This window comes from Curtobacterium sp. ABR8, from assembly GCF_057812125.1.
Window position 1 is genome coordinate 336,594 of sequence record NZ_CM173818.1, and the last position, 55,907, is coordinate 392,500.

Below are 55,907 nucleotides of genomic sequence, written 5' to 3' on the forward strand. Positions count from 1 at the left end.
GTGGACGTGTGGAGCGCCGCCGCCGCGCACCGCGCCCCTGCACGGGCATCGCGCCCCGACTCACATGGGCGCGATGCCCGCCAGCGGGCGCGAACGCGACGGACGACGGACGACGGTCAGCGCGTGCGCGCGCCGATGCGCGGCAGCACGAAGCCGAGCACGATCATCGCGACGGCGAGGAACGCGTGCAGGACGTTGTCCGCGCTGTTCAGGGGGACGAAGTTCGCGGGGTCCGCCATGCCGGCCGTGAACAGGCCGTAGACGAACAGGACCGCGTAGACGATGCCGCCGACGACCAGGTACAGGCGAGCGCCCGACGCCGAACGGGCTGCGATGAGTCCGACGATGCCGAAGAGCAGGTGCACGATGTTGTGCAGGACCGACACCTGGAACAGACCCAGGAGCAGGGCCATGGAGCCGTGGCCGGCCATCGACATGGATCCCATGTCCATCGTGAGCCCGGGGATGAAGCCGGCGATGCCGACGATCAGGAAGACGACACCGAAGAGGAGCGCACCCTTCTGGGTCCACGTCGAGCCGGTGCGGTTGCGAGCGGTTGCTGCGTTGCTGGTCATGGTGAGACCTCTCTTGTCGAGCGCGCCACGGATGTTGCGCACAGGGGATTCGGGGCCGATGCGCAGTCGGATTGCAGGGGTCATCCGATTTCCGAACGCCGGTGATCCTGCTGAGTCGGCCCGCATGCCCCGCTGCCTACGCTCCGCCGTACGGCAACACCGACGGAAGGCAGCACCATGGCAAGCGGAGTCGCAGCGGTATGGGTCCCGGTCACCGACATGCAGCGGGCGGTCGCGTTCTACCGCGACACCCTCGGGCTGACGGTCACGGACGAGTCCGACGACTGGAGCGAGATCGACGCGAACGGCCTGATGATCGGTCTGAACGGCCGTGAGTCGGCGAGCCCGTCGAGCGGCGGGGGAGCGGTCGTCACGTTCCAGCCGGACGGGTCGATCGAGGACGAGCTGGCGAGCATCCGCGAGCGCGGTGCGGACGTGCAGGGCGAGATCAGCGAGCACCCGTGGGGCAAGATCGTCCCGTTCAAGGACAGCGAGGGCAACGACCTGCAGTTCTACGCGCCGCCGCAGGGCTGACGCGGTCCCAGGACGGACGGGAGGCCCGGTGCCAGCTGGCACCGGGCCTCCCGTCTGCACGTGGTCGCCTGCAGAGCGCTACGCGACCGCGATCTCGTTGGGCACGCCCGGCAGTGCGTCGCTGGAGGCGACGACCTTCCCGGTGGTCAGGTCGACCGCGTGCACCTTCTGCTCGGCGGGGTCGGTGACGTAGGCGATGTCGCCCGCGACCTTCACGGCGGGGTGGGCGTCCTGCCACTCGGCCGGGCCCTCCCACGCGTCGATCACGGGGAACGAGTCGAGCTGGTCGCCGGTGGTCTCGTCGAAGGTGTGCAGGGCGCCGTCGTCACCGAGGACCACCGCTTCGTCGCCGGGGCCGCGTGCGAGGTCGCGGAACGTGAAGCCGACGCCGTCGGGCATGTCCGCGACGGTGTACTTCCCCGAGGCCGCGTCGATCAGGGCGATCTGGTCGAGCAGGTAGCCCTCGCTGTCCGGGTCGTCGTTGTAGTCGCCGACCGCGACCGATGACGTGTCCGTGGTGAACAGGTTGCCGGTGCGGCCGTACTCGGTGGGGGCGTCGAGCTTCTCGAACGCGCCGTCGGTGTAGACGAGGGCGCCGTCGGTGCAGCCGAACACCGCGACCTCACCCGAGACCGCACCTTCGCCGTGCACGTCCGGGCACTGCTCGGACCGGGTGATCTCCTCGCCGTCGGCGTCCAGGGCGCGCACGCCGGAGCGGCTCTCCTCGGTGCCGATGGTCGTCAGGAGCGTGCCGTCCTCGAGCTCGATCGCGACGCCGTGGTGGGCGGCCTCGGACTCCGTCGTCTCGACCTCGGGCAGCTCGGCGCCGTCGAGCTCGGTGTTGTCGAAGGTCGTCACGTCGCCGGTGCCGTCGGCGAACAGGGCGGTGCGGTCGCCGTGCACGACGGCGTGCCCGCCGGTGTCGGCCGGGAAGAGCGCGTCGGTCAGGGCCGGGTCCGCCGCGGTGTCGAGCACCCGGAAGCCCTCCGGCACCGTGACGAGCACGTGGCGGCCGTCGCCGGCGGGGTTCACGCGGGTGAAGCCGTCGACGGCGTCGTCGGCCACGACCCGCAGGTCCTGGTCGAGCACGAGCAGCCCGCCGTCGTAGGTGAGTGTGATGCGGGTGCCGTCGGCCTTCGGGGTCGAGGTCCGCTCGGCGTCGGCGGTGGTGGTGGCGCACCCGGTCAGGGCCAGGGCTGCGGCACCGAGCAGCGCGGTCGGCAGTGCCGCGGCGCGGAGGGTCTTGGTTCTGGTCATGGACATCACTGTACTGATTCTCATTCTCATCAAGAAATCGGAGTCGCCAGGCCGTCGACGATCGCCTCGGTGTTCGAGCGCATCATCCCGAGGTAGGTCGACGCCGCGCCGTCCTCGGTCAGGGACTCGGTCGCCAGCGAGCGGATCGACACCTGCACGTCGACCTCCTCCGCCAGGACCTCGGCCAGGCGTGCGGGTTGCGAGGCATCGGCGAAGATCGTCGGGACGCCCGCCTGCTCGATCGCGTCCGCCAGGTCACGCAGGTCGGCGGCGCTCGGGGATGCCAGGGTCGTGCCGCTCGGGATCACGGCCCCCACCACCCGGAACCCGTAGCGGTCGGCGAGGTACCCGAACACGTGGTGGTTCGTCACCAGGGCCTTGCGATCGGCGGGGACGGTCTCGAAGGCGGCGGTCATGTCGGCATCGAGGGCGTCGAGCCGGTCGGTGTACGCCTCGGTGCCGGGTGCGTCGATGCCGACGGCGTCCAGTTCGTCGTCGAGGGCCTCGACCACGTCGACCATCCGCGCGGGGTCCGTCCAGAAGTGCGGATCGGGGCCGCTGTCGTCATCGGTGGTCCACTCCAGGGCGTCGATCGCGTCGCCGGCGGTGAACACGGGCACGCCGTCGTCGGCCGCGGCGCGGACGTGGTGGGCCACCCCTTCCTCGAGCCCGAGGCCGTTCTCGACCACCAGGTCCGCGCTCCGGAGTCGAGCCGCCTGCTGCGCGGACACCTCGAACGAGTGCGGATCGCCACCGGGCGGCATGAGCACCATGACGTCGGCCCGGTCCCCGACGACCTCGGTCACGACGTCGCCCAGGATGTTCGTCGTGACGGCGACGAGCGGACGGTCCGAGCCCGCGGTGGTGCAGCCGGCGGCGGTGACGGCGACGGCTGCGACGACGAGCGCCACGGTCAGTGTCCGCGCGGTGCGCCGGACGGGCGTGCTCCCGCTCACCGTCCCACCTCGGCGAACGCGGCGGGCGCGAACGGCAACTCGATGGTCCGGGCCACGCGGGCGCCGTCCGCGAAGTCGATCTCGTGCACGACGGCACTCGTCGGGTCGGCCACGTAGGCGCGCTGCGCGTCGAGCTGCAGCAGCGGCGCGGTGTCGCCGTCCACCACGGGAGCGGTGGTCGCGACGGCACCGGTGGACGCGGTCACGACGACGACCCGGCCGGTGTCGTCGACCCCGACCACGTGCTCGTCCTGGTCGTCGACGGCGACCACGGCGCGCAGTGGCCGTTCGGTCGCGACGTGCTGCCACGCGCGTTCCCGCACGTCGAGCAGCCAGAACCCGGTGTCGCCCGCGAGTCCGGCGACCGTGGGGCGGCCGGCCCGCGCGGCGAAGTCGGTCGGTCGCTCGGCGTCGTCCGGCAGCGCGACGAAGGAGGTCCCGCCGGCGTCGTCGACGACGACGGCTCCGTCGGCGCACCCCACCACGGCGCCGGCGCGGGTGACGATCCCGCCGGCCGGGTCGGTGCAGGGCCGTCCGGCTCCGGTCGACCCGGTCCGCTCTCCGTCGGCATCGAGGACGTGGACGGTGTCGCCCTCGGCGGCCACCAGGTGCTCGCCGAGCGGCAGCAGCACGGTTGCGTCCAGTCGTGCGGTCTCGTCGAGCTCGCCCTGCCCGAGTGCCGCGCGGTCGAGCACCACTGCTTCGCCGCGTTCCGGCCAGGCGATCGTGGTCAACGTCTCCGAGGAGTGCACCTGGACCGGGCCGCCGCCCGCGAGCGTCCCGACGACGCGCGGCTCGGCGGCGTAGTAGTGCGTGTGGTCGCCGTGGTCGACGGTCCAGGAGCCGCCGTCGACGACCGTGGTGCGGTCGCCGTCGCTCGTCACGAGGAACCGGCCGTCGGTCGCGGCGTGCTCGGCCGCGTCGACGTGGTCCAGGTCGGTCGTCTCGCCGGTGAGCAGGTCGTGCAGCGCCGTCTCGCCGGTCGCGGCGACGGCCAGGAGGCCCAGCTGGGGTTCCTGGGACTCGGTCGCGCCCGCCACGTACCCGTGTGGAGCCGTGGTCGCGGTGGCGACGTCGGCCTGCGGCGCCGAGGTGGTGGAGCACGCCGTGGCGGCGAGGGCGAGGCCGGCCGTCAGGCCCACGGCTCCCAGGAGTCGTGTCGTCCGGAGTCGTGTGTTCGCGCGGTCGGTGGTCGGGTCGTGGTTCATGGTGCCTCTCGTGCTGGTGTTCGGACGGGGTGTGCGTCGCTCCGTGCGGTGGCGCGCGCGATCGTGCGTGCGACCGCGGCGGTCGCGCGGGACAGGGCGACCCCCGCGACGGCGACGGCCGCGATGCTGGCGCCGGCGGCGGTGCCGGCGTGCCACGAGACGAGCAGCCCGACCAGCACGGCGACGACACCGAGCACCGCGCCGAGGAGCATCGTCGAGGCCACGTGCTTCGTCCAGGCGCGGGCCGCTGCGGCGGGCGCGAGCAGCAGTCCGACGACCAGCAGGGTCCCCACCGCGCGGTAGGACGCCACGACGGCGAGCGTGACCAGGCCGATGAGGACCACCTCGGCGAGCCGTGGGTGCAGGCCGAGCGTCGCGGCCTTGCGGACGTCGAACGCCAGGGCGGTGAACGGCCGGTGGAACACGGCGGCGACGACCAGTGCGACGGCGACCGCGACCGCCAGTCCGCCGAGGTCGGCGCGGGTGACGGCCAGCACGTCGCCGAACAGGATCGCGGTGACGTCGGTGGCGAAGGACCTCGATGCCGACACGATGATGACCCCGAGCGCGAGCATGCCCACGAAGAGCAACCCGATCGAGGTGTCGTACGACAAGCCACCGCGTCGTCGCAGCGCCCCGACGCCGAACACCATCACCCCGGCGCTGACGGCGGCACCGAGCACCGCGGGGACGCCGGTGAGGGCTGCGATCGCGACGCCGGGCAGCATGCCGTGCGACAGTGCCTCGCCCAGGAACGCCATCCCGCGCACGAGCACCCAGGTGCCGACGACGGCGCACAGGACCGCGGCCAGGGCGCCACCGGTCAGGGCGCGCACCATGAAGTCGACGGTGAAGGGATCGGTCAGCCAGGTCACGGTCCGAGACGCTACATGAAAACGAGTATCGATACTGATAGCGTGTTCAGGTGCCAGCGACCGACCCGCCACCAGCCGTCCGACTCGACCGGGTGACCGCCCTGCGCGGGGAGCGGACCGTCCTCGACGGCCTCGACGCGACCTTCGCCGCCGGCCGGGTCACCGCGCTGACCGGACCCAACGGGTCCGGCAAGTCGACGCTGCTCGACGTGGTCGCCGGTGTGCTGCGGCCGACCGCCGGGCGCATCACGGGCCTCCCGTCCGACGGCGTCGCCCACGTGAGCCAGTCCGTGCCCCCGACCACGCTCCCGCTCACCGTCCGCGCGACCGTCGCGATGGGGCGGTGGCGCCACCGGGCCTGGTGGCGCCCGCTCGGCCGCGACGACCGCGCCGTCGTCGACGCGCAGCTCGAGCGGATGGCGATCGCGGACCTCGCCGACCGTCCGCTCGACGAGCTCTCCGGCGGTCAGCGGCAGCGGACGCTCGTCGCGCTCGGCCTCGCGCAACGGGCACGGGTGCTGCTCGTCGACGAACCGACGGCCGGCGTCGACACGGAGTCGGCGGCGCTCGTGGTGGCGGCGCTCGCCGCCGAGGCAGCCGACGGCGTCGTGGTCGTGCACGCCGCGCACGACCCCGCGGCGATCGCCGCCGCCGACGCCGTGGTCACGCTGCCCGTGCCCTGACGGCGCGGGCAGCGGTCAGGGGCAGGCGACGGCGACGGAACCCGTCGAGGTCGTCACCGGCGCCGGTGCCGGTGCCGGAGCTTCGTCGGCGACCGGCACTGCGCTCGAGCGGCGCAGCCCGAGGGAGACGAGCACGATCGCGCCCACGACGGCGACCCCTCCGGACAACCAGAAGTCCGCGGCGAGCCCGAACGAGGACACCGCCGCGCCGCCGAGCACCGAGCCCGCGGCGATCGCGAGCTGGATGGTCGTGACGAACAGCGCGAGCCCGGTCTCGGACCCGGCGGGCGACGCCGTGGACATCCACGTCTGCATGCCGAGCGGCAACGCGCCCCAGACCAGCCCCCACACCACGAGCAGCACGAACACCCCGACGACGGAGTGCGCGAGCAGGGGGAGCAGGACCACGGCGACTGCGAGGGCGACCTTCGACACACTGATCGTCCCGAGCACGCTCCGGCCCAGGGTGAAGCCGGCGGCGAAGTTCCCGACGATCCCCGCGACGCCGAACACCAGGAGCGCGAGCGTGACGGTGTCCGGGCCGACCCCGACCAGGTCCTGCAGGTACGGGGCGATGTACGTGTACGCGGCGAACTGGGCGGCGAACAGGAACGCGGCGGCGATCAGACCGACGCGGGCGCGGGGGACGCGGAGCAGCGACCCGAGCGTCGCGAACCGGACCTGCTGCTGCGCGGGGATGCGCGGCAGCATCGCGAGCTGCAGGACGAGCGCGACCAGACCGAGCACGCCGCCGATGACGAACGCGAGCCGCCAGGTGGCGAGCGACGAGACGAGGGCGCCGAGCGGCAGGCTCACGACCGTCGCGACCGAGACCCCGGCGGTGATGAGCGAGGTCGCCCGGATCGTGGCGGCCGGCCGGACCAGTCGACCGGCGATGCCGGCGCCGATCGCCCAGAACCCGCCGATGCCGACGCCCAGGAGCATCCGCGCCACGAGCAGCACACCGAACGAGGGCGCGATCGCCGCGAGCCCGTCCGCCACCACGAGCAGCACGGTCAACGACACGAGCACGACGCGGCGGTCCACGCGCGAGGTCAGGACGGTGACGACCGGTGCAGCCACGGCGCCGACCAGCCCCGTGGCGACGACCATGAGCCCGGCCGTGCCGATCCCGACGTCGAGGTCGGCGGCGATGGCGGGCAGGAGCCCGATCGGCAGGAACTCGGAGAGCACGAGGACGAAGGATCCGAGTGCGACGGACGTGACACCGAGCCACCCGCGGCGCTCTGCTGACGAGGTCATGGGTTCGTCAAGCAGCGCCGGTCGCGGGCCATTCCCGCGTGTCGTGTGGCTACTCGCCGGGTACCGGCACCGTGCGGCCCGTCGCCACCGACTCCTGCGCAGCGAGCACGATCGACAGCGTCCGGAGCCCGACGTGCACGTCCGGCTGCGGCTGCACGCCCGACCGCACGGCGTCGACGAACGTCCGGAGCATCACGGCGTCGGGGTCGGCGCCGGTGCGGGACTCGATCGGCAGCCCGGTCTCCGCGACGATCCCGCGCGCAGCCGCCCCGAAGAAGTCGACCGACACCGTGCCGCCCGTCCCGGCGACGTCGAGCGTCAACCCACCCCACACCGCCGAGGTGTCCGGCTTGCTCCACGAGCAGTCGATCGCGGCGACGACGCCGTTCGCGTACGTGATCGTGACGAGTCCGGCGGTCTCCGCCTGCGCCCGGGCCGCGTGCAGCGTGCGGTTCGCCACCGCGGTCACGGTGACGGGGGCCGACCCCATCAGCCCCTCGAGCAGGTCCGCGATGTGCACGACGTGGTCGACGATCGCGCCGCCGCCGGACAGCTCCGGTTCGGTGAACCACGACCGGGTCAGGGGCAGCATGCCGTTGTTCGCGCCGCGGACCGAGAACAGCTGCCCGAGCGCACCGGAGTCGTGCGCCGCGCGGAGCTTGTCGAACGCCGAGGTGAACCGCACCGGGAACGCCACCATGAGCATGACCCCCGCGGCCTCGACGGCGTCGCGGATCGCGAGGCCGTCCTCCCACGTGGTGGCGAGCGGCTTCTCGCACAGGACGTGCGCACCGGCGGCTGCCGCGGCCTCGACGAGTCCGCGGTGCCGGGCGTTCTCGCTCGTGACGACGACCGCGTCCGGGCCCCAGGCGAGCAGTTCGTCGTAGGTGTCCGCGTAGTCGACCCCGAGCTCGTCGGCCAGGTCGCGGCCGCGCAGCTCGACGACCGCGTCGCCCGTGCTGACGCCGTCCGGGTCGGCACCGCGGACCTCGACCCCGGGCATCGCGGCGAGGGCGGTGAGGTAGCCGATCGCGTGGGTGTGGGCGAACGACATCACGGCGATCTTCAGGGCGGTCATGCGCGGGCCCCCGCCGCCAGGTGCACCGGTTGTCCGGTGTCCATCGACTCGAGTGCCGCGTTCGCGATCCGGACCGCCTCGGCGCCGTCCGCCGCGGTCACCCGGGGTGCGGCACCACCGGCGAACGCCCCGAGGAACTCGGCGAGCTCGAGTCCGTACGGGTCGTCGGCTGGGTCGACCTCGGGCAGGAAGCCGTCCGCGGCGTCGGGCACCGCGAGGTCGGCGACGTAGTCCTGTTCGTCGAGCGACCGGTGCGCCAGGCTGCCGCGCGTGCCCGTCACCGAGTACTCGGTCGAGAACGCGAGGTGCTGCGGCCCCCAGATCCCGGCGACGTGACTGATCGCCCCGGATTCGTGCGTGAGCAGGACGTGCGCCGCCTCGACCGGCTCGGCCTCGGTGCCGGCGCGGACGCCGACCGCCGACACCGTGGTGACCGGTCCGGCGACCCAGCGGGCGATGTCGAGGTCGTGGATCATCTGGTCCATCACGATGCCGCCGGACAGTGCCCGGTCGGCGAACCACGCGGTGCGGATCGGGAACGCGCCGGAGCGGACGAACCGCAGGACGGCCAGGTCGCCCAGGAGGCCCGTGGTGACGGCTTCGTGCAGGCGCACGTACGCGGGGAAGAAGCGCACCACGTGGGCCGGGTAGAGCTGTCGGCCCGCCTCACGGGCACGGGACACCAGGTCCGTGGCGTCGGCGTCGGTCCGGGCGAGCGGCTTCTCGGACACGACGTCCTTGCCGGCGGCGAGGGCGGCGCGCACGACCTCGGCGTGGGCGAAGGTCGGTGTCACCACGTCCACGACGTCGACGGCCGCGAACAGGTCGTCGAGCGAGTCGACGACGGTGATCGACGATCCCGCCGCCGCTGCTGCGGGGCCGAACGCGGCGGCGAGTGCGGGAGCGCCGTCCTGCGCGTACACGACCACCGGGCCGAGACGGAGCAGGCCCGGCACGTGCGCGTGTGCGATGCCGCCGGCGCCGACGAGGCCGATCCGTGGCGGGGTCGGGGGCATCGGGGCTCCTTCGCGGGGTGGGCCGGTCGACGGTGACGGGGACGACGCCATGCTACCGAGCCGGGCGTCGCGGCTGACCCGGGCCCGGTGTCAGGCGTCGAGGGCGCGTCGCGCGGCGGCCACGACCTCGGCGTCGGTCACGAAGTGTGCTGAGCCGTCGTCGGCGCCGCCCATCGGGACCCCCGCGTGCGCACTGTCCGGCGCTGCCCGCTTGGCCGACAGGTGCACGGCGGCTGCGCCCGTGGCGACGAGCGCACCGATGTCGGCGGGGGTGACACCGGCACCGGCCATGACCTGCACCGGCCCGGCGGCGTCGACCATCCGGGCGATCGTGGCTGCGCCGGCACCCGCGGTGGGGGCGCCGCCGGACGTCAGCACGCGGGTGAAGCCGAGCGCCGCGAGCGTGGCTGCTGCGGCGACGGGGTCCACCGCGTGGTCGATCGCCCGGTGCAGGGTGATCTCGGCCGTCGCACTGACCGAGCGGGCGGCGTCGACGAAGCGCCGCAGGGCGTCCTCGTCGAGGGTCCGATCGGGGCGCAGTGCACCGACGACGACGCCGGCGGCTCCGGATCGCAGGACCGTCCGGACCTCGCGCACCATGAGCTCGACCTCGTCGGGGGTGTGCACGAACCCGCCGGGGCGGCACCGGACCAGCGCGTGCGCCGGGATCCCGGTCTCGTGGGTCGTCTCGACCAGGGCCTGCGACGGGGTGAGACCGCCGAGCTCGAGCCCGACGCAGAGCTCGACCCGGTCGGCCCCGCCGTCCCGTGCGACGACGGCGCCCTGGGGTGACGTGACCGCGATCTCGAGTGCAACGGGCGAAGGGGTCATGCAGAGGCTCCGAGTGGCTGGTCCGAGGCCGGGATGATCCTGGCGGTCAGGTCCGGGGCCTCGGGGAACACTCGATCGTAGGGGAACATCGGGCGCGCGATCCTGTTGTGTCCGAGACGGAGCAGGTCCTGGTCGACACCACCAGGGGTGAGCGCGAGCATCCAGTCGGCGGCCATGTCGAACAGCTCCGGCTCGAGGTACCCGATCTTCACGACGACGACGTCCGCCTGCCGCGGTGCCAGGTCGAGGTCGGTGAAGTCGTGCTCGTGGTGGTACGGCTTCCGGAGCTTCGTCAGGATCGCGAACACGCTGCCGACCTGCAGCACGACCTCGGTCTCGGCGTCGCGGTCGCCGTGCTTGATCGCGTGCACCCGGCCGGTCATCGTGATCGGGCCCGCGTGCACGTGGTCCACCGACGCACCGGCGGTCACGGTGACCGTCGCGCCGACGCCGGCCTCCACCGCTGCGGCGACGGCGGCCGGTCCGGGCACGCTCGCGTAGACGACCGTCGGGCCGGACGGGTCGCGGATCTCCGGGCGGGCGAGCACCTGCGTCAGGCCCCAGGTCATGTCGCCGGAGCCGCCCGCGGTGGGGTTGTCGCCGGAGTCGGACACGAAGTACGGGTGCGCGGCGCCGGGAGCGAGTGCCGCGTCGAGGCACTCCTCGAACGTGCCGGTCGGCGCGACGAACACGAAGTCCTCGCGGACGTCCCAGAAGGCTCGGGCGAGTCGCTCGGCGCCGGCGGCGACGGCGGCCTCGTCCCATCCGGTGACGACGGTGACGGCCTGGTCGCGCGGCTGGTCCGCCCAGGCGTAGCCGACCCAGATCGCGGCGTCGAGCACACCGTCGGTCTGTTCGACGAGCGGCACCTGTGCGTACAGCGAGGCGGCGGGTTCGAGGCGGGTCGAGGTCTGCTCGCCGGGCAGCAGGACGGGGATCGGGATCCAGGCCTTCACGGGGCGCTGCGCGCCGGCGGGACGGGTGGTGAGCACGTCGACCAGGTTGCGGACGGCCCGCTCCTTCGTCTCCATGGCGTCCTCGTGCGGGGCCATCCGGTAGCAGGTCACCAGGTCGACCTGGTGGGCGAGCTCCCGCGTGACGTTGCCGTGCAGGTCCATCGACGCCGACACGACGACGTCCGGGCCGATCACCGCGCGGATCCGCCCGAGCAGGTCCGTCTCGGCGTCGTCGAGCCCCTCGACGACCATCGCGCCGTGGATGTCGTACCAGAGGCCGTCCACGTGCTCGGTGTCGACGATCGCGCGCAGTCGCGTCACGATCTCGGTCGCGAGCTCCTCGTACGAGGCGCGGTCCACGATGCCGCCGGGCAGCGCGTGCCCGATGAGCGCCCCGCGGAAGTCGGCCGTGTCCGACATCGCGGACAGGAACGGGTACCGCGCCACGACCTCGTCGCCGCGGTCCGGGTGGAACGCCGGAGCGTGCGTGCGGGTGGGCGTGAAGGTCGACGTCTCGATCGCCAGTCCGGCGATGGCGACGACCGGGCGTCGGGCGACGGCGGGGGCGGCGGACACGGTCTCAGACACGGACGCTCCTGTTCCTGGTGGTGGACTGCGGGATGGGGGTGGACAGTTCCTCGAGCGAGGCGGCGAGGCCCCGCTGCAGCGCGAACTGCCCGGCACCGACGAGCCCGGCATCGGCGCCGAGCGACACCGGCTCGATGGCCAGGTGCTGCGTCATGAGCGGGTGGCAGCTCTCGTAGAGCTGACTGCGCACCGCTGCGATGAAGGGGTCGAGGGTGGAGAGGATGCCGCCCAGGTAGACGGCGTCCGGGTTGAAGAAGTTCACGTTGGCCGCCAGTACCTCGCCGAGGTACCGTCCGGCCAGGCGGACGGCACGGGTGGCCTCGGGGTGGGCGTCCGAAGCGAGTCGGACGACGTCGGCGGTCGAGGAGACGTCGACCCCGGCGTCCGACAGGATCCGCACCAGGGCGGCCCCGGACGCGACGGTCTCGAGGCACCCGGTGTTCCCGCACGAGCAGGGGGTGTCACCGGCGGCGTCGATCCGGACGTGGGTGATGTCGCCGGCCGAGCCCGTTGACCCGCGGTACAGGCGGCCGTCGATGACGATGCCCGCGCCGATCGCCGACCCGGCCTTGATCGTGATGGTCTGACGGCGTGCGGGAGGCTGCACGCTCTGCTCGCCCGCGGCCATGCAGTTCGCGTCGTTGTCGACGATCGCCGGCAGGCCGAAGCGTTCGGACAGCCAGGCCGCCACCGGGAACCCGTTCCACCCCGGCATCCGGCTCGGCAGGTCGACGACACCGGCCTCGACGTCGACGGGGCCGGGCAGGCTCAGGCCGACCCCGCGCAGGCCGGCGCGACCACGGTCGTCCGCGAGCCGCTCGAGCAGGCCAGCCAGTCGCTGCAGTCCGGCGGTCGGACCGTCGGAGAGGGCGAACGGGACGTTCGCGACCGACTCGAGCGCGCCTCCTGGCAGCACGATCCCGACCCGCGCGTGGCCGCCGCCGACGTCCGCGGCGACCGCGTACTCGTCGACGCCGCCGATGCGGAGCACCTTGCGCGGGCGTCCACCGGTCGAGACGTCGGTGCCCTCTTCCGCGAGCAACCCGTGCGACAGCAGCTGGCTGACGACGTGCGACACCGTCGACGGAGCGGCGCCGAGCAGCGTGGCGATCTCGGTGCGACTCGCGGCCTGGCCGGACGCGACGAGTTCGAGGACGCGAGCAGAGAGGTCCGTCACGACTTTCTCCAATCCGGGGGAAACAACGGTCGATCCGACCGAACACCCGGAGCCTAACCGGCGGAACGGCCCGTTCACCCTTTCGTCCGATCGGCAGAAACGCAGTTTTTACACGAAGATGTTTGTTTTTCCAACGGCTTTGGCCATTGACTGTGTGCGTGCCGCTCGGCACGCGTGCTCCACCTCCCCAGAACTCCCACGCACCAGGAGACACACATGACCAAGCCCCGCCGCTGGGCGCTCCTCACCGGAGCAGCGCTCGCCGTGAGCGCCCTGCTCGCCGGATGTTCCGGGGGCGGCTCCGCCACCTCGAACGCGAACACGGACGAGATCGACTACGCCCTCCCCGCCAACTTCACGCCCAACTGGATCCTGCCGATCGGCACCGCCGCGCACCTCAACACGAACAACGGCTCCATCGCGCAGTCGCTGTACGAGCCGCTCGTCGCGTACGACGGCTCCACCGGCAAGATCGCGTGGAACAAGGACGGCTCCGTCGCCACGGACGCGGAGTTCGCCGACGACGGCAAGAGCGTCGAGATCACCCTCGGTGACCGGCACTGGTCCGACGGCGAGGCGATCACCAGCCGCGACGTCGAGTTCTGGTTCAACCTGATCAAGGCGAACAAGGACCAGTGGGGCTCGTACTCGAAGGGCAAGGCGCCCGACAACTGGACGTCGTTCAAGGCCGTCGACGACACCCACTTCACGATCACGTTCGACAAGGCGTACAACTCGGACTGGATGCTCGCCAACCAGCTGAGCCACATCATCCCGCTGCCGCAGCACGCCTGGGACAAGACGAGCGCGAGCGCGAAGGTCACCGACGCCGACGAGACCACCGCCGGCGCGAAGCAGGTCTGGAAGTACCTGAACACCGCGGCCGGCAAGATCTCCGACTACGCCACCGACGACCTGTGGAAGACCATCTCCGGTCCCTACGGCGTCAAGGCGTTCACCACGGCCGGCAAGGTCACCCTCACCGCGAACACGAAGTACGACGGTGGTGAGAAGCCCTCGATCACGACCGTCAACCTGCTGCCGTTCACGACGGCCGATTCCGAGGTGAACGCGGTCCGCTCCGGCGAGGTCGACTACGGCTACATCAACGCCACGGACATGGACCAGGAGTCGTCGTTCACGGCGAAGGGCTACGAGGTCGAGCCGTGGACCGGCTGGGCGATCACGTACATGCCGTACAACTTCAACAACCCGGACATGGGTGCGGTCTTCAAGCAGCTGTACGCCCGCCAGGCCGTGCAGATGTCGATCGACCAGAAGTCCCTCTCGAAGGTCGTCTTCAACGGCACCGCCACCTCGACCTACGGGCCGATCCCGCAGGCGCAGGAGTCCGACTACGTCTCCGACGTGCAGAAGGACAACCCCTACCCGTTCAGCACGTCGAAGGCCAAGGACCTGCTGACCAGCCACGGCTGGGAGGAGCAGGGCGGCACGATGGTCTGCACCGACCCGGGCACGTCGGACAGCCAGTGCGGCGAGGGCGTCAAGGACGGCACGAAGTTCACCATGGGCGTGCTGTCGCAGTCCGGCTCGACCGTGACCGACAACATGATGAGCGCGATCCAGTCCTCGCTCGCGAAGACCGGCATCGGCTTCACCATCAAGACCGCGCCGGTGTCGAGCGTGCTGTCGCAGACCCCGACGTGCACGAGCGACGAGGCCAGCTGCGACTGGGACCTGTCGTTCTTCGGCACCGCGGGCAGCTGGTACTTCCCGGCCTACCCGACCGGGGAGTCACTCTTCTCGACCGGCGGTTCGGCGAACTTCGGCAGCTACTCGAACAAACAGGTCGACGACCTCATCGACGCGACCACCACCTCGACCGACGCCACCGCCGTGCAGGACTACAGCGCAGCGGTCGCGAAGGACCTGCCGGTGATCTGGCTGCCGAGCCCCGACTACCAGATCTCGGTCGTCAAGAAGGGCCTGTCCGGGTTCGACCAGGACTCGCTCGCCAACTTCCACCCGGCCCAGTGGAAGTGGACCAAGTAAGACCGTGACCACGGACGGGAGGCGCGGTGTGCGCCCGACGCGCACCGCGCCTCCCGTCCGCTCCGACGCAACAACCCAGACGACGGAAGCCGCATGACCACAGTCCTCTACCTCACCAGGCGCGTCCTGCAGGCGCTCGCGGTGATCCTCATCGTCACGATCGTGGTGTTCTGCCTGCTGCACGCGCTGCCCGGCGGACCCGCCCGCGGTGTCCTCGGCGTCTCGGCCACGCCCGCGCAGATCACCGCGTTCAACCAGGCGCAGGGACTCGACCAGGCCCTGCCGGTGCAGTACCTGCGGTTCCTCGGCCGCCTGCTCACGGGTGACCTCGGCACCTCGTACACGCTCAACGAACCGGTGTCGCAGCTCATCGCCGAGCGCCTGCCGAAGACCCTCGTCCTCACCGGCATCTCCGCCGTCCTCGGCCTCGTCGTCGCGATCCCGGTCGGCATGCTCCAGGCAGCCCGCCGCAACGGCGCGGTCGACTACGCCGCCACCGCGCTGGCCTTCGTCTTCTACTCGACGCCGGCCTTCTTCCTCGGCCTCGTCCTGATCATCGTGTTCAGCCAGCAGCTGCCGTGGCTGCCGTCGCAGGCACCGAGCGGCAACACCCTCGCCGAGGTGTTCCAGGACCCGGCCGGGCTCGTCCTGCCCGTCGTCACCGGAGCGCTCGCGATGATCGCCGTGTTCAGCCGGTACATGCGGGCCTCCACCCTCGAGAACCTGCAGGAGGACTACGTCCGCACCGCCCGCGCCGGGGGAGCGTCGACGATGACGATCCTGCGCCGCCACGTGTTCCGGAACTCGCTGACGCCCGTCGTCGCGATGCTCGGCTACTACCTGCCCGTGCTGTTCGGCGGTGCCCTCGTCACGGAGCAGCTCTTCAACTACCCCGGCATGGGGCTCCTGTTCTGGAACGCGGCGCAGTCGTCGGACTACCCGACGCTGCTCGGCTGCGTCCTCGTCATCTCCATCGCGACCGTCATCGGCACCCTGCTCGCCGACGTCGCGCAGTCATTGATCGATCCCCGAGTGAAGGCGAGCCGAGCATGAGCGCCGTACAACTGGCACCCGAAGCCCCGGGCACGCCCGTCACGGTCGCGGCCACCGGGTTCCGGCTCGCCGCCCGCCGGTTCCGCGGCAACACGCTCGCCGTGATCGGCCTGGCCGTGATCGTCGTCATCGTCCTGTTCTGCTTCGTCGGCCCGCTCCTGTACCCGACGGACCAGACCCACACCCTGCTCGAGCAGGCCAACCAGGGTCCGAGCGCCGCCCACTGGCTCGGCACCGACGCCGTCGGCCACGACGTCCTCGGCCGGCTCATGTACGGCGGCAAGGTCTCGCTCATGGTCGGCATCGCGGCCGGGGTCCTGGCCACCGTCGTCGGAACCCTCTGGGGTTCCGTCGCCGGGTACGTCGGCGGCTGGGTCGACGCGCTGATGATGCGCGTCGTCGACGCGGGCATCGCGATCCCGGCGCTGTTCATCCTGCTCGTCATCTCGGCCATCACGACCCCCGGCGTCGCCGGGCTCATCCTGATCCTCGGGCTGGTGTCGTGGCTGGTGCCCTCCCGCCTGATCCGCGCCGAGACCCTGACGCTGAAGAACCGCGACTACGTGCTGACGCTCCGCGCGATCGGCGGCTCGCACGCCCGCGCCATCGGCAAGCACCTGCTGCCGAACTCGGTGTCCACGATCGTCGTCGCCGCCACCTTCCAGGTCGCCGACGCGATCCTGCTCGTCGCCTACGTCTCGTACCTCGGGCTCGGCGTGCAGCCGCCGGCGACGGACTGGGGCGGCATGCTCTCGGCGGGACTCACCGCCGCGTACTCCGGACGCTGGTGGCTCATCGTGCCGCCGGGTCTGGCCGTGATCCTGATCGTCTGCGCGTTCAACGCCGTGGGCGACGGGCTCCGGGACGCCTTCGACGTGAGGGGCCGCTGATGACCACCGAACCGATCCTGCGGACGTCCGACCTCGGCGTCTCGTTCAGCACCGAGTCCGGCACCGTGTCGGCCGTGCGGGGCGTGTCCCTGACGGTCGCCCTCGGCGAGACGCTCGCCCTGGTCGGCGAGTCCGGGTCCGGCAAGTCCACCGTGGCGCTCGCCGCGATGGGCCTGCTCTCCGGCAACGCGACGGCGACGGGCAGCGCCGAGGTCGCGGGACACCAGGTGGTGGGCGCCTCCGAACCGTCGCTCCGTGCGCTGCGGGGCTCCACGGTGTCGATGGTCTTCCAGGAGCCCGCGACCGCCCTCGACCCGCTCACCCGGGTCGGCGCACAGATCGCCGAGGTGATCCGGAACCACCGCGACGTCTCCGCGTCCGCGGCCGCGGCCGAGGCCGTCGACCTGCTCCGCCGCGTCGGGATCCCGTCGCCGGAGCAGCGGGCCCGGTCGTTCCCCTTCCAGCTGTCCGGCGGGCAGCGGCAGCGCGTGGTGATCGCGATGGCGATCGCGAACTCGCCGAAGCTGCTCATCGCGGACGAGCCGACGACCGCGCTCGACGTGACCGTGCAGGCCGAGATCCTCGAACTGCTCCGGAAGCTCGCCGTCGACACCGGCACGGGCGTCCTGCTCGTGACGCACAACATGGGCGTCGTCGCGGACTTCGCGGACCGCGTCGCGGTCATGCTGCAGGGCGAGATCGTCGAGACCGGCGGGGTCGAGGACGTCCTGCTCCGTCCGGAGCACGAGTACACGAAGCGCCTGCTCGCCGCGGTGCCGCGGCTCGACGTGGCGGGCGACCGTCCCGCCGCTCCGGTCGGCGCGGGCTCCGCTGACGCGGCGGCCGGGAGGCCCGGTGCGGCCCCGGTGGTCGACCTGCGGGACGTCTCGGTGACCTTCGGGCGCGGGGCGCGCGCCGTCCACGCGTTGCAGGGGATCGACATCGCCGTGCACGCGGGCGAGACGGTCGGCCTGGTCGGCGAGTCCGGCTCCGGCAAGTCCACCGCGGCCCGGGTGGCGCTCGGGCTCGTCAAGCCGACGTCCGGCACGGTGTCGCTGTTCGGGCAGGACCTGCGCAGCGCCAAGGGCCGTGACCGTCGGGCACTCCGGTCCGGCATCGGCGTCGTGCTGCAGGACCCCGTGGCCTCGCTCGACGCCCGGATGTCCGTCGCGGAGTGCATCGCCGAACCGCTCGCCGTGCACCGCCGCGGCATGTCGTCGGCGGACCGTCGCCGCCGGATCGACGAGGTGCTCGACGCCGTCCGGCTGCCGCGGACCCTGGCGTCCCGGGCCCCGCGTGAGCTCTCGGGTGGGCAGCGCCAGCGGGTCTCGCTGGCCCGTGCCCTGGTGCTCGAGCCGCGGTTGCTCGTCGCCGACGAACCGACCTCGGCGCTCGACGTCAGCGTGCAGGAGACCGTGCTCGAGGTCCTCGGCGAGCTGCAGGACGACCTCGGCTTCGCGTGCCTGTTCGTCTCGCACGACCTGGCCGTGGTGCAGCACTTCGCCGAGCGCGTCGTCGTGATGCGCCAGGGGGTCGTCGAGGAGCAGGGCACCACCGGCACGACGCTCCTGCACCCCACCACCGACTACACCAGGCGCCTGCTCGCCGCCGTGCCCGTGCCGGACCCCGTCCTGCAACGGCAGCGGCGGACCGAGCGCCTCGCGTCGCTCGCGGCGGTGACCGCGTGACCCGGGTGATCGCCGGCGTCGACGTCGGCGGCACGAACACCAAGGTCGTCCTGACGACCCCCGACCTCGAGGTCGTCGACCGCGTCGACCTGCCGACGCCCGCCCACGCGGGCGGGGCGGCGATCGTGACGGCCGCCGTCGGAGCGGTGACGGGCCTGCTCGTCCGGCACCGGGCCTCCTTGGCGGGTGTCGGGGTGGGCGCGGCCGGCGTGGTCGACGCGGCCACGGGCACCGTCCTGGTGACGGGCAACTCGTTCACCGGCTGGGCCGGTTACGGCGTGACCCGCGCGGTCACCGACGCCCTCGGCGTGCCGGCGACGCTCGACAACGACGTGAACGCGTTCCTGCTCGGCGAGATCGCCACCGGCGCCGTCGCGGGGGAGTCCGACGTGCTCGGGATGACCCTCGGCACCGGGGTCGGCGGTGCGTTCGTGCTCGGCGGACGGCTGTTCGCGGGGCCGCGCGGCGCCGCCGGTGAGATCGGCCACGTGCCGGGCTTCGGCGACGCGCTGTGCACCTGCGGACAGGTCGGACACCTCGAGACCATCGCGGGCGCCCGCGGCATCGCCGACCGGTACGCCGAACGATCCGGCCGGCGGCTGTCGGCGCGCGACGTCGCGGTCGCCGCACGTGCCGGTGACACGGACGCCGCGGCCGTGTTCCAGGCCGCGGGGTGGGGACTGGCGCGCGCCGCCCTGCTCACCGCGGGCATCCTCGACGTCACGACGATCGTGATCGGCGGTGGCATCGCGCGGTCGTGGGACCTGCTCGAACCGGCCATCACCGCGGCGATCGCGGCCGAGCCCCCGGTGAGCGGCGCGACGATCCGCCTGGCGCAGTCGACCCTCGGGTCGGACGCCGTCGCGCTCGGCGCCGCGTCGCAGGTGCGCGCGCTGGTGCTCGAGGCCGAGCCGGCGTAGCGGCCGGCTCGGCGGCAGCCGGGGTCAGCGCACCCAGACGACGATGCCGCGCAGGTCGTGCAGCACCGCCGCCAGGCCCGCACGCAGCGCGCGGTCGGCGCGCTCCTCGGTGAAGGTGGACGGGTCGTAGTGGCTCGACGGCCCGAGTCCCTCGCCGCGGAAGCCGCCGCCGGTCCAGTCCGCGGCGGTCACGTTCGACGTCGGCTCGGCGATCTCGGCGCCGACGACCAGGAACTGCTGGTGCAGCGCGGTCGGCGACACCGCGGCGAGCGGGTCGACCATGTGGTTGCCGACGCTGATCACCAGGTCGGACCGCTCGTCGATCGCCCGGGTGACCGCGGCGATCCGGTCGTCGGCGTCCGTGGCCGACACCGTCGTGACGGTGACGTCCTCGTCCGCCGCCCACGACGCGACGGCGTCGAGCAGGGTCCGGGTCGGAGCGTCCTCCGCGTCGCCGGCGTCCGACAGGAGCACGACGTCGTAACCGTCGGGGGCGTGCACCCCGGACCACGAACCCGGCTCCGGGTGGATGGTGGCCTCGGGTGCCGGCGGCCGCGTCGGGTCGGAGAAGCCCGCGCCGAGGGCACCGGCCGTGGCGTGGGCCGTCGCCGTCGTGCCGGTACCGGCGTCCGTTCCGGCTCCTGCGTCGGTCCCGCCGGGCGTCGCCGAGCACCCGGCCAGCACGGCGGCGCCGGCGCCGACGAGGGCGACGGCGGTCAGCAGGACGGTCGTCCGGGCGGCGAGGCGGGTCACTGCATCATCGAAACACGTCGGTGCGCCCCACCGGGCCGACTCCGGCGGCTGTCCGACACCTGTCCCACTGCTGGTCACCACCTGTTCACCTGCCGGTCGTCCGAGGGCCGGATCGTCTGCGCGTGCCTTCCGGAACCTCCGTCGCGCTCCTGCGCCCCCGCCCCGTCCGTCCGTCCCGCGCCGCCGCGCTGATCGCCCGGGTCGTCGCCGTGCTCCTGCTGCTCGGGGTGGTCGTCGTCGGCGTGCTGGCCGGGGCCTCGCCGGCATCGGCGCACGGCTTCAGCTCGGTCGTCTACGCGAAGGTGACGTCGACGGAACCGACGGTCGTGCACGCGGAGCTCGGGCTCGAGTACGACCTGATGCTGGTGTCGGTCGCCACCAGCGAGCACGACGACCCCCTGCACACGCAGGGCCAGGCGGCCTGGGACGACGGCGACTTCCCCGGCATGGTGTCGGCAGCGGAGGCGCACACCGACACCATCGGGAAGTACGTGTCCGACCGGTTCACGGTGACGGGGGCCGGCGGGCAGCGCTGCACGGCCGTGCTCGGGAAGACCGTGACGGTCGACCTGCAGGACGAGGTGCCGTACGCCCACGTGACGGCCGACTTCACCTGCCCCGAGCCGTCGGAGACGCAGACCGGACACGTCGTCCGTTCGACGCTGTTCCCGGACAGCGAGACGTTCGTGCGGGACACCAAGACGATCGTCACGTACGACGTCGACGCGAAGCAGGGGTCGGCGACACTCGACGCCGCGCAGCCGTCGTTCTCGACCGAGCAGTCGGCGGGGCAGCGCTTCTGGGAGTTCTTCCGCCTCGGCGCCGAGCACCTGCTGACCGGGATCGACCACATCCTGTTCCTCGTCGCGCTCATCGCCGGTTCACGACGTCTGCGCGAGGTGGTCTACACCGCGTCGGCGTTCACGATCGCGCACTCGATCACGTTCATCCTCGCCGCGCTCGGGGTGGTGAGCCCGCCCGCCATCGTCGTCGAGCCGCTCATCGCCCTGTCCATCGCGGCAGTGGCCGGCTGGTACCTGTGGCGGCTCTGGCGGCGCCGGTCGCGGGCGGACGAACTCGTGGTCGGTACGCACGGGCACTTCTCGCTCGACCGAGCCGGCTGGACGCGCCTGGCCGTCGTCTTCGCGTTCGGGCTCATCCACGGACTCGGGTTCGCCGGGGCGCTGGGCATCCACGAGGCGTTCTCGTGGCAACTGCTCGTGTCGCTCCTCATCTTCAACGTCGGCATCGAGGCGGTGCAGCTCGCGATCATCGTCATCGTGTTCCCGCCGCTGTCCCTCCTGCGCCGGAAGGCCCACCGAGTCTCGCTCTGGGTCACCGGAGCCGTGACCGCCGGGGTGTTCGTGATGGGGATGATCTGGTTCGTCGAGCGCCTCGCTGCAGGATGACCACGACTTGTCACTCAGCGTTTACCAAGACGTTTCGCAGTGCATGCAGAGTCTTCAGTGCTGCACCATCCCACGTCTGAGAAACGGACCACCATGAGTCTCCTGTCCGGCGCCACCACACGGCGCAGAACCACCACCCTCCGCGTGTGCGGAGCCGTCCTCGGGGCCGCGCTCATCGCCGGCGCCTCGATGGTCGGCACGAACGCCGCCACCGCGGCGACGAACACCCCCACCACCAACATCTCCACCGGCGGCCCGATCCACATCCTGCTGGGCGTCGGCGCCACCGAGAGCCAGCGCATCGCCTCGTGGTACTTCCCGACGAACGTCGCCCAGTCGCTCGAGATCCAGAAGACCGCGTCGATGACCGACGGGGTCTTCACCGACGCCAAGTCGACGATCGCCGCGTCGAAGGCCGCGAACACCGCAGTCGACACGAGCACGACGGACTCGAACACGAAGAACATCGACGGCATCGCCGCCGAGTCGGGCTACATCAACGCCCACGCCACGATCTCGGACCTCGAGCCGAACACCTCGTACACCTACCACGTCGGTGCGGCGGACGGGTCGGCATGGTCGGCGTCCTACACGTTCACCACGAAGAGCTTCTCCGGCGACTTCGACTTCCTGTTCTTCGGTGACCCGCAGATCGGTTCGTCGGGCTACGTCGACGACGACGGCGCGGGCTGGGCGGACACGCTGAAGTACGCCACGACCACCGAGCCGGACGCCGAGCTCCTGGTCTCCGGTGGCGACCAGATCGAGCACGCCAACAACGAGTACGAGTGGGGTGCGTTCGCCGACAGCAGCGACGTCCTCAAGCGCTACCCGTGGGCTTCGACCATCGGCAACCACGACGTCGGCGGCAAGGCGTACGAGCAGCACAACCAGGTGCCGAACTCGCTCAAGGTGCCGGACTTCTACCCGGGTGGCAACACCACCGCGAACTCGGGTGGCGACTACTGGTACATGTACAAGGGCGTCCTGTTCATCGACATCAACTCGAACGCCTACGCGGCCGGTTCGGACGCTGCCCACGTGAACTACGTGCGCGACGTCATCAACCGCTACGGCGACGACGCGAAGTGGACCACGCTGGTCTACCACCACTCGATCTACTCGCCGGCCGACCACGCGAACGACAAGGACAACCAGCAGCGCCGGTTCGACTTCACGCGTGCGTTCTCCGACATGGGCGTCGACCTCGTCCTGCAGGGCCACGACCACTCCTACTCGCGCAGCTACGCGATCAAGAACGGCAAGAAGGCCAACGTCAACGAGCAGCCCGCTGCTCCCGAGGTCTTCTCCGGCCCCGGCGGCGTCATCTACATGACGGCGAACTCGGCCTCCGGCTCGAAGTACTACGACCTGACCGCTCCGGACGCCACGCAGAGCGGCTACGGCGCGGACCCGCTCGACCCGACGGGCAAGCGCCACTGGGCGAACTCGGTCGAGAACCAGGAGCACGTCCGCACCTTCGTGAAGGTGTCGGTCACCGACGAGAAGCTCTCCGTGCAGGACATCCGCGCCGGTGACTGCACCACGCTCAACTCGGCGGTCCAGCACGGCAACGTCGACAGCTGCGGCGTGACGCTCCAGCCGACCGCCACCGCCGACCCGGCCGCGATCGGTTCGACGGTCGACCAGTTCGACCTGCACGCCACGCTGCCGGCGACCACCACGACGCTCGCCGTCTCCGCCGCGTCGCAGACCTACAACGCGGCGAAGCCGGCCACGGTCACCGCGACCATCGCCGGTGGCATCGGCAAGCAGCAGGGCACGCTGACGGTCTCGGACGGCAAGAAGGTCCTCGGCACCGTCCCCGTGAAGAACAGCACCGCCACCATGACGCTCCCCAGCGCCCTGGCCATCGGCACGCACGCGCTCACCGCCGAGTTCGTCAACGCGGACTCGACCTTCTCGGGCACCGACTCGGCGACCGCGAAGGCCACCACCGTCACCGTCACGAAGGCCCCGTCCCGCACGGCGCTCAAGTACAGCGGCGGCAAGGCGACCGTGCAGGTGAAGGCCACCGGCTTCACCGTCAACGGCACGGCGCGGATCTACCAGGGCACGAAGCGCCTGGCGACCGTCACCGTCAAGAACGGCAAGGTCACCTCGGCGCTCTCGCTGAAGAAGGGCGCGCACAAGCTGCACGCCGTCTTCGCCGGCACCGACACCCTGGCGACGAGCACCAGCCCGGTGCAGTCGATCGTCATCAAGTAACACCAGTGCACCGAGCGAGGGCCCCGCGACTCCGGTCGCGGGGCCCTCGTGCGTCCCCATGACCCGAGTGTGACAGCGCTGACGACGGCCCGTCCGCCGAAGTGCGGACTGGCGCGGCCCCCGAACGAGGGTCAGGATGCTGACCAGTTGCACAACGCAACGGGTCAGGTGCTTCCCCCGACAGAGGAGTCGTCATGAAGAAGTCCATCGCAGCCGCGTTCGCCGCCGCGGCCGTCATCACCGCGGGTGTGTTCGCCGCGTCACCCGCCTCGGCACTGCCGGCCAGCACGAAGGTCGTCGGCGGCGAGAAGGCCCCCACCACTTCGTGGGCGGTCCAGCTCGAGGCCTCGGGCGGCTCCATCCCGTCGGGCTACGTCAGCAACTGCACCGGCGAGCAGATCAACGCCTCGTGGATCCTCACCGCCCGTCACTGCATCGACGGCATCGGCGCGATGAACGTCTACCACTCGAACTCCACGACCAACCGGGGCACCGCCGTCGCCGTCGACCGCGTCAGCGCCTCGCCGGCCGGCGACATCGCCCTCGTCCACCTGCGGACCGCCTACTCGCTGTCCACCTACGCGCCCCTCGACCTCACCGCGACAGCCAAGTCGAGCGGGACCGGCACCATCCAGGGCTACGGCCTGCGCGCGAACGCGACCCAGTCCGACGGGCTCTACCAGGCCACCGTCTCGCTCACCGGCGCGAGCACCGACGCCTACAGCGGTCGTGCGCAGCACCTCACGGGTGTGACCGGCGCCTCGAACCACGGCGACTCCGGCGGCCCGCTGCTCGTGAACGGCAAGGTCGTTGCCGTCTGCTCCACCGGTGACAGCGCCGACCCCGGCGCGAACACCAAGGCCGGCTCGAACTACGCCCTGCTGTCGCAGGCCTCGTCCTGGATCAAGACCACGGCCGGCGTCTGAACCGACAGGCGGACGGGAGGCCCGTGGCGACGTCGCCACGGGCCTCCCGTCCGTCATCAGCCGTCTCCAGAGCGGCTGGTCGCCCACCCGCGCTGGGTCAGGAGTTGTCGATCACACGGACGTAGTCGATCTTCATCTGCTGCGGGAACTCCGTCGTACCGTCCGGGTAGCCCGGCCAGCTACCGCCGACGGCCAGGTTCAGCACGATGAAGAACGGCTTGTCGAAGACCCACGGATTGCCACCCGTGTCGGCCGGCGTGATCGTCTTGTACGCGACACCGTCGACCGACCAGGTGATCGATCCCGGCTTCCAGTCGACCGCGAACGTGTGGAACGTGTCCGCGAACGACCACCCCTGGGGGTGCTGGTAGCTCGACGTGATGCCCTGGCCGCCGGAGTACCCGGGCCCGTGGACCGTGCCGTGCACCGTCGCCGGCTCGTACCCGACGTTCTCCATCACGTCGACCTCGCCGGAGTTCGGCCAACCGACCTGGGGCAGGTCGGAACCGAGCATCCAGAACGCCGGCCAGATGCCCTGGCCGCGGGGGATCTGGATCCGCGCCTCGACGCGGCCGTACCGGGGCGTGTACTTGCCCTGCGTCGTGAGTCGGGCGCTGGTGTACGAACCGTCGGCCTCGCGCTTCGCCGTGATGACCAGGTTGCCCTGCCCGTCGAGCGCCGAGTTGTCGCGCGAGTCGGTGTAGTCCTCGAGCTCGTTGTTGCCCCAGCCGCCGCCGCCGGTCTCGTTCGTCCACGCCGATCGATCCGGCGCGCTGCCCGCGGCTCCGTCGAAGTCCTGCGACCAGACCACGTCGCCGCTCGCGGCGTTCGCGGGGTCCGCTCCCTGCAGGACGGGGCCCGCACCGAGTGCGAGGGCCGCCGCTCCGGCGACCGTGAGAGCGACCAGTCGCCGCTTCCGAGTGGTGTGCATCATCGATCCTCCCGGGATCAGTTGTACGAGGCGACGCGGTTCGGGGCGGTGTTGCCCGCCGGTGTCGGCACCGCACCACCGACGCCGTTGATGACGCTCGAGATGGTGCCGGTGTCGCCGAGCGAGACCGTGACCAGGCCGTGCGCGCGGACGCCAGCGGTCTGCGGGACCTCGAACGCCCGGTCTGCGTGCACCGCGGGGTTCGTGTTGAAGAAGCAGTAGACGCCGCCGCCCCAGATCTCGTGGCTCGTCACGTTCGCTGCCACCTTGTAGGCGGCGTAGCCGGCGCCGGTCGGGCTCTGCCACGAGGCGTTGTCCGGCACGTCGTAGGGCATCTCGTTCTGGAAGAAGATCGTCTTGCCGTTGTTGCCGTTCCACTGCACTTCGTACTTCTGGTAGTGCTCGACGAACAGCCCGGTGGCGAGGACGTCGTTGCCGTTCACCTCGACGCCGGTCGCCCCGGTGTTCACGGTCCACCCGGTCGTCGCACCGCCGTGGTCCGCGCGCCAGGCCCAGATGTGGTCGACGAGCGTGTCGTCGGCGTTCACCTGCAGCGTGGTCGAGGCCTTGCCCTGCACGCTCGATCCGACGCGGAAGAAGACGTCCTGGATGCTCTGCGGGTCGCCGGCGTGGTCGACGTGCGACCCGGACGCGCCGAGGCGGACCAACTGCGCGCTGTTCTGCGTGCCCGCATCGACCACGAGGTTCGAGACGTTCACCCCCGCGACGTCGGTCGAGGTCAGGACGGCGTTGCCCTTCGTCGGCACGAGCGTCGGGAAGCCGATGCCCGTCACGACGGTGTCCGCGCGGGTGACGTTGATCGCCGCGTCGAGCTGGTAGGTGCCCGGTGTGAAGAACAGGTTCAGCCCCTGGGCCAGCGCGCTGTTGATGGTCGCCGCCGAGTCGCCCGGGTGGGCGACGTAGAAGTTCCGCATCGGGATGTCGGTGCCGCCGGTGTTCGGCCACGTGACACCGCTCGAGTTCTGCCGCAGCGACGGGACGAACACGTGGTACTTGTTCGACGAGTCGACGTACAGGTACGGCTTCTCCCGCGTCGTCGGAGTCGTGGCGAGCGTGGTGTAGCTCTTCGAGAAGTCGTTCGCCGGGGCGCCGTTCACCCCTGAGAACGTCATGTTCCAGTTGCCGCCCTGCCACGAGCCGATCGTGGAGTTCCGGGTGTACCACTGCTGCTGCGACCCGGAGGTCACCGTGCCGTCGACCTTGGTGTCGGCGATGTAGCCGCCCGACGAGTACCCCTGGCCGCCGTCCTGGTTGGACGGCCCCATCGTCAGGTTCCCCTTGATGTGCACCCGACGCATCGGCGCGGCCTGGGACACCGCCCACCGGTCGGTGCCGCCTTCGGGGACGATCGCCACGTTCTCGACCGACCGCCAGAAGTTCTGCGTCGCGTTCTTCTCGTCCCCGGCGTTCCATCCGGAATCGACGTTCACGGCACCGTTGATCGTCACGTCGTCGGGGTTCTTCCCCAACCCGGCGACCGATGTGTAGAAGCCCAGGTTCGCCCAGACGCGGCCGTAGCTGCCGGGCTTGAACAGGAAGGCGTACCGCTGCGTGCCGAACTGCGCGCTCGTGCTGCGGAGCTGACTGGTGAAGGCGGCGTCGACGTCGGCCTGGATGGTCGACGCGGGCACCGAGGGATCGTAGATCTTGACGTTGCTCCCGAAGTCCGGGGTGTCGCTCGTCGTGACCGCCTGAGCGGAGACCGCGGGGACGAGGGCCCCCACGACACCGGCGCTCAAGGCGATCGCGACGAGCTGCTTCATCCGTCGTTGCATGATGCTCGATTCGTCATCGTGCGGCGTCGTTGCCACACGGAACAGACCGTAGACCTGTCGGAGCGCCCGGACAGTCGGACGAAATGGGGACCAGTGGCGACTCAGGGTCGCAGCAGACCGACCCGGCGCGCGACGCTGAACGCGCGTCCACGCGCGACGACGACAGTGGAACGCATGAGCCAGTACGACAAGCGCGACCCGAACACCCTCTACCCGGCCCCGCCGTACCCGAAGCAGGAGCAGTCGCTGCCGGGTGCCGCCTGGAAGATGGACCCGAAGCCGGACCACGGCGAGGAGAGCTACGTCGGCCGTGAGCGGCTGACCGGCTACCGCGGCATCATCACCGGCGCCGACTCCGGCATCGGTCGAGCGGCCGCCATCGCGCTGTCGCGTGAAGGCGCCGACCTGGTGCTGTCCTACCTGCCGGACGAGCAGGAGGACGCCGAACAAGTCCGCGACCTGCTCGAGTCCGAGGGCCGTCGCGCGGTCCTGTTCCCCGGTGACATCTCCGACGAGCAGTACTGCAAGGACCTGGTGCAGAAGGGCGTCGACGAGCTCGGCGGTCTCGACACCCTGGTCATGGTCGCCGGCCGCATGGACAGCAACGAGGACATCCTGACCCTCGACACGTCGATGTTCGACTCGACCTTCAAGACCAACATCTACTCGCTGTTCTGGCTGACCAAGGCTGCGGTGCCGCACCTCGAGCCGGGTTCCACCATCGTGACGACGGGTTCGATCCAGGCGTCGACGCCGTCGGCCGACAAGATCGACTACGCGGTGTCGAAGGGTGCGATCAAGCTCTTCACCGAGGCCGTCGCACAGCAGCTCGCGCCGAAGGGCATCCGCGTGAACTCCGTCGCGCCGGGACCCGTGTGGACGCCGCTGCAGCCGGGCTCCGACGACGCCGAGACCGTGTCGCACTTCGGCGAGACCTCGCCGTTCGGTCGACCCGGGCAGCCCGCCGAGCTCGGTGCCGCGTACGTGCACCTCGTGAGCCCGGAGTCCAGCTACCAGTCCGGATCCACGATCACGATCGCCGGCGGAACGCCCGCGTTCTGACCGGCGTCGCGACAGACGAGGAGACCACGTGTCCGCAGTGACGCACACCGTGTTGGTCGAGTGGGGCGGAGCGGACCGGTCGTCCGAGGCCGACGCCTTGTCCCGCGAACACCTGCCGCGGATCGACGGTGTCGAGTCCGTGCAGTCGGGGACGAGCGTGAGCACCGAGGGGCTGGAGGGCGGGTTCCACTGGATGCTCGTCGTCCGGTTCCGCGATCGGGCAGCGCTCGCCGGGTACCTTCCGCACCCGGAGCACCGGCCGGTGGCCGAGTTCATCGGCGGTGCGAGTGCCCGGGTCGTGGTGTTCGACGTCGAGGACGCGGCGTAGCCGCGCGCAACTCCGTTCGGCTACTCCACCAACGACTGCGTCCCGAGCACGATCGCCAGCGCCAACCGTTCCGCGTCCACTGACCCCGGCACCGCCGTGTAGGCCAGGATCCGCAGGTCCTCCGGCCCGACGACCAGGGTGTCGCAGTCGAGCGTGATCAGCCCGACGTCCGGGTGGTCGATCACCTTGCGGCGGGCCGTCTCGCCCACGGTCGTCGCGCCGGAGTCCCACAGCTCGACGAACCGCGGGCTCGCGGCCCGGAGGTCCCGCACGAGCTGCTGCAGCTGCCGGTCGAGGGGGTACCGGGCTGCGGTCATCCGGAGTCCCGCGACCAGGTTCGCCTCGAACGCGGCCTGCTCCTGCGGCGTGTGCACGGCCCGGCTGCCGGACCCGACCAGGTGCCGCCACGCGGTGTTGCGTTTGTTCCCGCGCAGTGCGCCGATCGGCCCCATCAGCGCGTCGTACGGGGCGTTGGCGACGAGCAGGTTCCCCGCGGCGTCGAGGACCGCGACCGGGGTGTCCGCCAGCCGGTCGAGCAGTCGCTGCACGCTCGGCGGGATCCGCGACGGCACCACGTCCGCGCCGGGGACCGCGTGCCCGGCCAGCCGGTAGAGCAGCTCGCGGTCGGCATCGGCGACCCGCAACGCCCGCACGAGCGCCTCGACCACCTGTGCGGACGGCGACGTCGCGCGTCCCTGCTCCAGGCGGGTCAGGTAGTCAGCGGAGATCCCGGAGAGCCCCGCGAGTTCCTCCCGGCGCAGCCCGGCCGCCCGACGCCGCGGCCCGACGCTCACGCCGGCAGCCTCGGGGGAGACGTGGTCGCGCAGCCGCCGCAGGGTGTGCCCGAAGTCCGTGTCCGCCATGCCCCCAGTCTGCGCGCGACGGGCGACCGGGTCCTGGCCCTGCCGGTCCTACGACAACCGGGCGACTCCCTGCGGTCGCCACCGAGCACGACGCTGGGCCCATGACAACGACACTCATCACCGGGGCCACCCGCGGCCTCGGCACGGAAACCGCCCGCCAGCTCGTCGAGGCGGGCCACACCGTCTGGATCGGCGCCCGCGACGCCGACCAGGGCGCCGCGGTCGCCGCCGAGATCGGCGCCCGCTCCGTCCAGCTCGACGTCCGCAACGACGACTCGGTCGCCGCCGCCTTCGCGCACGTCGCCGAGAACGGCGGACTCGACGTGCTGGTCAACAACGCCGGCATCGCCGTCTGGGGGCAGAGCGGGCCCGAGGCGCTCGCCGTCTTCGACACGAACGCCGTCGGCACGATCCGCGCGACCGAGGCTGCCCTGCCGCTCCTGCGTCGCTCCGCGAACCCGATCGTGGTGAACCTGTCGAGTGCGCTCGGCTCCTTCACCGCCACCCACGACCCGTCGAAGCCGGCGTTCACCGTGCCGGCCGTGGTCTACGGCGCGTCCAAGGCCGCCGTCTCGATGCTGACGGTGCAGTACGCGCGCGTCGTGCCCGAGGTGCACTTCGTCGCGATCGAGCCCGGTTACACGGCCACCGAGTTCGGTGGCATGCCGAACCCGCACGGTCGCCCCGTCGAGGTCAGCGCCGCGACGATCGCGGCGGCCGCGAGCGCGGGCCCGGAGGGCCCGACCGGCGTGTTCCTGGAGGACGGCCAGCCGCTCGGGTGGTGACGCCGCGACGGACGGGAGGCGCGGTGCCAGCTGGCACCGCGCCTCCCGTCCGCCGTGCGGTCGCGTCTACAGCAGCTGGCGCGCGTTGGTCGACGCGAGGTCCAGCAGCTCGTCGCCGCGACCGGACAGCACCGTGCGGATGGCGTAGAGCGTGAAGCCCTTCGCCTGCTCGAGCGTGACCGCCGGCGGCATCGACAGCTCCTGCCGGTTCGCGCGCACCGAGACGAGCGCGGGCCCGTCGTGCGCGAGTGCGGCGGCCATGGCGTCCTCGAAGTCGTCGGAGACGTCGACCTTGAAGCCCTTGATGCCGATCGCCTCGGCGACGGCGGCGAAGTCCGGGTTCTGCAGCTCGGTGCCGTAGTTCACGAACCCGGCCGCCTTCATCTCGAGCTCGACGAAGTTCAGCGACGAGTTGTCGAACACGACGATCTTCACGGGCAGCTTGTTCTGCACGATCGTGATGAGCTCGCCGAGCAGCATCGTCAGGCCGCCGTCACCCGCGAGCGCGATCACCTGGCGGTCCGGGAACGCCGTCTGCGCACCGATCGCCTGCGGCACCGCGTTCGCCATCGTGCCGTGCACGAACGACCCGATCAGGCGACGCTTGCCGTTCATCGTCAGGTAGCGCGAGGCCCACACGACGGGGGAGCCGACGTCCGGGATGAACACGGCGTCGTCGGCGGCGATCCGGTCGAGCACACGAGCGACGTACTGCGGGTGCAGCGGCTTCTTCCGGCCGGCGGGGACGGCCAGGTCGTCGAGCTTCTCGCGGGTCTTCCGGTAGTGCTTCAGGGCGGTGTCGAGGTGCGTCGTCGGGTGCGAACCGGTCAGCAGCGGGATGAGGGCGAGCGCGGTGTCCTTCACGGTGCCGACCAGGCCGATGTCGACCGGGTGCCGCCGGCCGAGCTGCGACCCACGGATGTCGACCTGCACGTGCTTCGCCTTGGCCGGGAAGAACTGCTGGTACGGGAAGTCGGTGCCGAGCATGAGCACGACGTCGGCGTCCTCCATCGCGCGGTACCCGGACGCGAAGCCGAGCAGACCCGTCATGCCGACGTCGTAGGGGTTGTCCCACTCGATGTGCTCCTTGCCGCGCAGGGCGTGCACGATCGGGGCCTGCAGGCGCTCGGCGAGCGCGACGACCTCGTCGTGCGCTCCGGCGACGCCCGCACCCGCCAGGATGGTGACCTTGTCGGCACCGTTCAGCAGCTCGGCGGTGCGCTGCAGCTCGGCTTCGCTCGGCACGATCCGCGGCGTCGTGCGCTCGATGCGCGTGGTGCGGTCGTCCTTGGCCTCGGCGAGCAGGACGTCGCCGGGGATCACGAGCACGGCGACTCCGCGCTTCTCGACGGCTTCGCGCATCGCGATCTCGAGCAGGCGGGGCATCTGGGCCGGGTCGGCGACGTACTCGACGTAGACCGAGCACTCGCGGAACAGCTCCTGCGGGTGGGTCTCCTGGAAGTAGCCGGAGCCGATCTCGGCGGTGGGGATGTGCGCGGCGATCGCGAGCACCGGGACCCGCGACCGGTTCGCGTCGAACAGGCCGTTGATGAGGTGCAGGTTGCCCGGGCCGCAGCTGCCGGCGCAGACCGCGAGCTCACCGGTCAGCTCGGCCTCGGCGCTCGCCGCGAAGGCGGCGGCTTCCTCGTGGCGGACGTGCTCCCACCGGATCGTGCCGTCCTTGCGCAGGGCGTCGGTGAAGCCGTTGAGGGAGTCCCCCGGCAGGCCGTAGACGCGCGCGACGTCGTTCTTGCGGAGGGTGGCGACGATATTCTCGGCAACGGTTGGCATGCCTCCTGTCTACTCGCGGACGGCTGCGCTGAGTGCTTTCAGAGGCTCGCCGGGCCCGCTGTCGGGGTCGGGGCTGGGACGATGGTCGGATGACCGAAGCGCCGCTGCTCCGCCCCCGCCGACCGGGGCCCGACGCGGACGGCATCCTCGAGCCGTCGCCCTACCCGCTCGTGTCGGTCGCGATCGCGGTCATCGCGGTGGTCGTCATCACGCTCGTCGGGTTCGCCCTGGGCACGGTCGACCTCGGGCTCTCGAAGGCCATGAACGCCCTGCACACGGGCGCGGTCGGGGCGTTCACCACCGCGGTCTACCACGTCATCAGTCCCGCTCCGGCGATCGGGATCACCGTCGTCGTCGTGGCCGTGATCTGGTGGCGCACCCGGAGCCTCCGCCCCGCCCTGGCCTTCGGCGGCACGATCGCCGTCACCTGGGTCCCCTCCGCGGTCGTCAAGGAGATCGTCCACCGCGCTCGGCCCGACGTCGCCGTGCTGCCGCACCCGTTCCCGGTGCAACCCGACCCCGGCTACCCGAGCGGGCACACCGTCTACATCACGGCGTTCGTGATCGCGCTGATCTGGCTGCTGCGCGAGACGCGGTGGCACCGGCTCGCGCTGACGCTCGGGGTCGTCGCGATCGTCGTGGTGTTCTTCTCGGTGTCGATCGACGCGGTGCACTACCCGACCGACGCGGCGGCCTCGATCCTGTGGGCGCTCGCGGTCGCCCCGGGCGTGCGGGTGGTGTGGGTCGACTGGCTGATGCCACGGATCCCGTTCCTGCGGGGGCGGTGACCGACTCGGAACGACGTCCTCGTCGTCGTGCGACGTCGATGATGTCGTTCCGGGTCGGGCCCGACCGGGTCAGGCGAGGCGGGTGCGCCCCCGGGCGACGAGCAGCGCCACGACGGCGACCACGGCGGACGCGAGCATCACGACCGCCAGCGGCGCAGCCGTCGCCGAGCCACCGATGCTGACGAGCGGCGACACCAACGCGGCGAGCCCGAACTGCAGCGCACCGAGCACGGCCGACGCGCTGCCGGCAGCAGCGGGGACCGCACCGAGCGCGAGCGCCGTCGCGTTGCCGAGCACCAGGCCGAGCGAGCCGACCGCGGTGAACAGCGGGACGGCGAGCCAGAACACCGGCGCCGAGAAGACGACGAGCAGTGCGAACACGACCGTCGACGCGAACACCAGGGCGATGCCGAGCGACAGCACACCGGTGACCGAACGGGTCTCGGTGAGCTTGGCGGACACGATGCTCACCCCCATCAGGGCCAGCGCGTTCAGCCCGAACGCCAGGCCGTAGCCGACGGTGCCGAGCCCGATCATGTCCTGGTACAGGAACGGGGAGGCCGAGATGTAGGCCATCATCACGGCGAACGCGAAGCCGAACACGGCGATGTAGCCGAGGAACGTGCGGGAGCGGAGCGCGCGGAGCGGCGAACCGGAGCCCTTGCGTTCCTCGCGCAGCACGTCGCGGTGGGCCTTGAGGTGGGTCTCACGGATGACGGCGAGCACCGCGACGAGCATGACCACCGACAGGCCGAGCACGATCGACAGCAGTCCGCGCCAGCCGATCGGGCCGGTGAGCAGGCCGCCGAGCAGCGGTGCGACGACGGGGGCGACCCCGCCGACGATCATCATGAGCGAGAACGCGCGGGCGGCGGGCTTGCCGGTCGCCAGGTCGGAGATGACCGCACGGCTGATCACCATGCCGGCGGCGCCACCGAGTCCCTGCAGGAGTCGTGCGGCGATGAGCACGCCGGTGTTCGGGGCGACGACGGCGGCGACGCTCGCCAGGACGCACAGTGCCGCGCCGGCGATGAGCGGCGGCACGCGGCCGAACCGGTCGGACAGTGGCCCGAAGACGAGCTGGCCGGCCGTCACGCCGACCAGGAACGCGGTCAGTGTGAGTTGCACGGTGGTGGCGCTCGCACCGAGTTCGGTGGTCATCTGCGGGAACGCCGGCAGGTACAGGTCGGTGGCGAAGGGGGCGACGGCGCTGAGCAGGCCGAGCACCAGCAGCAGCGGGGTCGTGATGCCCTGCTGCCTGGTCGTGGGTGTCGCGACGTGCGCGCGGATGGTTCCGGTGTCCGTGGTCATTGTTATGAAAGCATAACTCAGTGCCGATCCTCGGTACAGTACGGACATGCACTCCGCCGTGTCCGACCGCGTCCTCGCCGACCTCGCCGACGTCGTGCTCCGGATCTCGCGGGAGATCGACCCGCACGGTGCCGGGGCGCTCGACATCGTGCCGCTCACCGGGACCGAGGCGCTCGTGATGCGCTGGGTCGACCGCAACCCCGGCACCTCGCCGAGCGCGACGGCGGAGGCGACCGCACTCCAGCGCAGCAACCTCAGCGTCGCGCTGCGGTCCCTCGTGTCGAAGGGGATGGTCGAACGCCGGCACGACCCGGACGATGCGCGGACCGTGCAGCTGCACTCGACGGACCTGGCGCGCGAGAGCATCGGACGCCTCCGCGCGCACTGGGCCGGCAAGCTCCGGGACGCGCTCGGCGACGACGACGGGGTGTCCGATGCGGTCGCGCTGCTCGACCGCATCGACCACGGACTCCGCGGGGTCTAGTCCTCCGGCGCGTCGTCCTCGATCGGGAGCAGCCGACGAGCGCCGTGCCCCTCGTCGCCGAGCGTGTCGCCCGGGTTCACGACCGAGCACGCACCGAGTGAGACGCAGCCGCACCCGATGCACTGCGTCATCTCCTGCTGCAGCCGCTCGAGTTCGAGTTGGCGGGCCCGCAGTCGCGCACGCCACCGTTCGTTCAGTCGGTTCCAGTCGCGCAGGGACGGCATCCGGTCGGCCGGCAGTGTGCCGAACTGCTCGGCGACCTCGCTGAGCGGGATGCCGAGCCGCTTGGCCACCTGGATGATCGCGATCCGGCGTTCGACGTGGCGCGGGTACATCCGGGTGCCACCGTCGGTGCGCTCGGGTCGGATCAGGCCCTTGCGCTCGTAGAAGTGCAGGGCCGACGCGGCGACCCCGGTGCGACGGACGATCTCGCCGATCGGCAGCAGGTCGGTCGGACGCGGCGGCTGGATCTCGACCATGGTCGAGATCCTACGGCGGGCGGACGGGAGGCGCGGGGCGGGCCCGCCACGGGCCTCCCGTCCGTCCGTCGGCCGGGTCTACCGCTGCTGGAACGACTCCCAGAGCAGGAACGCGGTGAACAGGACGAACGGCGTGCACGCGACCACGTTGAGCCAGCGGTGTTCGACGACCACCGCGACGAACTCGCGCAGGAACGCGCTCGGCACGTAGTACGGCGCCGTGCGTGCACCGACGACCTGCGCCGGCAGGTCGAGCCGGCGGGCCAGGGTGGCGGCGCGGAGCACGTGGTAGTCGTTCGTGACCACGACGACCTGACCGTCCCGCCCGGCCCCGGCCTGCACGGCCCGCGAGAACCGCAGGTTCTCGCGGGTGTTGCGGGACTCGGTCTCGGGCAGGACGTCGTCGGGCTCCGCGCCGTTCGCCAGCAGGTACTCCGCCATCGCCGTGCCCTCGGCGCGGGGTTCGTCGTCCCCCTGCCCTCCGGAGGGGATGAGCAGCGGCCGACGCCCGGCGGCCCGCTCGGCGCGGTACACGACGAGTGCGCGGTCGAGGCGGCTGCGGAGCAGTGGCGGCACCTCGCCGCGGATCAGGCCGGAGCCGAGGACGACGATGGCGTCCGGCACGGCCCCGTGACGCATCCGGCCGTACACGACGGAGTACACGGCGAACGCGACGAGCGACACGGCGAAGTACCCGCAGACGAACACCATCAGCACGGCGACCGCGATCCGGGTGCCGTCCCAGAGCGTGAACCCCGCGCCGCTCGCCGACACGAACAGTGCGATCGCCACCGCGGGCAGCACGAAGACGAGCACCCCGGCGAGCAGGGAGAGCGTGTTGCCGAGGCTGCGCCCCTCGGAGCGGAGCATCCGGAACCCGTTCGCGATGAGGGCCACGCCGAGCACGACCACCGCGAGCGGCACGAGCAGCAGCACGGTGCCGACGACCAGGCTGAACCCGGGCACCACGAGCGTCAGGGCGGCCACGGCCGTGGCGAGCGCGAAGAACGCGGCGGCCGTCAGGAACACCCCGTTGCGGAGCATCCGCGGGTCCCGCCGCCTGCTCACGACGTACAGCAGCAGGAAGACCAGCGCGAAGACGGCGGGTGCACCCACAGCGGTCATCGGGCGGCCGAACGGAGCGCGGTCATGCGCTCCACGCTACCGGTCGAGGGTCAGGAGACCGCCCGGCGGATCAGGTCGGCGACGGTCGCTTCGTCCGTCGCGGAGAACTCCGGCGTGATCACGCCGGTGGGACGATCATGCACCCGATCACGCTCGCTGCGCCCGTCCGACGGCGCTGGTGGCAGGCTCGGACCATGACCTACATCGCCAGCGACGACCGCTACGACTCCATGACGTACCGCCGCACCGGCCGCTCCGGCCTCGACCTGCCGCTGCTCTCCCTGGGGTACTGGCACAACTTCGGCGACGACGTGCCGTTCGAGACGCAGCGCGCGATCAGCCGTCGGGCCTTCGACCTCGGCATCACGCACCACGACCTCGCGAACAACTACGGTCCGCCGTACGGTGCCGCCGAGGTGAACTTCGGGCGCCTGATGCGTGAGGACTTCCGCCCCTACCGCGACGAGATGGTCGTGTCGACCAAGGCCGGGTGGGACATGTGGCCGGGGCCGTACGGCCAGGGCGGCGGCTCGCGCAAGTACGTGCTCGCCTCGCTCGACCAGTCCCTGCAGCGCACGGGCCTGGACTACGTCGACGTCTTCTACTCGCACCGACTCGACGCCTCGACCCCGCTCGAGGAGACGATGGGGGCGCTGCACACCGCCGTCCAGCAGGGGAAGGCGCTCTACGTCGGCATCTCGTCGTACGATGCCGACCGGACCCGGCAGGCCGCCGCGATCCTGCGCGACCTCGGCACCCCGCTCCTCATCCACCAGCCGTCCTACTCGATGCTCAACCGCTGGATCGAGACCGAGGGCCTGCTCGACGCCGCCGGCGAGCTGGGCTTCGGCGTGATCGGGTTCACCGCCCTGGCGCAGGGCCTGCTCACCGGCAAGTACCTGGACGGGGTCCCGTCGGACTCGCGCGCCGCCGCCGGCAAGTCGCTCGACGCGTCGAGCATCACCCCCGAGGTCGTCGGGCACCTCCGGGCGCTGGACGACGTGGCCTCGGCCCGCGGGCAGTCCCTGGCGCAGCTCGCCCTGGCGTGGGCGCTCCGTGACGACCGGGTGACCTCGCTCGTGATCGGGGCGTCGAAGGTGTCGCAGCTCGAGGACAACGTCGCGGCGCTGGCGAACACGTCGTTCACCGACGAGGAGCTCCGCACCATCGACGAACACTCGGTCGGCATCACCGACGTCGACCTGTGGGCGGGAGCGCGCGCCGGCGAGGTCTCCTGACCGCTGGGGCTACCGGCGGTCCGGCCCCGCGCCCACCGGCGTGCGGCCGCGCAGTCGCTCGCGGCTGAGCGCGGGCAGCGCGAACCCGGTGTCGCGCTCGAGCACGTGGGTGCCCGGCGCGACGATGGCGTCGATCGCGTCGAGCAGCCCGTCGTCGAGGACGATCTCGGACGCCTGCACGTAGGCGTCCACGTGCGAGACGGTGCGCGGTCCGATCACCACGGAGGACACGTCGGGGTGGGTCAGGGCGAAGGCCACCGCGAGCTCCGACACGGTGAAGCCGGAGTCGTCGGCCAGGCGTCCGAGCCGGTCGGCGACCTCGAGCTTCCGACGGTTCCGCGGTGCGCCGATGTCGTACGCGTCCGGGTGCTCGTCGACGTGCGGTGAGCGGGGTTGGACGGTGCCGGCACGGTAGGTCCCCGCGAGCCAGCCGCCGGCGAGGGGTGCTCCTGCCAGCACCCCGAGGCCGAAGCGACGGGCGATCGGGAACACCGTGCGCTCCGCCGTGCGGGTGAGGACCGAGTAGGGCACGTGCGTCGCGGTGGCGCTCTTCGACCCGGACCGGAGCCACTGCGCCTCGACGAGTTCCTCGGCGGGGAACCCGGGGATGCCGAAGGCGCGGATCTTGCCCTGCGCCACGAGGTCGGCGAGGGCGTCGAGCGTCTCGTCGAGCGACGTCGCCGGGTCCGGCAGCGCCGGCTGGTACAGGTCGATGACGTCGGTGCCGAGCCGCTGCAGGCTCCGCTCCACGGCACGGAACATCCACCGCCGCCCGTTGCCCCGGTGCGCCGGGTCCTGGTCGACCGGTGCGCCGAACCGCACCGACAGGAACACGTCCTCGCGCCGACCCGCGATCGCCGTACCCACCGCGGTCTCGGCGAGGCCCGCGCCGTCGGCGTCCGAGACGTCGACCGACGTCACGCCGCGGGTGAGGGCCTCGAGCACGAGGGTGACGCCGGCCGACGGGTCGTGGGCCGCGACGCCGGCGACGGCACGCGTCCCGAGCGTCAGCGAGCTGACGGGCGCCCCCGTGCGCCCCATGCGTCGCTGTTCCATGCGCGCCACGATATGGGCCGGGCGGGACGCGGGACCCTCCGGTGACGAAGCATTACCCCTGGCCCGGACCGGAACGATTGGTACGATGGGCGCAGTTCTGAAACACGCAGTGTGTATCTACCGGCCGCCGGCTCCCCGGCGGACAACGGCGGCACCCGATGGGTCCGCCCCCCACCGAACCGGGCCGGGCCGAGAAGGCACACCCCCATGCTCCACACCAGTCCCACCCCGTCCGCGCCCACCGCGGACCGCACGGACACCACGACCGCCGGCGACGCCTCGCTCGTCTCCCTCGCCGGACGCTGGTACTTCCCCGTGGCGTTCATCGCCCGTCTGCCCTTCGCGATGATGGTCGTCGGGGTCCTCACCCTCGTCGTCGCCGCGCGTGACTCCGTCGCCCTCGGCGGCGTCAACTCCGCCTCGGTCGGCATCGGTGCCGCGGTCTTCGGGCCGCTCGTCGGCGCCGCCGCCGACCGGTTCGGCCAGCGTGCCGTGCTCGTCCCCGTCGGCCTCGTCAACGCTGCGCTGCTCGGTGCGTTCCCCTTCGTCGTCAGCGGCAGCGCTCCCGACCTGGCCGTGCTCGCGATGGCGTTCTGCATCGGGGCGTCCGCGCCCCAGGTCGCGCCGATGTCCCGCACCCGGCTCGTCGCGATCATCGCGCAGCGCATGCAGCCGGCCCGCCGCGAGAAGACCCTCAGCGGCACGATGGCGTACGAGTCGGCCGCCGACGAGACCGTCTTCATCATCGGACCGTTCCTGGTGGGCATCCTCGCCAGCGCGATCGCCCCCTGGGTGGCCGTCGCCGGTGCGTCGGCGCTGACCTTCGTGTTCGTGACCGCGTTCGCGTTGCACCCCACCGGCAAGCTCGTGCTCGGGCAGCACGAGGAACTCACCCAGGCGCCGGCCCGTCAGCTCCTGCGACCGCGGCTCGTCGTCGTGGTCGTCGGGATCCTCGGCATCGGTCTGTTCTTCGGCTCGACCCTGACGTCGCTGACGGCGTTCATGGAGACCCACGGCGAGGCGTCCCAGGCGGGCCTGCTCTACGGCCTGATGGGCATCGGATCGGCCGGGCTCGCCCTCGGGTCCGCCGCGTTCCCACGGTCGTTCGGCCTCGGGTGGCGCTGGCTCGTGTTCGGGGTCGTCCTGCTCGGCGGTGCGATCGCGTTCTCGCAGGCGGACTCCGTCGTGGCGGTCGGCATCGTCCTGGCGATCATGGGCGTCGGGATCGGCCCGACCCTGGTCGCCCAGTACAGCCTCGGTTCTGACCGCTCACCGGTCGGCCGCTCCGCGACCACGATGACGATCCTGGGGTCCGCCGTGATCGTCGGGCAGTCGATCGCCTCCGCGGTCACGGGCGACCTGGCGGAGCAGCACGGCACGTCCGTCGCGATGGTGCTCCCCGCGGCCTCGGCAGCGGTCGTCGTGCTGGCGGCCGTCGTCAACCTGCTGCTGCGTCGCCGTACGGCCGCCTGACCGTCAGGACTCGGTGTCGTCGACCAGCAGGTCCTCGTGCCGGTAGTCGTCCGCCCGCAGCCCGGCGCGGGCGATCATGTGCGTCGAGACGGGCACCAGGAACAGCTGGAACACCATGATGGGCAGGACGACCCAGAACGCCGTCCAGGTCCCCACTGCGACCACGATCGCGGCCAGGGCGAACGCGAGCCCGAGCACCTGCGGCTTCGCCATGGCGTGCAGGCGGACGAGCGGGTCCGGGAACCGGACGATGCCGACCCCCGCGCCGAGGGACAGCACCGAGCCGACCAGCAGCAGGGCGAGTGCGATCCACGCCCGCACGCCGGCACCGTCGAGGAACGCCTGGATGATCTCGGTCACGACTGCTCCTCTTCTTCGACGGCGTGCTCGGGGGTGGTGGCGGTGAGCCCCTCGTCCGACGGGTCCGACGACGGGGTGACCGCTCGGGCCACCGCGATGGTGGCGAACACGCTCGTCGCGGCGATGACCACGAGCACGGGGATCCCGGTCAGGTCGCGCCGGACCACCATCGACGCGGCGATCACGACGAGCACGGTCGTCAGGACCATGTCCGATCCGATCATCCGGTCGAGGATCGTCGGGCCGCGCACGATCCGGAACACCGCGAGTGCCAGGGTGGCGCCGAGCAACGCAAGGACGAGGGCGATGCCGATCCCCATGACGACGACGGCGGCGCTCATCGGGTGACCTCCGGCAGCGGTTCGGACAGTTCGGCGACGTCCTGCTTCGACCCCAGGGCGCGGATGACCATCGCCTCGATGCCGACGGCCTCGCGTCGGGCCGCCTCGACCTGTCCGACCCGCTCGGTGTCGAGCACGTGCAGCAGCAGGCGCCGGCGCCGGAGGTCGACGTCGGCGACGTACGAGCCGGGCACCAGCGAGATCGCGAGCGTCGCCAGCGTGAAGGTCATCTCGGCGGTGGAGTGCAGCTGGACGAGCGTGATCGAGCTGCGGCGGACGCCCCGCGGCCGGAACGCGACCCAGGCGACCCGGAAGGACGCCACGACGACGAGGCCGGACCACACCACCAGGAACCGGACCGCGTGCACGATCGAGAACCGCGCCGACAACGGGACGGGCGGGAGCGGCAGCGCCTGGGTGACCAGGAGTGCGACCACGATGCCGCACAGCAGCGTCAGCGGAGTCCACGAGCCCCAGAGCAAGGCCCACAGGACGGTCAGGCCTGCGACGAGCGGGACGTCGTACCGCCACGCCACCGCGATGCGGCGGGCGTTCGCGACGTGTCGGGTGTCGGTGTTCACCGGTCACCCCCGAGGACTGCCTGCACGTACCGGTCCGGTGACTCGAGCGACTCCGCTGCGCGGGTCGCGTAGCCGTAGAGCGGGCCGGCGACGACGGTCAGGGCGACGGATCCGAGGACCGCGACCGTCGTCACACCGACGAGCATGCGCGGCAACCGGACCGTCGTCGGCGCCTCGCCGACCGTGGCGGTCGACCCGGTGGTCGGACGGGAGGCACTGCTCACGTGGGGTGCGTCGGTGACCGTCACCGAGCCTCCCGGGTGGAAGGCCTCACCCGTCTCCTCGGAGACCGTCAGGGGGGCGGGTTCCGGCGACCGCAGGTGGGCGTGCGGCTCGGCGGTCGTCGCGTGCGGCGCCGCGGCCTCGGCCGCGGGCTTCGGCCGCCAGAAGGCGGCGTCCCACACGCGCATCAGCGCGTAGAGCGTCAGGAGCGACGTGACCACACCGGCGGCGATCGTGACGTACGCCATCGGGGAGCCGTCCTCGGCGGCGGCGCGGAACAGCCCGAGCTTGCCGATGAAGCCCGAGAACGGTGGGATGCCGCCCAGGTTGAACGCGGGGACCAGGTACAGCGCCGCCAGCAGCGGAGCAGCCTTCAGCAGGCCGCCGAGCGACCGGGTCGACGTGGTCCCGCCGACGCGTTCCATCAGGCCCGACACCAGGAACAACGTGGTCTGCACGACGATGTGGTGGACCGTGTAGAACACCGCGGCCGCCGTCCCCGTGACCGTGCCGAGGCCGACGCCCATCACCATGAAGCCGATGTGGCTGATGAGCGTGAAGGACAGCAGCCGTTTCACGTCGGTCTGGGACACCGCGCCGAGCACCCCGACCACCATCGTCAGCACCGCCACCACGAGCAGCACGGTGTTCAACTGCGGCCCGGGGAAGATCACCGTCTCGAGGCGGATGATCGCGTAGATGCCGACCTTCGTCAGCAGGCCGGCGAAGACGGCCGTGACCGGGGCGGGAGCGGTCGGGTACGAGTCCGGCAGCCAGAACGCCAACGGGAAGACCGCCGCCTTGATGCCGAACCCGATGAGGAGCATCGTGTGCAGGAGCAGCTGCACGTGCTCGGGCAGCTCGGCGACGCGCTCGCTGATCTGGGCGATGTTGACGGTGCCGGTCGCGCCGTAGACCAGGCCGATCGCGGCGAGGAAGATCGCCGACGCGATCAGGCTGGTCACGATGTACGTGGTGCCGGCCCGGACGCGCTGTTCACTGCCGCCGAGGGTGATGAGCACGTAGCTCGCCACGAGGAGCATCTCGAACGCGACGTACAGGTTGAACAGGTCACCGGCGATGAACGAGTCCAGCACACCGGCGGCCAGGACGAGGTAGGTCGGGTAGAAGATCGTGACCGGCGCCTCGCCGTCGTCAGCCGCGAGCCCCTGACCGATCGAGAACAGCAGGACGATGAGCAGCACGCTCGCGCTCACCGTGAGGAGCAGGGCGCTCAGGCGGTCGACCACGAGCGAGATGCCGTACGGGGCGTCCCAGCCGCCGACCTGCACGACGATGGTGCCGTGGTGGTCGACGAGCACCATGAGGGTCGCGGCGACGGCCAGGGCGACGACGAGCACCACGACGGTGATCGCCCGCTGGAGCTTCTGGTGACGCAGCAGGCCGAGTGCGACGGCCGCGCCGAGCAGCGGGACGAGGACGAGGAGCGGGACGAGCCAGGTCATCGGGTCGCCTCCTGTTCTGCGTCGGTGGTGGTCTCCGGGTCTTCGTCGGCGGGTTCGTCGCGATCGCGTCCGATGGCGGCGTCCGCTTCGTCGACCTCGACCTCGTCGGCGCGGGACAGCTGCCACGAGCGGTGGATGAGGGCGAGCAGGAACGCGCTGACGGCGAAGGTGATCACGATCGCGGTCAGGGCGAAGGCCTGGGGGAGCGGGTCGGTGATGCCCTCGGCGGACTTGCCGATCGGCGGGTTGCCGGCGGCGCCGGACATCACCAGCAGGAGCAGGTTCAGGGCGTTGCCGAGCAGCAGGAAGCCGAGCAGCATCCGGGTCAGGGAGCGTTCGAGCAGCAGGTAGACGCCGCAGGAGAACAGCACGGCCATCGCGATCACGAGGACGAGGGTGACGGTCATGTGGCGCTCCCTTCCGGGGTGGGTGCCTCGAGGGTGTCGCGGACGGACCCCTCGGTGGTGTCGCGCGTGGGCGCCCCGGCGTCCTCGAGGCGTTGCCGGTCGACCTCGGCGCCGAGGCTGCGGAGGACGTCGAGCACCAGGCCGACGACGACCAGGTACACGCCGATGTCGAAGAACGTGGCGGTGACGAACTCGACGTGGCCGAGGATCGGGACGGTCGCCTCGAAGAACTCGGAGTACAGCGCCTCGCGACCGAAGAACAGCGGCACGATCGCGGTGATCGCCGCCGTCGCGACGCCGAGCCCGAGCAGTCGACCGGCGCGGACCGGTGCTGCGGCTCCGAGCTCGGCGGGGCCGCCGGCCAGGTAGCGGGCCGCCAGGGCGATGCCGGCGACGAGGCCACCGGCGAAGCCGCCGCCGGCCGCGTTGTGCCCGGCGAACAGCAGGTAGACCGACAGGACGATGAGCCCGTGGAACAGCAGCCGGACGACCACGTCGAGGAGCGCGGAGCGGCCGGTCGGGATCGCGGCGCTCGTCGGCAGCCAGGCGCGCGGTTCGCCGTCGGTGCGCTGGCCGTCGGCCGTCAGGGTCTCCGGCAGGTCACGGAGGCGCGGCAGCGTGTCCTCGCGGGAGTTCACGAAGATCAGGCTCGCGACGCCCGTCGCCGCGGCGACGACGACGGTGAGCTCCCCGAGGGTGTCCCACCCGCGCAGGTCGACGAGGGCGACGTTGACGACGTTGAGGCCGTGCCCGAACGAGCTCGTGAGCGCCGGCAGGTCCGGCCAGATCGGGTCGGCGGTGCGCGCGGACGCGGCGACGATGACGACGATCGCCAGGGTCAGGCCGGCGAGGCCCGCGAAGAGCGCACGGACGATGCGGAACCTGCTCGGGTTCGTCGTCGCGATGCGCGGGGGGAGCCGCCGCAGCACCAGGACGAACGCGATGAGGGTGACGGTCTCGACCACGAGCTGGGTGAGCGCGAGGTCGACGGCGCCGTGCAGGACGAACAGGACGGACATGCCGTAGCCGGTCACGCCCACCAGGACGGCGGCGGCGAAGCGGGTCTTCGCGGTGAGGACGGCGATGGCGCCGACGGACATCACGATGACGACCGGGATCTGGCCCCACGAGTCGGAGAACCGGACGTGGAACTCCCACGGCCCGCCGAGCACGAGGTTCGCCAGCGCTCCCGCGACGAACACCGACAGGATCACCGTCAGGTAGTAGGGGAGCGAACCGCGCTGGACTCCGGCGGTCAAGCCCGTCGCGAAGCGGTCGAGGCCCCGCATGAGGTGCCGGTACGTGCCGGAGGCGCTCGGGAACCCGGCGAGCCGGTGCTGCAGTGCTTCGACCGGACGTCGCAGGGCGAACAGCGCGAGACCGCCGACCAGGGTGACGGCCGAGATGCCGAGTGCCGGTTCGAGGCCGTGCCAGAGGGCGAGGTGGGGGACTTCCTCGCCGGCGAGCGAGGCCACCGTCGCCGCGGGCTCGAGGCCGTGCGCGACGACCGGCGTCAGCAGGCCGAGGGCGAGACCGGTCAGGGCCAGGATCGACGGCACCACGCCCAGGCCGTGCAGGGCGTGGGGTTCGGTCTGGGCGACGTCGGGCTTGCGGGCGAACGCGCCCCAGAAGAAGCGGAGCGAGTACGCCACCGTCAGCACCGAGCCGAGCGTCACACCGACCAGGGCGAACCACGCCCAGCCGGCGTCGGGGCCGTGCAGGGACTCGGTGAAGCCGGTCAGCACGGCTTCCTTCGCGACGAAGCCGATCGTCGGTGGGATGCCGGCCATCGACACGAGTGCGAGCGCGGCCACGACGGCGAGCCACGGTGCCTTCCGGCCGAGGCCGCTCAGGCGTCCGAGGTCGCGCGTGCCGGTGGTGTGGTCGATCGCGCCGACGACCAGGAAGAGGGTGGACTTGAACGCGGCGTGCGCCACGAGCAGGGCGACCCCGCCGAGCGCCACCGCGGGCACGCCCCACCCGGCTGCGAGCACGAGGAACCCCAGCTGCGCGACGGTGCCGTAGGCGAGCAGGAGCTTGAGGTCGGTCTGGCGGAGCGCGCGGTAGCCGCCGATGAGCATGCCGAGGACACCGAGCACGGTGATGGTCTCGCGCCAGCCGTCGAGCAGTGCGAAGGCCGGGGCGAGCCGGGCCACCAGGTAGATGCCCGCCTTCACCATCGCCGCGGCGTGCAGGTACGCGCTGACCGGGGTCGGCGCGGCCATCGCGGCCGGGAGCCAGAAGTGGAACGGCACGATGGCCGACTTCGTGAGCGCACCGAGCAGGACCAGGACCACGGAGACGGTGACGATCGGACCGGTCGGCGGGGCGGCGATGATGCCGGAGAGCGAGGTCGTGCCCGCTGCGACCGACAGCACCACCAGGCCAGCGAGCATCGCCAGGCCGCCGGCGGTGGTGACGACGAGCGCCTGCATCGCGGCGGCACGGCTCGCGCGTTTGTCGGCGTCGTGTCCGATGAGCAGGTACGAGAAGACCGTGGTGGCTTCCCACAGGACGAAGAGCACGATGACGTCGTCGGCGAGGACGAGGCCGAACATCGATCCGGCGAACGCGGTCAGCACGCCCGCGAACCGGCCGATCCCCGGTTCGTCCCGCCCGAAGTACGCGGCGCAGTACACGAGCACGAGCGCCCCGACGATCGACACCACGAGTGCGAGCACCCACGACAGGGCGTCCATCCGCAGTGTGATCTCGAGGTCGAGCTGCGGGACCCACCGGTGCCGTTCGACGACGCTGCCGTGCAGGGCCGCGTCCGTCTGCAGCACCGTCAGCACGGCGGCGGCTGCGGGTGCGAGGGCCGCGACGTAGAACACGCGGCGGCCGAGGACGGGGGTCAGGGCGGGGACGATCAGGGCGACGATCGCGAACGCGACGAGGACGAGGACCATCGGGCACCTCCTCGGGGTCGGGCTGCAGTCCGGCTCACTGGGCCCTCACAGCCTACGAAGAGCGGCATGTGGAGAACCTGTGCGACCGGACAGGCTGCCCGCGCTCGGTTCACACTGTGAACACCACTCTGCCCGTGCTCCCGGCGGGCTGTCCGGCCCACGTCGCCCCGACGTTCGACAGGGCCACGGCCGTCGCGTCGACCCGGACGGTCCCGTCCGCGATCGCGCCGACGATGCCCGGGAGCTCGGCGACGAACCCGGCGCGACCGACCGAACCCTGGCCGCTGCCGACGAGCGTCAGGCCGGAGGAACGCAGCGCGGCGGACGGGATCGTCGCCTCGTGGCCCGCGGTGGAACCGATCGCGATCCAGTCGAGTCGGCGGCCCGGGTCGGTGCGGGCGGTGACGACGGCGCGCATCACGTCCGCCGCGGGCTGGCCCCAGACGTAGTCGATGACCACGTCGACGTCCGCCGCCGCTGCGCCGAGGGCGTCCACGTCGGCCAGTGGCAGCACGACGTCGGCACCGAGCGCGGTGAGGCCGGCCAACCGCTCCGCGTTGCGCCCGCTCGCGATGACGTGTGCGGCTCCGAGGTGCTTCGCCACCTGGACCGCCGCGGTGCCCGATGCCCCGGTCGCGCCGAGCACGAGGACGCGGCTGCCCCGGGTGAAGTCGATCCGCCGGCGCAGGGCCACCCACGAGGACAGCACCGGGTTGACGCCCGCGGCGACGGTGACGGGGTCGGCGCCGTCGGGCAGGACCACACTCGCCCGTGGATCGACCGCGACGCGCTCGGCCATGGTGCCGCGGGTGTCGCTCGCGACGGCGACGTACCGGAGCGTGCCGTCGGGGAACCGGGCGACCCCGTCGACGCCGGGGACCAGGGGGAGCGCGCCCTCGCTGGTGTAGTGCGAACCGTCGGCCTGCGACCGGACCCGCGGGTGGAGCCCGGCCGCGACGACGTCGACGACGACCTCGCCGGCTCCGGGGGTCGGTTCGTCGAACTCCTGCCAGGTCGGGGCCTGCTCGAACCTCGTGACGACTGCTGCGTGCATGGTGTCCTCCATTTGCTTCGTGTTGCGAACAAAGTAGTTCGCATCACGAAGTTCGTCAACTAGGCTGGAACCGTGCAGGAGATGACCGAGGACGAGCAGCTCGTCGATGCCCTGGGCGAATCCGCGTTCCGGACCATGGGCCCACTGACGGGGCTCGCGGCCGATGCGGGGTTGTCGCTGACGCAGCTGCGGGTCCTCGCGATCCTGCGTGACCGTCGTCTGCGGATCGGTGACCTGGCGCAGTACCTGGGGCTCGAGAAGTCGACGATGACCGGGCTGGTGGCGCGCGCGGAGAAGAAGGGCTTGCTCGCTCGGCAGCCGAACGCGGACGACGCCCGCGCGGTGGACGTCGTGATCACCGACGCCGGCCTCGAGGTGGCGCGTTCGCTCGAGGGTGCGATCCGCGATGCCCTGTTGCCGCTCACCGCTCGGTTGCCGGAGCGGGACCGGCGGCAGCTGCGCGGGCTCCTGGAGCGGATGCTGCGCTGAACCCTCAGCGGCCGTGCGCGCGCGACGGGATCTGCGTCGCGAGCTTGCCGCCGGAGACGTCGAGCAGGGTGCCGGTGATGTACGCCGAGGCGTCGCTCGCCACGAACACGAGCAGGTCGGCGACGTCGTCGGCGGTCTCCCACCGGCGCAGCGACAGCGTGTCGAGCAGGCGGTCCTGCGCCTCGGTCGGCATGGTGGCGAACCCGTTCATCGCGGTCGGGACCATGCCCGGCGCGTACGCGTTGACCGTGATGCCCCATGGACCGAGCTCCGATGCGAGTACCCGGGTGAACGAGACGACCGCGGCCTTGGACGCCGCGTAGGCCGCACTGCCGACACTCGGCACGATCGCGGCGAACGAGGCGGCGTTGACGATCCGACCCCGTCCCGCGGCCTGCATCACCGGCGCGACGGCCTGGCTCATCAGGAAGGTGCCGCCGAGGTTGACGTCCATGCAGCGGCGCCAGGCATCCCACTGCAGCTCGGCGACGGTGCCCTCGACGTTGATGCCGGCGTTGTTCACGAGCACGTCGATCGTGCCGTGGCGCGCGACGACCTCGTCGACGGCGGCGCGGACGGACGCCGGGTCGGCGACGTTGCACACGACGTGGTCGAGCGGGAACTCGGGCTCGAAGCCCAGGTCGAGCGCGACGACGCGGCAGCCCTCTGCGACGAACCGGTCGGCGAGCGTCCGCCCGATCCCGCGTGCTGCTCCGGTCACGACCACCACACGGTCGGTCAGGTCGAGGTGCATCGTTGCTCCTGTCGTCGGTGCCTTCAATAGGCATACTATTCGAGCATGACGGATCAGCGTGTGCTCTGGGTCACGGGTGGGGGCAGCGGCATGGGGGCCGCGAGTGCCGAGGCAGCGGCACGTGACGGCTGGTCCGTGGTGCTCAGCGGGCGTCGTGTCGACCGGCTCGAGCAGGTGGCAGGTGCCATCCGGGACACCGGTGGCACCGCGGAGGTCCTGCCCCTCGACGCGAACGACCCCGACGCGGTGGCAGCCGCGCGGGACACCGTGCTCGAACGGCACGGCCGACTCGACGGCCTCGTGCTGGCGGCCGGGCTCAACGCCCCGCGACGCCGGTGGGCCGACCAGTCGCTGAACGACTTCCGCGCGATCGTGGACACGAACCTCACCGCCGTCGTCACGCTGGTGGACGCCGCGCTGCCGGCACTCCGCGCGGCCGGCGGCGTGGTCGTGGTGGTGTCGTCGTACGCCGGGTGGTCCTTCCAGCCGGGGGCGGGTGTCGCGTACTCCGCGAGCAAGTCCGCGCTCGCGTCGGTCGTCCGGACGCTCAACCAGCAGGAGGCCGAGCACGGCGTGCGTGCCACGCACCTGTGCCCGGGCGACGTCGCGACCGACTTCCTCGACCAGCGGCCGGAGGTCCCCGACGCGGCCGCCCGGCAACGCATGCTCCAGCCGGAGGACGTCGGGCGCACGGTCGCCTTCGTGCTCGGGGCGCCGGCGCACGTGCGCATCGACGAGCTCGTGCTGTCGCCGGTCTCGCAGCGGTGACGAGCACCTTCGAGCGGGTCCTCGACCAGGTCGGGGCCGCCGTCGTCTCCGGTGAGGTCGCCGTGGGCAGCCGCCGGAGCGTCGACGACCTGGTGGCCTGGACGGGCGCCAGTCGCAGCATCGTCCGCGAGGCCGTCCGCGTCCTCGTCGCCCTCGGCCTGCTCACCGCGCGGCGCCGGGTCGGCGTGACCGTCCTCGGCGTGCGGGAGTGGGACGTCCTGGACCCGCGGGTGGTGCGGTGGCGGCTGCAGGGTCCCGACGGTGACCGCGTGGCGGTCGAGCTCCGCGAGCTGCGTGCGGCGGTCGAACCCGTCGCCGCTGCCGCAGCGGCCCAGCGGGCAGCGCTCGACGGGTGCGCGGACCGTCGGGAGGCCCTCCGCGCCACCGCGGACGAACTCGCCGCCGCCGCGACCCGCGACGACCGCCTCGGCTTCGTGATCGCGGACGTGCGGTTCCACGCGCTCGTGCTCGACCTGTCCGGCAACGCGCTGTACCGACGACTGCACCAGGTCGTCGGCCAGGTGCTGCGCGAACGCGGGAGCGTCCGCCCGGACCGTCACGACGTCGGCCTCCACCTCGCGCTCGCCGATGCCGTCCTCGACGGTCGCCCGGACGAGGCGGCCTCGACGATGCGGGCGATCGTCGACCGCACGTGAACGGAGCACCCCGGACCTGCGAGGATGGACCCGGCGCGCCCCTCCGGCGCCCGTGGAGGGTGAGTCGTGGACGCAGCACAGGACCTGGTGGTCCAGCTCGTCGGTACCCCGTGGGCGTTCTTCGTGGTCGGCCTCGTGCTCGCCGTGGGCAGTGTCGCGGTCTTCCTGCCCAGTCAGGCACTCGTCGTCGCGATCGGCACGCTCCTGGTGGGCGGTGACGGCGGCCTCCTGTCGGTCCTCTTCCTCGTCGTCGCGGCCTCCATCGGCATGGTCATCGGCGACCTCGGGCTCTACCACCTGGCGCGCTCGGTCGACCTCGGCTCGCGGTCGTGGTTCGCGCGGCCGAAGGTCCGTGCGGCCCGGGACGCCATCGACGGCCGCTACCGAGCCGCCCCCGGGCGCATCGCGGTGCTCGGACGCTTCATCCCGATGGGCCGGCTGACGACGAACCTGGTCGGCGCGGACAGCGGGCTCGACCTCCGGCGGTTCCTGGTCAGCTGCGTGCTCGCCGACGTCGTGTGGGCCGCGTACTGCGTCGGCATCGCCTCGGCCACCGGGCGCTGGAGCCGCGAGCAGCCCTTCCTCGTCACGACCCTCGCGGTCGTGGCGTCGATCCTGCTCGGCCTCGCGATCTCCGCGATCGAGAAGGCCGTACGACGTCGCAACGAGGCGGCGGCCGCGGCCTGACGAACGTAGGGTGGGCTCACCGTTCGAAGGAGAACCCGTGCTGCTCGACGATCTCGTCCCCGACCCTGACGCGCTCGAGCGCATCGCCACCGGCAGCACCTGGGCGGAGGGGCCCTGCTGGATCCCGGCGACCCGCACCCTGCGGTGGTCGGACATCCCCGGGGACCGGATCCTGCAGTGGCACGCCGACTCCGGCGAGACGACCTCGTACGCCGACGGAGTCGAGTTCACCAACGGCAGGACCCTCGACCGCGACGGCAGCGTCGTGCAGTGCTCGCACGGGCTGCGGCGGGTGGAGCGGGACCGCGACGGCACGGTCACGCCGATCGTCGACGCCTGGGACGGCGGCCGGCTGAACTCGCCGAACGACGTCGTCGTCGCCCGCGACGGCAGTGTGTGGTTCACCGACCCGGCCTACGGCATCACGCAGCCGCGCGAGGGGCACCCCGGTGTGCGCGAGTACGGCGACCACTGGACGTTCCGCTGCGGGCCGTCCGGCGAGGACCTGCGACCCGTGGCGACCGACGTCGACGAGCCGAACGGCCTGGCGTTCGACCCGTCCGAGCAGGTGCTCTACATCGCGAGCTCGTCGGGGGACGAACCGGTCATCCGGGCCTACGACCGCCGCGGTGAGAGCGGCGAGCTGCTCAAGAACGGTCGGGTGTTCGCGCGACTCGCGCCCGGCGAGGGCGCGCCGGACGGGATCCGCGTGGACGTGCACGGCAACGTGTGGTCGTCGTCACACCGCGGTGTCGTGGTGTTCGACCCGTCCGGCGATCGGATCGGCGAGGTGGCCGTCCCCGAGGTCACGTCGAACCTGTGCTTCGGCGGTGACGACGGCACCACGCTGTTCCTGACCGCGACGACCTCGGTGTACCGGATCGCCACGACGACGCGGGACGCTGCCGTATCCTGACTCGGCCATGCAGTGCGACTACTTCGACCGCGGGGTGTGCCGGTCGTGCACGCTCATGGGGCAGCCCTACGCCGACCAGGTCCTCGACAAGGAACTCCGCACCCGCGAACTCCTGCACGACGCCGTCGAGGCGGCTGGCGGCCCCGGAGCGGTCGCGTGGTCGCCGGCGATCACGAGCCCCGAGGCCGGGTACCGGAACAAGGCGAAGATGGTCGTCGGCGGCTCGACCGAGCACCCGACGGTCGGCATCCTCGACCACCGGCAGCGCGGCGTCGACCTGCGGCACTGCGGGATCTGCACGCCCGGCATCCGGCACGCGCTGCCCCTGCTCGCCGAGTTCGTCACGACCGCGGGGCTGATCCCGTACGACGTCGCGGCCCGACGCGGCGAGTTGAAGTACGTCCTGGTCACCGAGTCGCCCGACGGCGAACTGATGGTGCGGTTCGTCCTGCGGTCCGAGGGGCAGGTGACGCGGCTCCGCCAGCACCTCGACGTGCTGCGCGAGGTCCTGCCGAACGTGGTGGTCGTCACGGCGAACCTGCTGCCCGAGCACAAGGCCGTGACCGAGGGGGACCGCGAGATCGTGCTCACCGAGAAGGAGACGCTGCCGATGCGCCTCGGTGGGATCACGATGCACCTGCGGCCGCAGAGCTTCTTCCAGACCAACACGGCCGTCGCCACCGAGCTGTACGCCCAGGCCTCGGCGTGGATCGACGAGCTCGACCCGGCGTCGATGTGGGACCTGTACTGCGGCGTCGGTGGGTTCGCCCTGCACGCCGCACGGCCGGGTCGAGTGGTGACCGGCATCGAGACGAGTGCCGAGGCGATCCGATCGGCGAAGCAGTCCGCGCGCGAGGCCGGGCTGGAGGGCCTCCGGTTCGCCGCCGACGACGCCACCGAGCACGCACTCCGCGCCCGGCCCGACGCCGTACCCGAGCTCGTCCTGGTGAACCCGCCGCGACGCGGGATCGGGGAGACACTGTCGACCTGGCTCGAGGGATCAGACGTGCAGCACGTCGTCTACTCGAGCTGCAACCCCGTGACCCTGGCGAAGGACCTCGCGCGCATGCCGTCGTTCCGACTGCGTCGCGCCCGGGTGCTCGACATGTTCCCCCAGACCGGCCATCTCGAGGCCGTCACCCTGTTGTCGCGGACGTGATCCGGGCCTCCCGGTCGTCATTGCCAGGGAATTGCCAAGGTGACGTACCCGGGTACGGGTCGATCACCATGGCCATGGGCATCGCGGCGTACAGGTTCACCATCGGGGGACATAGCACCAACGGGTAGAACCGTTTGTCTCGGTTTGATAACGACGAAGAGTTTCCTATGGTTGCCGACCGAGGTGCCGCCGGCCCGATGACCACTGCCCCCGGTGGCGCACCCCACAACTGACCGCGATCGGTCGGGGTGGGCAGTGGATTCCGCGTTCGAAGCGGCTCGTGACCCCGGTGGAGCAATCACATGAAGAAGCTTTCCCGTACCCGCACCATCGTCGGCGGCCTCGCGTTCGCCGGCATCGCCGCGACCGGTGTCGGCCTCGCGGCAACCCCCGCGAACGCTGCGTCCGGCTCGACCTGGGACGCCCTCGCGCAGTGCGAGTCCGGCGGCAACTGGGCCATCAACACCGGCAACGGCTACTACGGCGGCCTGCAGTTCAACCTCGGCACCTGGCAGGCGAACGGTGGCGTCGGCAGCCCCGCCGGCGCGAGCCGCGAGGCCCAGATCGCCGTCGCCGAGCGCGTCCTGGCCACGCAGGGCTGGGGCGCCTGGCCCGCCTGCTCCGCGCAGCTCGGACTGAGCGGCACGAGCGGCGCCGCCCCGGCAGCCGCCGCACCGGCTCCGGCAGCTCCCGCTGCTCCGGCCCCGACGCAGCAGGCCGCACCGGCCCCGGCTGCCCCGGAGCAGGCCGCGCCGAGCACTCCGGCTCCGGCGCCCGCGCAGGAGGCCGCCCCGGCAGCCACCGCACCGAGCAAGCCCGCCGCCGTGAAGACCAGCGGCAAGACCTACACGGTCGCGTCGGGCGACACGCTCGACACCATCGCCACCAAGCTCAAGATCGACGGTGGCTGGAACAAGCTGTGGGCCGCGAACACGTCGACCATCGACGACGCGAACCTGATCTACTCGGGCCAGGAGCTGCAGCTCCCCGCCTGATCGTCCCTCAGGACCAACACGACGACGCCCCGCGACCTCGGTCGCGGGGCGTCGTCGTGCGTGGCGCGTGTCGAGACGGACGGGAGCGCTACTGCGGGTTGTCGGACAGCCATGCCGCGACGTCGTCGGAGCGCAACGCCTGCGACAGCGAGCCGACCGCCAGGTCGTTGAGCATGACGATGGACTGCCCGTCCGGGGAGGTCCCGGAGCCCGCCGTCGGCACCGTGAAGGTCTCGAGGTCGTCGGTCCGGACGTCGCGCAGCGACCACCCGAGGCCGATCAGCGTGGGGAACGAGAGCCCGGCGTCCACGGCGAGGTGCTCGCTCGTCGCGGTCACGAAGTCCTGGATGCGTCCGGGGTTCGTGATCGTGCCGCGGGAGAGCAACCCGTTCACGACGCCGCGCATGAACGCCTGCTGGTTCCGCACGCGCGTGTGGTCGGCGTCGGCGAAGGCGTACCGCTCGCGGACGAAGGCGAGTGCGGCGTCGCCGTCGAGTCGGTTGGCGCCGGCGACGAAGTCGTGCCCGCGCGCGGAGAACGCCTGGCTGGAGTCGACCGTGACGCCGCCCAGCGCGTCGGTCATGCCCGTGAAGCCCGTGAAGTCGATCTCGGCGACGTGGTCGACGCGGACGTCCAGCAGCTGCTCGACGGTCTGCACCGTGAGCGGGACACCGCCCCACGCGTACGCGGCGTTGATCTTGGCGCGCCCGTGACCCGGGACGTCCACCCATGAGTCGCGCATGATCGACATGAGGTAGACCGCCTGCCGGTCGGCGGGGATGTGCGCGAGCATCAGGGTGTCGGAGCGGCCACCGGCGTCCGAAGGCTTGCCGTCCGGTCCCCGGGCGGCCCGTGAGTCGGACCCGATGAGCAGGATGTTCTCGCCGCCGGAGGCGGTCGGGCGGGTCCCGCTCGGGAACGGCTTCGCGATGGTGTCGCGACCGGCGTCGAAGCTGCGCGCCAGGCCGCCGACGAAGATGCTCGCCACGACGGCGACCACGGTGGCGATGCCGACGAGTGATCCGACCGTCGCGAGCAGCGCGACGAGGAGGGGTCGTCGGCGCTTCGGGCGGCGGGCGGTCCGTGCTGCGGTCTCGGCGGCCTGACGGGCCGCCCGTCGTTCGGACATGCGGGACTCCTGCGGATTCGGTCGGCCGTGCCACCGACCGACCGATCCTACCGCATGTGGTATGTCACGTACAGGGTGTCACCGGTGGGGTTGCGACGGCTTCCTGAGGAGTCCGTTGAGGGCAGCTCGCAGTGTCGGATCGTCCGGCAGGACCTCGCGCTCGATGTGCCGAGCGGTCTCCCACGCCCGGCGTCCGTGCTCCGTCACCGTCACGAGCCGGCGACGTCGGTCGTCGGGGTGCGGGGTGCGCTCGACGAGGCCGTCCCGCTCCATCCGCTCGAGCGTCCGTGACATGGTCTGCGGCTGCACCCTTGCCGTCCGGGCGATCGTGTCGGCACCGGTGGGCCCGGTGCGGATCAGGATGTCGACCGCGATGAGGGCTGCGTGCGGCAGTCCGATGGCGCGGAGTCGTTCGTCCCAGTCCCGCTCGACGGAGCGTGCGGCGGCCGAGAGCAGCCGACCTAGGGGCCACTGCTCGGTCGTGTCGTCCATGGCCGCAGTCTACGGTCGACACCGGACGCGGCTGTCGGGTGCACTCCATCACGTCCGTCTAGTAATCAGCATGCTGACGATCGGTGTACGCTCACCGACGTGTCCCGCTTCCTCCGCATCGTCCTCCCCGCGCT

Annotated in this window: 55 protein-coding genes (1 of these 55 only partly in view); 25 read left to right on the plus strand and 30 right to left on the minus strand. The window is 71.8% G+C overall.

Features of this window, described 5'->3' with window-relative positions:
- Positions 1-116: 116 nt before the first annotated feature.
- Positions 117-575: a DUF4383 domain-containing protein gene (locus ACXKZB_RS01655; protein ID WP_123312179.1), complete on the minus strand. Its 459-nt coding sequence runs from the start codon at positions 573-575 to the stop codon at positions 117-119.
- Positions 576-752: 177 nt separating this feature from the next.
- On the opposite strand from ACXKZB_RS01655, the gene ACXKZB_RS01660 reads away from it, so the two are divergent.
- A complete protein-coding gene (locus ACXKZB_RS01660; RefSeq protein ID WP_488824446.1) occupies positions 753-1,109 on the plus strand; it encodes a VOC family protein in 357 nt (118 codons plus the stop codon).
- A 78-nt stretch (positions 1,110-1,187) separates the two neighbouring features.
- Here ACXKZB_RS01660 and ACXKZB_RS01665 read toward each other — a convergent pair whose 3' ends face one another.
- Genes ACXKZB_RS01665 through aztB form a run of 4 tightly spaced genes read right to left on the minus strand, consistent with a single transcriptional unit; the run spans position 1,188 to position 5,405 of the window.
- Positions 1,188-2,366 carry a hypothetical protein gene (locus ACXKZB_RS01665; protein ID WP_488824447.1) on the minus strand — a complete coding sequence of 393 codons (1,179 nt, stop codon included), beginning with the start codon at positions 2,364-2,366 and terminating at the stop codon, positions 1,188-1,190.
- A 29-nt stretch (positions 2,367-2,395) separates the two neighbouring features.
- Positions 2,396-3,322, minus strand: coding sequence for a metal ABC transporter solute-binding protein, Zn/Mn family (locus ACXKZB_RS01670; protein ID WP_488824448.1), 927 nt, complete (start codon positions 3,320-3,322; stop codon positions 2,396-2,398).
- Entirely contained in the window at positions 3,319-4,530 is a 1,212-nt protein-coding gene (locus ACXKZB_RS01675; RefSeq protein WP_488824449.1) for a YncE family protein, read from the minus strand. Before ACXKZB_RS01675 ends, ACXKZB_RS01670 begins: the two co-directional genes overlap by 4 nt.
- Positions 4,527-5,405 carry a zinc ABC transporter permease AztB gene (aztB, locus tag ACXKZB_RS01680; RefSeq protein ID WP_488824450.1) on the minus strand — a complete coding sequence of 293 codons (879 nt, stop codon included), beginning with the start codon at positions 5,403-5,405 and terminating at the stop codon, positions 4,527-4,529. The genes ACXKZB_RS01675 and aztB overlap by 4 nt, the downstream gene beginning before the upstream one ends.
- Positions 5,406-5,455: 50 nt before the next feature.
- Between aztB and aztA the strand changes: the two genes are divergently transcribed.
- A complete protein-coding gene (gene aztA / locus ACXKZB_RS01685) occupies positions 5,456-6,088 on the plus strand; it encodes a zinc ABC transporter ATP-binding protein AztA (RefSeq protein ID WP_488824451.1) in 633 nt (210 codons plus the stop codon).
- Positions 6,089-6,103: 15 nt separating this feature from the next.
- Here aztA and ACXKZB_RS01690 read toward each other — a convergent pair whose 3' ends face one another.
- From ACXKZB_RS01690 to ACXKZB_RS01715, 6 genes are all read right to left on the minus strand, one after another.
- Positions 6,104-7,351 (minus strand): MFS transporter, encoded by a 1,248-nt coding sequence (locus tag ACXKZB_RS01690; protein WP_488824452.1) that lies wholly within the window; start codon positions 7,349-7,351, stop codon positions 6,104-6,106.
- A 49-nt stretch (positions 7,352-7,400) separates the two neighbouring features.
- Positions 7,401-8,429, minus strand: coding sequence for a Gfo/Idh/MocA family protein (locus ACXKZB_RS01695; protein WP_488824453.1), 1,029 nt, complete (start codon positions 8,427-8,429; stop codon positions 7,401-7,403).
- Positions 8,426-9,445: a Gfo/Idh/MocA family protein gene (locus ACXKZB_RS01700; RefSeq protein ID WP_488824454.1), complete on the minus strand. Its 1,020-nt coding sequence runs from the start codon at positions 9,443-9,445 to the stop codon at positions 8,426-8,428. Before ACXKZB_RS01700 ends, ACXKZB_RS01695 begins: the two co-directional genes overlap by 4 nt.
- Before the next feature lie 90 nt (positions 9,446-9,535).
- Complete coding sequence (locus tag ACXKZB_RS01705) at positions 9,536-10,276, minus strand: copper homeostasis protein CutC (protein ID WP_396289890.1); 741 nt, start codon at positions 10,274-10,276, stop codon at positions 9,536-9,538.
- On the minus strand, positions 10,273-11,820 hold the full coding sequence (locus ACXKZB_RS01710) for a M81 family metallopeptidase (RefSeq protein WP_488824455.1): 1,548 nt from the start codon (positions 11,818-11,820) through the stop codon (positions 10,273-10,275). Before ACXKZB_RS01710 ends, ACXKZB_RS01705 begins: the two co-directional genes overlap by 4 nt.
- The gene (locus ACXKZB_RS01715; protein WP_488824456.1) at positions 11,813-12,997 is read right to left on the minus strand and encodes an ROK family protein; all 1,185 of its coding nucleotides are present in this window, start codon (positions 12,995-12,997) and stop codon (positions 11,813-11,815) included. Before ACXKZB_RS01715 ends, ACXKZB_RS01710 begins: the two co-directional genes overlap by 8 nt.
- Before the next feature lie 216 nt (positions 12,998-13,213).
- On the opposite strand from ACXKZB_RS01715, the gene ACXKZB_RS01720 reads away from it, so the two are divergent.
- The 5 genes from ACXKZB_RS01720 (at position 13,214) to ACXKZB_RS01740 (ending at position 19,561) form a co-directional block, all read left to right on the plus strand.
- Positions 13,214-15,010 (plus strand): peptide ABC transporter substrate-binding protein, encoded by a 1,797-nt coding sequence (locus ACXKZB_RS01720; RefSeq protein WP_488824457.1) that lies wholly within the window; start codon positions 13,214-13,216, stop codon positions 15,008-15,010.
- A 93-nt stretch (positions 15,011-15,103) separates the two neighbouring features.
- Entirely contained in the window at positions 15,104-16,063 is a 960-nt protein-coding gene (locus tag ACXKZB_RS01725) for an ABC transporter permease (protein WP_222659204.1), read from the plus strand.
- The gene (locus ACXKZB_RS01730; protein ID WP_488824458.1) at positions 16,060-16,953 is read left to right on the plus strand and encodes an ABC transporter permease; all 894 of its coding nucleotides are present in this window, start codon (positions 16,060-16,062) and stop codon (positions 16,951-16,953) included. The genes ACXKZB_RS01725 and ACXKZB_RS01730 overlap by 4 nt, the downstream gene beginning before the upstream one ends.
- Positions 16,953-18,641, plus strand: coding sequence for a dipeptide ABC transporter ATP-binding protein (locus ACXKZB_RS01735; RefSeq protein ID WP_488824459.1), 1,689 nt, complete (start codon positions 16,953-16,955; stop codon positions 18,639-18,641). Before ACXKZB_RS01730 ends, ACXKZB_RS01735 begins: the two co-directional genes overlap by 1 nt.
- Positions 18,638-19,561: an ROK family protein gene (locus ACXKZB_RS01740; protein WP_488824460.1), complete on the plus strand. Its 924-nt coding sequence runs from the start codon at positions 18,638-18,640 to the stop codon at positions 19,559-19,561. The genes ACXKZB_RS01735 and ACXKZB_RS01740 overlap by 4 nt, the downstream gene beginning before the upstream one ends.
- Before the next feature lie 24 nt (positions 19,562-19,585).
- On the opposite strand, the gene ACXKZB_RS01745 is transcribed toward ACXKZB_RS01740, so the two are convergent.
- The gene (locus ACXKZB_RS01745) at positions 19,586-20,314 is read right to left on the minus strand and encodes a type 1 periplasmic-binding domain-containing protein (protein ID WP_488824461.1); all 729 of its coding nucleotides are present in this window, start codon (positions 20,312-20,314) and stop codon (positions 19,586-19,588) included.
- 122 nt (positions 20,315-20,436) lie between these two features.
- Between ACXKZB_RS01745 and ACXKZB_RS01750 the strand changes: the two genes are divergently transcribed.
- The 3 genes from ACXKZB_RS01750 (at position 20,437) to ACXKZB_RS01760 (ending at position 24,878) form a co-directional block, all read left to right on the plus strand.
- Complete coding sequence (locus ACXKZB_RS01750; RefSeq protein WP_488824462.1) at positions 20,437-21,723, plus strand: HupE/UreJ family protein; 1,287 nt, start codon at positions 20,437-20,439, stop codon at positions 21,721-21,723.
- Positions 21,724-21,816: 93 nt separating this feature from the next.
- The gene (locus ACXKZB_RS01755; protein ID WP_488824463.1) at positions 21,817-23,952 is read left to right on the plus strand and encodes an Ig-like domain repeat protein; all 2,136 of its coding nucleotides are present in this window, start codon (positions 21,817-21,819) and stop codon (positions 23,950-23,952) included.
- A gap of 194 nt (positions 23,953-24,146) precedes the next feature.
- Entirely contained in the window at positions 24,147-24,878 is a 732-nt protein-coding gene (locus ACXKZB_RS01760) for a S1 family peptidase (protein WP_222657501.1), read from the plus strand.
- A 97-nt stretch (positions 24,879-24,975) separates the two neighbouring features.
- Here the strand turns inward: ACXKZB_RS01760 and ACXKZB_RS01765 are convergent, their stop codons facing one another.
- Together ACXKZB_RS01765 and ACXKZB_RS01770 are read right to left on the minus strand one after the other, a co-directional pair.
- Positions 24,976-25,809 carry a glycoside hydrolase family 16 protein gene (locus ACXKZB_RS01765; protein WP_488824464.1) on the minus strand — a complete coding sequence of 278 codons (834 nt, stop codon included), beginning with the start codon at positions 25,807-25,809 and terminating at the stop codon, positions 24,976-24,978.
- A 17-nt stretch (positions 25,810-25,826) separates the two neighbouring features.
- Positions 25,827-27,641: a hypothetical protein gene (locus ACXKZB_RS01770; RefSeq protein ID WP_488824465.1), complete on the minus strand. Its 1,815-nt coding sequence runs from the start codon at positions 27,639-27,641 to the stop codon at positions 25,827-25,829.
- Between the two features lie 138 nt (positions 27,642-27,779).
- Here ACXKZB_RS01770 and ACXKZB_RS01775 point away from each other — a divergent pair, with 138 nt between their 5' ends.
- Together ACXKZB_RS01775 and ACXKZB_RS01780 are read left to right on the plus strand one after the other, a co-directional pair.
- Complete coding sequence (locus tag ACXKZB_RS01775) at positions 27,780-28,667, plus strand: SDR family oxidoreductase (protein WP_488824466.1); 888 nt, start codon at positions 27,780-27,782, stop codon at positions 28,665-28,667.
- 28 nt (positions 28,668-28,695) lie between these two features.
- Positions 28,696-28,995: a Dabb family protein gene (locus tag ACXKZB_RS01780; RefSeq protein WP_488824467.1), complete on the plus strand. Its 300-nt coding sequence runs from the start codon at positions 28,696-28,698 to the stop codon at positions 28,993-28,995.
- Positions 28,996-29,015: 20 nt separating this feature from the next.
- Here the strand turns inward: ACXKZB_RS01780 and ACXKZB_RS01785 are convergent, their stop codons facing one another.
- Complete coding sequence (locus ACXKZB_RS01785) at positions 29,016-29,858, minus strand: helix-turn-helix transcriptional regulator (RefSeq protein ID WP_488824468.1); 843 nt, start codon at positions 29,856-29,858, stop codon at positions 29,016-29,018.
- 101 nt (positions 29,859-29,959) lie between these two features.
- Here ACXKZB_RS01785 and ACXKZB_RS01790 point away from each other — a divergent pair, with 101 nt between their 5' ends.
- Positions 29,960-30,643 (plus strand): SDR family NAD(P)-dependent oxidoreductase, encoded by a 684-nt coding sequence (locus ACXKZB_RS01790; protein WP_488824469.1) that lies wholly within the window; start codon positions 29,960-29,962, stop codon positions 30,641-30,643.
- Between the two features lie 66 nt (positions 30,644-30,709).
- Here the strand turns inward: ACXKZB_RS01790 and poxB are convergent, their stop codons facing one another.
- Positions 30,710-32,434, minus strand: a complete 1,725-nt coding sequence (gene poxB / locus ACXKZB_RS01795) for a ubiquinone-dependent pyruvate dehydrogenase (RefSeq protein ID WP_488824470.1) — start codon at positions 32,432-32,434, stop codon at positions 30,710-30,712.
- Between the two features lie 89 nt (positions 32,435-32,523).
- Here poxB and ACXKZB_RS01800 point away from each other — a divergent pair, with 89 nt between their 5' ends.
- Positions 32,524-33,222 (plus strand): phosphatase PAP2 family protein, encoded by a 699-nt coding sequence (locus tag ACXKZB_RS01800; RefSeq protein ID WP_488824471.1) that lies wholly within the window; start codon positions 32,524-32,526, stop codon positions 33,220-33,222.
- 69 nt (positions 33,223-33,291) lie between these two features.
- Here the strand turns inward: ACXKZB_RS01800 and ACXKZB_RS01805 are convergent, their stop codons facing one another.
- Entirely contained in the window at positions 33,292-34,533 is a 1,242-nt protein-coding gene (locus ACXKZB_RS01805) for a multidrug effflux MFS transporter (protein ID WP_488824472.1), read from the minus strand.
- Positions 34,534-34,579: 46 nt separating this feature from the next.
- On the opposite strand from ACXKZB_RS01805, the gene ACXKZB_RS01810 reads away from it, so the two are divergent.
- Positions 34,580-35,017, plus strand: coding sequence for a MarR family winged helix-turn-helix transcriptional regulator (locus tag ACXKZB_RS01810; protein ID WP_488824473.1), 438 nt, complete (start codon positions 34,580-34,582; stop codon positions 35,015-35,017).
- Here the strand turns inward: ACXKZB_RS01810 and soxR are convergent.
- Both soxR and ACXKZB_RS01820 read right to left on the minus strand, forming a co-directional pair.
- Positions 35,014-35,496 (minus strand): redox-sensitive transcriptional activator SoxR, encoded by a 483-nt coding sequence (gene soxR / locus ACXKZB_RS01815; protein WP_488824474.1) that lies wholly within the window; start codon positions 35,494-35,496, stop codon positions 35,014-35,016. The genes ACXKZB_RS01810 and soxR overlap by 4 nt on opposite strands.
- Before the next feature lie 78 nt (positions 35,497-35,574).
- The gene (locus ACXKZB_RS01820) at positions 35,575-36,621 is read right to left on the minus strand and encodes a YdcF family protein (RefSeq protein ID WP_488824475.1); all 1,047 of its coding nucleotides are present in this window, start codon (positions 36,619-36,621) and stop codon (positions 35,575-35,577) included.
- Positions 36,622-36,815: 194 nt separating this feature from the next.
- Between ACXKZB_RS01820 and mgrA the strand changes: the two genes are divergently transcribed.
- Complete coding sequence (mgrA, locus tag ACXKZB_RS01825; RefSeq protein ID WP_488824476.1) at positions 36,816-37,859, plus strand: L-glyceraldehyde 3-phosphate reductase; 1,044 nt, start codon at positions 36,816-36,818, stop codon at positions 37,857-37,859.
- Positions 37,860-37,868: 9 nt separating this feature from the next.
- Here mgrA and ACXKZB_RS01830 read toward each other — a convergent pair whose 3' ends face one another.
- Positions 37,869-38,915 carry an aldo/keto reductase gene (locus ACXKZB_RS01830; RefSeq protein ID WP_488824477.1) on the minus strand — a complete coding sequence of 349 codons (1,047 nt, stop codon included), beginning with the start codon at positions 38,913-38,915 and terminating at the stop codon, positions 37,869-37,871.
- Between the two features lie 207 nt (positions 38,916-39,122).
- On the opposite strand from ACXKZB_RS01830, the gene ACXKZB_RS01835 reads away from it, so the two are divergent.
- Positions 39,123-40,388, plus strand: coding sequence for an MFS transporter (locus tag ACXKZB_RS01835; RefSeq protein ID WP_488824478.1), 1,266 nt, complete (start codon positions 39,123-39,125; stop codon positions 40,386-40,388).
- A gap of 3 nt (positions 40,389-40,391) precedes the next feature.
- Here the strand turns inward: ACXKZB_RS01835 and ACXKZB_RS01840 are convergent, their stop codons facing one another.
- The 7 genes from ACXKZB_RS01840 to ACXKZB_RS01870 all read right to left on the minus strand — a co-directional run bounded on the left by ACXKZB_RS01840 (position 40,392) and on the right by ACXKZB_RS01870 (position 47,728).
- Positions 40,392-40,748, minus strand: coding sequence for a cation:proton antiporter (locus ACXKZB_RS01840; RefSeq protein ID WP_396289919.1), 357 nt, complete (start codon positions 40,746-40,748; stop codon positions 40,392-40,394).
- Positions 40,745-41,089 carry an MrpF/PhaF family protein gene (locus ACXKZB_RS01845; RefSeq protein ID WP_222659222.1) on the minus strand — a complete coding sequence of 115 codons (345 nt, stop codon included), beginning with the start codon at positions 41,087-41,089 and terminating at the stop codon, positions 40,745-40,747. Before ACXKZB_RS01845 ends, ACXKZB_RS01840 begins: the two co-directional genes overlap by 4 nt.
- The gene (locus ACXKZB_RS01850) at positions 41,086-41,670 is read right to left on the minus strand and encodes a Na+/H+ antiporter subunit E (RefSeq protein ID WP_488824479.1); all 585 of its coding nucleotides are present in this window, start codon (positions 41,668-41,670) and stop codon (positions 41,086-41,088) included. The genes ACXKZB_RS01845 and ACXKZB_RS01850 overlap by 4 nt, the downstream gene beginning before the upstream one ends.
- A complete protein-coding gene (locus tag ACXKZB_RS01855) occupies positions 41,667-43,358 on the minus strand; it encodes a Na+/H+ antiporter subunit D (protein ID WP_488824480.1) in 1,692 nt (563 codons plus the stop codon). The genes ACXKZB_RS01850 and ACXKZB_RS01855 overlap by 4 nt, the downstream gene beginning before the upstream one ends.
- Positions 43,355-43,765 (minus strand): Na(+)/H(+) antiporter subunit C, encoded by a 411-nt coding sequence (locus ACXKZB_RS01860; RefSeq protein ID WP_123310844.1) that lies wholly within the window; start codon positions 43,763-43,765, stop codon positions 43,355-43,357. The genes ACXKZB_RS01855 and ACXKZB_RS01860 overlap by 4 nt, the downstream gene beginning before the upstream one ends.
- Positions 43,762-46,674 (minus strand): Na+/H+ antiporter subunit A, encoded by a 2,913-nt coding sequence (locus tag ACXKZB_RS01865; protein ID WP_488824481.1) that lies wholly within the window; start codon positions 46,672-46,674, stop codon positions 43,762-43,764. The genes ACXKZB_RS01860 and ACXKZB_RS01865 overlap by 4 nt, the downstream gene beginning before the upstream one ends.
- 109 nt (positions 46,675-46,783) lie before the next feature.
- Positions 46,784-47,728, minus strand: a complete 945-nt coding sequence (locus ACXKZB_RS01870) for a quinone oxidoreductase family protein (RefSeq protein ID WP_488824482.1) — start codon at positions 47,726-47,728, stop codon at positions 46,784-46,786.
- Positions 47,729-47,809: 81 nt separating this feature from the next.
- Between ACXKZB_RS01870 and ACXKZB_RS01875 the strand changes: the two genes are divergently transcribed.
- The gene (locus ACXKZB_RS01875; protein WP_261784259.1) at positions 47,810-48,217 is read left to right on the plus strand and encodes a MarR family winged helix-turn-helix transcriptional regulator; all 408 of its coding nucleotides are present in this window, start codon (positions 47,810-47,812) and stop codon (positions 48,215-48,217) included.
- A 4-nt stretch (positions 48,218-48,221) separates the two neighbouring features.
- On the opposite strand, the gene ACXKZB_RS01880 is transcribed toward ACXKZB_RS01875, so the two are convergent.
- On the minus strand, positions 48,222-48,971 hold the full coding sequence (locus tag ACXKZB_RS01880; protein WP_488824483.1) for an SDR family NAD(P)-dependent oxidoreductase: 750 nt from the start codon (positions 48,969-48,971) through the stop codon (positions 48,222-48,224).
- Positions 48,972-49,016: 45 nt separating this feature from the next.
- On the opposite strand from ACXKZB_RS01880, the gene ACXKZB_RS01885 reads away from it, so the two are divergent.
- The 6 genes from ACXKZB_RS01885 (at position 49,017) to ACXKZB_RS01910 (ending at position 54,152) form a co-directional block, all read left to right on the plus strand.
- Entirely contained in the window at positions 49,017-49,739 is a 723-nt protein-coding gene (locus ACXKZB_RS01885) for an SDR family oxidoreductase (RefSeq protein ID WP_488824484.1), read from the plus strand.
- A complete protein-coding gene (locus tag ACXKZB_RS01890; RefSeq protein ID WP_488824485.1) occupies positions 49,736-50,395 on the plus strand; it encodes a FadR/GntR family transcriptional regulator in 660 nt (219 codons plus the stop codon). The genes ACXKZB_RS01885 and ACXKZB_RS01890 overlap by 4 nt, the downstream gene beginning before the upstream one ends.
- Before the next feature lie 66 nt (positions 50,396-50,461).
- The gene (locus ACXKZB_RS01895; RefSeq protein WP_488824486.1) at positions 50,462-51,082 is read left to right on the plus strand and encodes a DedA family protein; all 621 of its coding nucleotides are present in this window, start codon (positions 50,462-50,464) and stop codon (positions 51,080-51,082) included.
- Positions 51,083-51,119: 37 nt separating this feature from the next.
- A complete protein-coding gene (locus ACXKZB_RS01900; protein ID WP_488824487.1) occupies positions 51,120-51,998 on the plus strand; it encodes an SMP-30/gluconolactonase/LRE family protein in 879 nt (292 codons plus the stop codon).
- 7 nt (positions 51,999-52,005) lie between these two features.
- Positions 52,006-53,157, plus strand: a complete 1,152-nt coding sequence (gene rlmC, locus ACXKZB_RS01905) for a 23S rRNA (uracil(747)-C(5))-methyltransferase RlmC (protein WP_488824488.1) — start codon at positions 52,006-52,008, stop codon at positions 53,155-53,157.
- A 302-nt stretch (positions 53,158-53,459) separates the two neighbouring features.
- Positions 53,460-54,152 (plus strand): transglycosylase family protein, encoded by a 693-nt coding sequence (locus tag ACXKZB_RS01910; protein WP_488824489.1) that lies wholly within the window; start codon positions 53,460-53,462, stop codon positions 54,150-54,152.
- An 88-nt stretch (positions 54,153-54,240) separates the two neighbouring features.
- Here ACXKZB_RS01910 and ACXKZB_RS01915 read toward each other — a convergent pair whose 3' ends face one another.
- Together ACXKZB_RS01915 and ACXKZB_RS01920 are read right to left on the minus strand one after the other, a co-directional pair.
- Entirely contained in the window at positions 54,241-55,281 is a 1,041-nt protein-coding gene (locus ACXKZB_RS01915; protein WP_488824490.1) for an LCP family protein, read from the minus strand.
- Between the two features lie 78 nt (positions 55,282-55,359).
- On the minus strand, positions 55,360-55,773 hold the full coding sequence (locus tag ACXKZB_RS01920; protein WP_488824491.1) for a MarR family winged helix-turn-helix transcriptional regulator: 414 nt from the start codon (positions 55,771-55,773) through the stop codon (positions 55,360-55,362).
- 99 nt (positions 55,774-55,872) lie between these two features.
- Here ACXKZB_RS01920 and ACXKZB_RS01925 point away from each other — a divergent pair, with 99 nt between their 5' ends.
- A protein-coding gene (locus ACXKZB_RS01925; RefSeq protein ID WP_488824492.1) for an MMPL family transporter crosses the window boundary here: on the plus strand, positions 55,873-55,907 show its start. It continues 2,092 nt past the right edge of the window; the window shows 35 of its 2,127 coding nt (coding positions 1-35); the start codon lies at positions 55,873-55,875; the stop codon falls past the right edge of the window.

Coding starts and splice junctions, on each gene's coding strand:
- ACXKZB_RS01655 (WP_123312179.1), bottom strand. CDS start 575: ATGACCAGCAACGCAGCAACCGCTCGCAACCGCACCGGCTCGACGTGG.
- ACXKZB_RS01660 (WP_488824446.1), top strand. CDS start 753: ATGGCAAGCGGAGTCGCAGCGGTATGGGTCCCGGTCACCGACATGCAG.
- ACXKZB_RS01665 (WP_488824447.1), bottom strand. CDS start 2,366: ATGACCAGAACCAAGACCCTCCGCGCCGCGGCACTGCCGACCGCGCTG.
- ACXKZB_RS01675 (WP_488824449.1), bottom strand. CDS start 4,530: ATGAACCACGACCCGACCACCGACCGCGCGAACACACGACTCCGGACG.
- ACXKZB_RS01690 (WP_488824452.1), bottom strand. CDS start 7,351: ATGACCTCGTCAGCAGAGCGCCGCGGGTGGCTCGGTGTCACGTCCGTC.
- ACXKZB_RS01695 (WP_488824453.1), bottom strand. CDS start 8,429: ATGACCGCCCTGAAGATCGCCGTGATGTCGTTCGCCCACACCCACGCG.
- ACXKZB_RS01700 (WP_488824454.1), bottom strand. CDS start 9,445: ATGCCCCCGACCCCGCCACGGATCGGCCTCGTCGGCGCCGGCGGCATC.
- ACXKZB_RS01705 (WP_396289890.1), bottom strand. CDS start 10,276: ATGACCCCTTCGCCCGTTGCACTCGAGATCGCGGTCACGTCACCCCAG.
- ACXKZB_RS01720 (WP_488824457.1), top strand. CDS start 13,214: ATGACCAAGCCCCGCCGCTGGGCGCTCCTCACCGGAGCAGCGCTCGCC.
- ACXKZB_RS01725 (WP_222659204.1), top strand. CDS start 15,104: ATGACCACAGTCCTCTACCTCACCAGGCGCGTCCTGCAGGCGCTCGCG.
- ACXKZB_RS01730 (WP_488824458.1), top strand. CDS start 16,060: ATGAGCGCCGTACAACTGGCACCCGAAGCCCCGGGCACGCCCGTCACG.
- ACXKZB_RS01735 (WP_488824459.1), top strand. CDS start 16,953: ATGACCACCGAACCGATCCTGCGGACGTCCGACCTCGGCGTCTCGTTC.
- ACXKZB_RS01755 (WP_488824463.1), top strand. CDS start 21,817: ATGAGTCTCCTGTCCGGCGCCACCACACGGCGCAGAACCACCACCCTC.
- ACXKZB_RS01760 (WP_222657501.1), top strand. CDS start 24,147: ATGAAGAAGTCCATCGCAGCCGCGTTCGCCGCCGCGGCCGTCATCACC.
- ACXKZB_RS01765 (WP_488824464.1), bottom strand. CDS start 25,809: ATGCACACCACTCGGAAGCGGCGACTGGTCGCTCTCACGGTCGCCGGA.
- ACXKZB_RS01775 (WP_488824466.1), top strand. CDS start 27,780: ATGAGCCAGTACGACAAGCGCGACCCGAACACCCTCTACCCGGCCCCG.
- ACXKZB_RS01785 (WP_488824468.1), bottom strand. CDS start 29,858: ATGGCGGACACGGACTTCGGGCACACCCTGCGGCGGCTGCGCGACCAC.
- ACXKZB_RS01790 (WP_488824469.1), top strand. CDS start 29,960: ATGACAACGACACTCATCACCGGGGCCACCCGCGGCCTCGGCACGGAA.
- poxB (WP_488824470.1), bottom strand. CDS start 32,434: ATGCCAACCGTTGCCGAGAATATCGTCGCCACCCTCCGCAAGAACGAC.
- ACXKZB_RS01800 (WP_488824471.1), top strand. CDS start 32,524: ATGACCGAAGCGCCGCTGCTCCGCCCCCGCCGACCGGGGCCCGACGCG.
- ACXKZB_RS01805 (WP_488824472.1), bottom strand. CDS start 34,533: ATGACCACGGACACCGGAACCATCCGCGCGCACGTCGCGACACCCACG.
- ACXKZB_RS01810 (WP_488824473.1), top strand. CDS start 34,580: ATGCACTCCGCCGTGTCCGACCGCGTCCTCGCCGACCTCGCCGACGTC.
- soxR (WP_488824474.1), bottom strand. CDS start 35,496: ATGGTCGAGATCCAGCCGCCGCGTCCGACCGACCTGCTGCCGATCGGC.
- ACXKZB_RS01820 (WP_488824475.1), bottom strand. CDS start 36,621: ATGACCGCTGTGGGTGCACCCGCCGTCTTCGCGCTGGTCTTCCTGCTG.
- mgrA (WP_488824476.1), top strand. CDS start 36,816: ATGACCTACATCGCCAGCGACGACCGCTACGACTCCATGACGTACCGC.
- ACXKZB_RS01830 (WP_488824477.1), bottom strand. CDS start 38,915: ATGGAACAGCGACGCATGGGGCGCACGGGGGCGCCCGTCAGCTCGCTG.
- ACXKZB_RS01835 (WP_488824478.1), top strand. CDS start 39,123: ATGCTCCACACCAGTCCCACCCCGTCCGCGCCCACCGCGGACCGCACG.
- ACXKZB_RS01845 (WP_222659222.1), bottom strand. CDS start 41,089: ATGAGCGCCGCCGTCGTCGTCATGGGGATCGGCATCGCCCTCGTCCTT.
- ACXKZB_RS01855 (WP_488824480.1), bottom strand. CDS start 43,358: ATGACCTGGCTCGTCCCGCTCCTCGTCCTCGTCCCGCTGCTCGGCGCG.
- ACXKZB_RS01860 (WP_123310844.1), bottom strand. CDS start 43,765: ATGACCGTCACCCTCGTCCTCGTGATCGCGATGGCCGTGCTGTTCTCC.
- ACXKZB_RS01865 (WP_488824481.1), bottom strand. CDS start 46,674: ATGGTCCTCGTCCTCGTCGCGTTCGCGATCGTCGCCCTGATCGTCCCC.
- ACXKZB_RS01870 (WP_488824482.1), bottom strand. CDS start 47,728: ATGCACGCAGCAGTCGTCACGAGGTTCGAGCAGGCCCCGACCTGGCAG.
- ACXKZB_RS01875 (WP_261784259.1), top strand. CDS start 47,810: ATGACCGAGGACGAGCAGCTCGTCGATGCCCTGGGCGAATCCGCGTTC.
- ACXKZB_RS01880 (WP_488824483.1), bottom strand. CDS start 48,971: ATGCACCTCGACCTGACCGACCGTGTGGTGGTCGTGACCGGAGCAGCA.
- ACXKZB_RS01885 (WP_488824484.1), top strand. CDS start 49,017: ATGACGGATCAGCGTGTGCTCTGGGTCACGGGTGGGGGCAGCGGCATG.
- rlmC (WP_488824488.1), top strand. CDS start 52,006: ATGCAGTGCGACTACTTCGACCGCGGGGTGTGCCGGTCGTGCACGCTC.
- ACXKZB_RS01910 (WP_488824489.1), top strand. CDS start 53,460: ATGAAGAAGCTTTCCCGTACCCGCACCATCGTCGGCGGCCTCGCGTTC.
- ACXKZB_RS01915 (WP_488824490.1), bottom strand. CDS start 55,281: ATGTCCGAACGACGGGCGGCCCGTCAGGCCGCCGAGACCGCAGCACGG.
- ACXKZB_RS01920 (WP_488824491.1), bottom strand. CDS start 55,773: ATGGACGACACGACCGAGCAGTGGCCCCTAGGTCGGCTGCTCTCGGCC.